Source organism: Bacteroides sp. AR20, from assembly GCF_964250605.1.
GTDB classification, from domain to species: Bacteria; Bacteroidota; Bacteroidia; order Bacteroidales; family Bacteroidaceae; genus Bacteroides; species Bacteroides uniformis.
The window spans coordinates 1-57,671 of sequence record NZ_CAXUGK010000028.1 but is presented as its reverse complement, the minus strand read 5'-3'; the positions used below and the strand labels follow the sequence as shown (position 1 = coordinate 57,671).

Annotated in this window: 38 protein-coding genes and 1 tRNA gene (1 of these 39 running past the window's edge); 16 read left to right on the top strand and 23 right to left on the bottom strand. The window is 46.2% G+C overall.

The annotated features are described in order from the left end of the window. The 3 genes in view from pulA to ACESTD_RS14240 are tightly spaced (at most 34 nt apart) and all read right to left on the bottom strand, a layout consistent with a single transcriptional unit that may run on beyond the window. Positions 1-1,216, bottom strand: partial view of a type I pullulanase gene (gene pulA / locus ACESTD_RS14250; RefSeq protein WP_005835788.1) — the 5' portion only. Its footprint begins 782 nt before the window's first position; only the first 1,216 of its 1,998 coding nucleotides appear in the window; it begins with the start codon at positions 1,214-1,216; its stop codon lies beyond the left edge, outside the window. 34 nt (positions 1,217-1,250) lie between these two features. Further along, a complete protein-coding gene (ruvC, locus tag ACESTD_RS14245; RefSeq protein ID WP_005826381.1) occupies positions 1,251-1,820 on the bottom strand; it encodes a crossover junction endodeoxyribonuclease RuvC in 570 nt (189 codons plus the stop codon). Further along, positions 1,817-2,122 carry a DUF4286 family protein gene (locus ACESTD_RS14240; RefSeq protein WP_022401655.1) on the bottom strand — a complete coding sequence of 102 codons (306 nt, stop codon included), beginning with the start codon at positions 2,120-2,122 and terminating at the stop codon, positions 1,817-1,819. Before ACESTD_RS14240 ends, ruvC begins: the two co-directional genes overlap by 4 nt. Before the next feature lie 103 nt (positions 2,123-2,225). Between ACESTD_RS14240 and ACESTD_RS14235 the strand changes: the two genes are divergently transcribed. Continuing rightward, a tRNA-Ala gene (locus ACESTD_RS14235) sits at positions 2,226-2,299 on the top strand. A gap of 94 nt (positions 2,300-2,393) precedes the next feature. Then, positions 2,394-3,317: an urea transporter gene (locus ACESTD_RS14230; RefSeq protein ID WP_022401656.1), complete on the top strand. Its 924-nt coding sequence runs from the start codon at positions 2,394-2,396 to the stop codon at positions 3,315-3,317. Here the strand turns inward: ACESTD_RS14230 and ACESTD_RS14225 are convergent. The 4 genes from ACESTD_RS14225 to ACESTD_RS14210 form a co-directional block, all read right to left on the bottom strand. Further along, positions 3,245-4,441, bottom strand: a complete 1,197-nt coding sequence (locus tag ACESTD_RS14225; protein ID WP_022401657.1) for an MFS transporter — start codon at positions 4,439-4,441, stop codon at positions 3,245-3,247. The two genes, ACESTD_RS14230 and ACESTD_RS14225, sit on opposite strands and share 73 nt — an antisense overlap. 117 nt (positions 4,442-4,558) lie before the next feature. Continuing rightward, complete coding sequence (locus ACESTD_RS14220) at positions 4,559-5,896, bottom strand: RagB/SusD family nutrient uptake outer membrane protein (protein WP_005826376.1); 1,338 nt, start codon at positions 5,894-5,896, stop codon at positions 4,559-4,561. Positions 5,897-5,915: 19 nt separating this feature from the next. Then, on the bottom strand, positions 5,916-9,209 hold the full coding sequence (locus ACESTD_RS14215) for a SusC/RagA family TonB-linked outer membrane protein (protein ID WP_005826375.1): 3,294 nt from the start codon (positions 9,207-9,209) through the stop codon (positions 5,916-5,918). Positions 9,210-9,252: 43 nt separating this feature from the next. Continuing rightward, a complete protein-coding gene (locus tag ACESTD_RS14210; RefSeq protein WP_195288635.1) occupies positions 9,253-11,895 on the bottom strand; it encodes a zinc-dependent metalloprotease in 2,643 nt (880 codons plus the stop codon). A gap of 356 nt (positions 11,896-12,251) precedes the next feature. Here ACESTD_RS14210 and pheS point away from each other — a divergent pair, with 356 nt between their 5' ends. The 6 genes from pheS to ACESTD_RS14180 all read left to right on the top strand — a co-directional run bounded on the left by pheS (position 12,252) and on the right by ACESTD_RS14180 (position 19,982). After that, positions 12,252-13,286 (top strand): phenylalanine--tRNA ligase subunit alpha, encoded by a 1,035-nt coding sequence (pheS, locus tag ACESTD_RS14205; protein ID WP_005826371.1) that lies wholly within the window; start codon positions 12,252-12,254, stop codon positions 13,284-13,286. Between the two features lie 106 nt (positions 13,287-13,392). Further along, positions 13,393-14,589 carry an MFS transporter gene (locus ACESTD_RS14200; protein WP_005826370.1) on the top strand — a complete coding sequence of 399 codons (1,197 nt, stop codon included), beginning with the start codon at positions 13,393-13,395 and terminating at the stop codon, positions 14,587-14,589. After that, positions 14,586-15,260: an endonuclease III gene (gene nth / locus ACESTD_RS14195; protein ID WP_005826369.1), complete on the top strand. Its 675-nt coding sequence runs from the start codon at positions 14,586-14,588 to the stop codon at positions 15,258-15,260. Before ACESTD_RS14200 ends, nth begins: the two co-directional genes overlap by 4 nt. A gap of 88 nt (positions 15,261-15,348) precedes the next feature. Next, on the top strand, positions 15,349-16,608 hold the full coding sequence (pgk, locus tag ACESTD_RS14190) for a phosphoglycerate kinase (RefSeq protein ID WP_373158955.1): 1,260 nt from the start codon (positions 15,349-15,351) through the stop codon (positions 16,606-16,608). A gap of 74 nt (positions 16,609-16,682) precedes the next feature. Beyond that, positions 16,683-17,708, top strand: coding sequence for a porin (locus tag ACESTD_RS14185; RefSeq protein ID WP_005826362.1), 1,026 nt, complete (start codon positions 16,683-16,685; stop codon positions 17,706-17,708). An 81-nt stretch (positions 17,709-17,789) separates the two neighbouring features. Continuing rightward, positions 17,790-19,982, top strand: coding sequence for a tetratricopeptide repeat protein (locus tag ACESTD_RS14180; RefSeq protein ID WP_373158954.1), 2,193 nt, complete (start codon positions 17,790-17,792; stop codon positions 19,980-19,982). Here the strand turns inward: ACESTD_RS14180 and ACESTD_RS14175 are convergent. The 5 genes from ACESTD_RS14175 to ACESTD_RS14155 all read right to left on the bottom strand — a co-directional run bounded on the left by ACESTD_RS14175 (position 19,979) and on the right by ACESTD_RS14155 (position 22,920). Then, positions 19,979-20,560: a Maf-like protein gene (locus ACESTD_RS14175; RefSeq protein ID WP_117680538.1), complete on the bottom strand. Its 582-nt coding sequence runs from the start codon at positions 20,558-20,560 to the stop codon at positions 19,979-19,981. The two genes, ACESTD_RS14180 and ACESTD_RS14175, sit on opposite strands and share 4 nt — an antisense overlap. A 73-nt stretch (positions 20,561-20,633) precedes the next feature. Further along, the gene (locus tag ACESTD_RS14170) at positions 20,634-21,164 is read right to left on the bottom strand and encodes an HAD family hydrolase (protein ID WP_005826358.1); all 531 of its coding nucleotides are present in this window, start codon (positions 21,162-21,164) and stop codon (positions 20,634-20,636) included. A gap of 79 nt (positions 21,165-21,243) precedes the next feature. Further along, entirely contained in the window at positions 21,244-22,041 is a 798-nt protein-coding gene (locus tag ACESTD_RS14165) for a Rossmann-like and DUF2520 domain-containing protein (RefSeq protein ID WP_119992976.1), read from the bottom strand. A 4-nt stretch (positions 22,042-22,045) separates the two neighbouring features. After that, positions 22,046-22,381 (bottom strand): hypothetical protein, encoded by a 336-nt coding sequence (locus tag ACESTD_RS14160; RefSeq protein ID WP_022401668.1) that lies wholly within the window; start codon positions 22,379-22,381, stop codon positions 22,046-22,048. A gap of 2 nt (positions 22,382-22,383) precedes the next feature. After that, positions 22,384-22,920 (bottom strand): nitroreductase family protein, encoded by a 537-nt coding sequence (locus ACESTD_RS14155; RefSeq protein WP_005826354.1) that lies wholly within the window; start codon positions 22,918-22,920, stop codon positions 22,384-22,386. A 93-nt stretch (positions 22,921-23,013) separates the two neighbouring features. Between ACESTD_RS14155 and ACESTD_RS14150 the strand changes: the two genes are divergently transcribed. Then, positions 23,014-23,997, top strand: a complete 984-nt coding sequence (locus tag ACESTD_RS14150; RefSeq protein ID WP_195325788.1) for a GNAT family N-acetyltransferase — start codon at positions 23,014-23,016, stop codon at positions 23,995-23,997. A 12-nt stretch (positions 23,998-24,009) separates the two neighbouring features. On the opposite strand, the gene ACESTD_RS14145 is transcribed toward ACESTD_RS14150, so the two are convergent. From ACESTD_RS14145 to ACESTD_RS14135, 3 genes are all read right to left on the bottom strand, one after another. Continuing rightward, positions 24,010-26,589 (bottom strand): alpha-amylase family glycosyl hydrolase, encoded by a 2,580-nt coding sequence (locus tag ACESTD_RS14145; protein WP_057097616.1) that lies wholly within the window; start codon positions 26,587-26,589, stop codon positions 24,010-24,012. A gap of 171 nt (positions 26,590-26,760) precedes the next feature. Continuing rightward, a complete protein-coding gene (locus ACESTD_RS14140) occupies positions 26,761-28,521 on the bottom strand; it encodes an AAA family ATPase (protein ID WP_055288572.1) in 1,761 nt (586 codons plus the stop codon). A gap of 863 nt (positions 28,522-29,384) precedes the next feature. Next, positions 29,385-30,461 (bottom strand): IS110 family transposase, encoded by a 1,077-nt coding sequence (locus tag ACESTD_RS14135; RefSeq protein WP_005835758.1) that lies wholly within the window; start codon positions 30,459-30,461, stop codon positions 29,385-29,387. Positions 30,462-30,759: 298 nt separating this feature from the next. Here ACESTD_RS14135 and ACESTD_RS14130 point away from each other — a divergent pair, with 298 nt between their 5' ends. After that, the gene (locus ACESTD_RS14130; protein WP_005835756.1) at positions 30,760-31,911 is read left to right on the top strand and encodes an ISAs1 family transposase; all 1,152 of its coding nucleotides are present in this window, start codon (positions 30,760-30,762) and stop codon (positions 31,909-31,911) included. A gap of 721 nt (positions 31,912-32,632) precedes the next feature. On the opposite strand, the gene ACESTD_RS14125 is transcribed toward ACESTD_RS14130, so the two are convergent. The 5 genes from ACESTD_RS14125 to ACESTD_RS14105 form a co-directional block, all read right to left on the bottom strand. Next, a complete protein-coding gene (locus tag ACESTD_RS14125) occupies positions 32,633-34,066 on the bottom strand; it encodes a SusF/SusE family outer membrane protein (RefSeq protein WP_005835752.1) in 1,434 nt (477 codons plus the stop codon). A gap of 26 nt (positions 34,067-34,092) precedes the next feature. Beyond that, the gene (locus ACESTD_RS14120; RefSeq protein WP_005835751.1) at positions 34,093-35,739 is read right to left on the bottom strand and encodes a RagB/SusD family nutrient uptake outer membrane protein; all 1,647 of its coding nucleotides are present in this window, start codon (positions 35,737-35,739) and stop codon (positions 34,093-34,095) included. 4 nt (positions 35,740-35,743) lie between these two features. Continuing rightward, a complete protein-coding gene (locus ACESTD_RS14115; RefSeq protein ID WP_005835749.1) occupies positions 35,744-38,710 on the bottom strand; it encodes a TonB-dependent receptor in 2,967 nt (988 codons plus the stop codon). Positions 38,711-39,441: 731 nt separating this feature from the next. Next, entirely contained in the window at positions 39,442-41,919 is a 2,478-nt protein-coding gene (locus ACESTD_RS14110; protein WP_373158953.1) for a glycoside hydrolase family 2 TIM barrel-domain containing protein, read from the bottom strand. A 28-nt stretch (positions 41,920-41,947) separates the two neighbouring features. Next, a complete protein-coding gene (locus ACESTD_RS14105) occupies positions 41,948-43,123 on the bottom strand; it encodes a glycosyl hydrolase 53 family protein (RefSeq protein WP_272195821.1) in 1,176 nt (391 codons plus the stop codon). 215 nt (positions 43,124-43,338) lie between these two features. On the opposite strand from ACESTD_RS14105, the gene ACESTD_RS14100 reads away from it, so the two are divergent. The 6 genes from ACESTD_RS14100 to ACESTD_RS14075 all read left to right on the top strand — a co-directional run bounded on the left by ACESTD_RS14100 (position 43,339) and on the right by ACESTD_RS14075 (position 53,967). Beyond that, a complete protein-coding gene (locus ACESTD_RS14100; RefSeq protein ID WP_008663890.1) occupies positions 43,339-44,343 on the top strand; it encodes a LacI family DNA-binding transcriptional regulator in 1,005 nt (334 codons plus the stop codon). A gap of 19 nt (positions 44,344-44,362) precedes the next feature. Beyond that, positions 44,363-45,736: an MFS transporter gene (locus ACESTD_RS14095; RefSeq protein ID WP_035449528.1), complete on the top strand. Its 1,374-nt coding sequence runs from the start codon at positions 44,363-44,365 to the stop codon at positions 45,734-45,736. Between the two features lie 321 nt (positions 45,737-46,057). Further along, a complete protein-coding gene (locus ACESTD_RS14090; protein ID WP_373158952.1) occupies positions 46,058-48,412 on the top strand; it encodes a family 65 glycosyl hydrolase domain-containing protein in 2,355 nt (784 codons plus the stop codon). 113 nt (positions 48,413-48,525) lie between these two features. Beyond that, positions 48,526-49,578, top strand: coding sequence for an efflux RND transporter periplasmic adaptor subunit (locus ACESTD_RS14085; protein WP_087332744.1), 1,053 nt, complete (start codon positions 48,526-48,528; stop codon positions 49,576-49,578). A 50-nt stretch (positions 49,579-49,628) separates the two neighbouring features. Continuing rightward, positions 49,629-52,658 (top strand): efflux RND transporter permease subunit, encoded by a 3,030-nt coding sequence (locus tag ACESTD_RS14080; protein ID WP_195288628.1) that lies wholly within the window; start codon positions 49,629-49,631, stop codon positions 52,656-52,658. A 34-nt stretch (positions 52,659-52,692) separates the two neighbouring features. After that, entirely contained in the window at positions 52,693-53,967 is a 1,275-nt protein-coding gene (locus ACESTD_RS14075) for a TolC family protein (protein WP_009036567.1), read from the top strand. 89 nt (positions 53,968-54,056) lie between these two features. Here the strand turns inward: ACESTD_RS14075 and ACESTD_RS14070 are convergent, their stop codons facing one another. Genes ACESTD_RS14070 through ACESTD_RS14060 form a run of 3 tightly spaced genes read right to left on the bottom strand, consistent with a single transcriptional unit; the run spans position 54,057 to position 57,427 of the window. Beyond that, positions 54,057-55,292, bottom strand: coding sequence for a sodium ion-translocating decarboxylase subunit beta (locus ACESTD_RS14070; RefSeq protein WP_005826328.1), 1,236 nt, complete (start codon positions 55,290-55,292; stop codon positions 54,057-54,059). Beyond that, positions 55,292-57,130, bottom strand: a complete 1,839-nt coding sequence (locus ACESTD_RS14065; RefSeq protein ID WP_373158951.1) for a biotin/lipoyl-containing protein — start codon at positions 57,128-57,130, stop codon at positions 55,292-55,294. Before ACESTD_RS14065 ends, ACESTD_RS14070 begins: the two co-directional genes overlap by 1 nt. A 39-nt stretch (positions 57,131-57,169) precedes the next feature. Continuing rightward, positions 57,170-57,427, bottom strand: coding sequence for an OadG family protein (locus tag ACESTD_RS14060; RefSeq protein ID WP_005826326.1), 258 nt, complete (start codon positions 57,425-57,427; stop codon positions 57,170-57,172). Between the last annotated feature and the right edge of the window lie 244 nt (positions 57,428-57,671).

Genomic DNA, 57,671 nt, shown 5'->3' with positions numbered 1-57,671 from the left:
CAGCAACACCCGGCATCTTATAAGTATTGGCTTTCATTGCCAGAGAATCTTCCGCCATCTGTGGAGCCGATGCCGCCCATCCTTCACCATATATAAATATAGTCGGATCTACAGACGTTGCCGCCTTACGGATTTCGTTCATTGTCTCGATGTCATGGATACCCATCAAGTCAAAACGGAATCCGTCAATGTGATATTCATTAATCCAATGTAATACAGACTCTATCATGTATTTACGCATCATCGGACGGTTGCTGGCAGTTTCATTGCCACAAGCCGAACCGTCTGCATACGTTCCGTCCGGTCGCTGACGGTAAAAGTATCCCGGCACTGTACGTTCAAAATTACTGTCGGATGTATTGAAAGTATGGTTATACACCACATCCAGAACAACACGGATACCTGCTTTGTGCAGAGCCTGCACCATCTGCTTGAATTCCCGGATACGAACATCCGGTTTGTAGGGGTCGGTAGAATAAGAGCCGTCAGGCACATTGTAGTTCTGCGGATCATATCCCCAATTATACTTGTTCTCGTCCAGCCTTGTCTCATCAACGGAGGCATAGTCATAAGACGGAAGAAGATGTACATGTGTCACTCCCAATTCTTTCAGATGGTCAATGCCGGTTGCCAGCTTGTCGGGACTTACCGTTCCTTGTTCTGTCAATGCCAGGAACTTTCCTTTATGCTCAATACCCGACGACGGGTCGATGGACATATCACGATGGTGCATTTCATAAAGAATCACATCGGCAGGAGAGGCCAATGCCGGACGTTTATCATCTGCCCATCCTTCGGGGTCCGTGGATTTCATGTCGATGATGGCGGCACGCTTTCCATTCACCCCTACAGCTTTGGCATTGATACCCGGAGTGTCCCCCAACCACTTATCATTGATTTTCACATTGAATGTGTAGAATTTACCTATCAAGTCCTTTTCAACTTTAGTTTTCCAAGTTCCTTCTTCAGAGGATTCCATTGAAATAGTTTCATAGGCATGCCCTCCGTCTCCTGCTTCGAACAACATCAGGCGAACTTCATCCGCCGTAGGTGCCCACAATGTGAATTGCGTGGCAGCAGGTGTATATTCCATCTCTGTCAGACTACCCGAACGGACAGGGTAAAGTTCGTACGAAGCATACTCCGTCTTCGCGGGAGTGCAGCTTACAACCGTCGTTGCAGCCACTCCAATGATAGCAAGTTCATTCAATTTCATGATATTATTTTTAGATTCTACATTTCAATTCTTATCACTTCTTCACCTTATCCGGATTTTTGGCAATAAAGTCTTTCCAGCCATGATAGCCTTTCTCCACCGTGGGACGCCCCATCTGCAGAAAGTGACAATAGGCAGCAGCAAGCCCGTCCGTTGCATCCATAAAAGTAGGCATATCCTCTTTAGGAAAATGCAGCATACGCTGCAACATGTCCGCCACCTGTTCCTTGGATGCCTGTCCGTTTCCGGTGATGGCCATCTTTATTTTTAAAGGAGCATATTCCGTAATGGGAATATCCCTGCTCAAAGCAGCTGCCATTGCTACGCCTTGCGCACGCCCCAACTTCAACATGGACTGTACATTCTTTCCGAAGAAAGGGGCCTCAATAGCGAGCTCGTCAGGCAAATAACTCTCTATGATACTCAGTACCCGTTCATGAATATGACGTAACTTCAGATAGTGGTCTCCAAATTTGCGGAGGTCGATAATTCCCATGGCTATCATTTCCGGCTTGACACCTGCCACACGCAATACTCCATACCCCATAATGGTGGTACCAGGGTCTATACCCAATATTATTTTCTCTTTGACCGGTTGTATCACACTATTACCTCCATCAATGTAGGAAAGCCAATCACTTTATCTTTAAAGATATTCAGTAATTCCTCGTTCAGTTTCACTCCTTGCTCTTGATACCAACGATGCAGTTTGGCAGAGTTTTCTACCTCAAACTGAACAGAATAGCAGATGCTTCCTTCTTCAATATGACTCAAGATACGGGCTATACGTGGAGCATACAATGTTCCGTTCTTTTCTACCTCGGGAAGATAGTGTTCCTGCATCCATATCAGGAAGTTTTTGTCTTCTCCTTCCTCTACATGATAAGTGGTATTATATATCAGCATAACTTATTTTTTCAAATTCTTTCGCAAACATAGCAATTATTTCAGAATAATGCATTATATTTGCACCATCAAAAACGAAAGCAAGCCTGCAAACGTTGGCAACGGGGCGTTAGCTCATCTGGCTAGAGCGCGACACTGGCAGTGTCGAGGTGATGAGTTCGAGTCTCATACGCTCCACGAAAATTAAAACGGTTAGATTAGTCTAATCGTTTTTTTTGTACGCATTAACGAGCTATAAATTTACATATAGTCCATTTTCATTCGACAACTCATGAAAGAAGCTTTTACACGCAAGTCATTACTTATTTTAGGACGTGGCATAGGGCAAGTCATGTTCCAAAACAATGCATTGTCCGGATTATTGATGTTGATTGGAATCTTTTTGAATTCATGGCAAATGGGCCTATTGGCTGTAAGTGGCAACATAATAAGTACGTTGACAGCCCGTATCTCAGGATATGACTGTGATGATATAAAAAATGGATTATATGGTTTTAACGGTACACTGGTAGGAATAGCCGTAGGGGTCTTTATGCTTCTGACTGTAAGTTCCTTGATGCTGATGGCTATTGCCTCGTGTGCATCTACCTACATTGCACGGTTTTTCAACATGCAACGCGTGTTGCCCGGATTCACTACCCCTTTTATCCTTTCTGTATGGATGCTGCTGGGATTGTGCAGTTGGCTGATGCCTGACATGCTACTCGTCTCTGATACAGAAACACCCGCTTCTTCCTCCATAAATTACTTACAATGTTTCAGTATGGGCATAGGCCAGGTGATGTTTCAAGGAAACATGATGACCGGACTATTTTTCCTTGCAGGCATTCTCGTGAATTCCCGGAATGCAGCAGTATATACCATATTGGGAGCACTTCTCCCCCTCCTCCTAGCCACATTATTGGGAGTGGATTCCGAAGCTTTGAATATGGGTCTGATGGGATATAATGGCGTATTGTGTGCCCTTGCTTTAGGAGGTAAAAGCTGGATGAGCTGTATATGGGCTGCATGTTCCGTTTTACTCTCTGTTGTATTGCAAATTGTGGGAATGAATTGGGGAATTATTACATTGACCGCACCTTTCGTTCTCTCCGTATGGCTGACAATGGGAATAAAAAATCTCTATCTCTTTTTCAAATTAGGCAGAAAGCAAGCCACCAACCCCAGTAAAGGCATAAAGGCACATACATTATAAACAGCCTCTATACCATACTTATCTGCCATACCTCCCAATACAGTCGAAGCGATACCGGCAATTCCAAAAGCGAAACCAAAAAACAACCCGGAAATCAAACCCAGCTTATTGGGTAGCAATTCCTGGGCGTACAGCAATATGGCAGGAAAAGCGGAAGAAAGCATCAGACCGACACAGAAGCTCAGCACTACTGTCCATGCAAGCCCTACGTGAGGCATCATCATACTAAATGGAGCCGTTCCAAGAATGGAAGCCCAGATGACATATTTACGTCCTACCCTGTCACCTACGGGACCTCCCACCAATGTTCCGATGGCAGTGGCTACCAGGAAGACAAACAAGAAAAGCTGTGAAGCCTGAACAGTAACACCAAATTTATGGATCAGATAGAATGTATAGTAACTCGTCAAACTTGCCATATAGATATATTTGGAGAAGATAAGTATCAGCAGAATACTTATGGCAAACACCGTCATCTTTGAGGAAAGAGGGCGTTCTATCTTTCCTGCCACAAGCATCGGGCGTTTCTTGATGTGGTTCAAGTAGGAACGGAACCAACGACATATAGGAATCATCACCACGATGGCAATCAAGGCAAAAACCATGAACAAGGCAATGTGATGCCTCCCGTAAGGAGCTACCAGCAAAGCCACCAGTAACGGTCCAAGCGAGCCACCCAAATTCCCGCCCACCTGAAATAGAGACTGCGCCAGTCCGCGTTTTCCGCCGGAAGCCAGAAAAGTAATACGTGACGCCTCCGGATGGAGTACAGACGAACCGATACCCACAATGAATACCGAAGCCAGCAACCAATACAGATTAGTAGCAAAAGCCAGATTCATGATACCGACCAAAGTAAAGCCCATACCTATCGGCAATGACCAGGCAATGGGGCGCTTATCAAAGAACAATCCCATTAGAGGCTGAAACACGGACGCCGACATCTGATACACCAACGTAATCAGACCAATCTGGGCAAAACTCAAGGATAAATCCTCCTTGAACAAAGGGTATACTGCCGAAATAACCGATTGCAGCATATCGTTCAAACAATGCGAAATACTCAATGCTATAAGAATAGGAAAAGCAATTCTACGGATAGGAGGTCTCTGATTCTGTATCATCTTATACTGTCTATTACAAAAAACGGTGCAAAGGTACGTAAAAAATACATATCCAATCCACATAAAGACAAAACTCCCCGATTCTCGTCAATACAGAATCGGGGAGTTTTATCTTTATCAGTTCAGCAATCCCGGATTGGCTTCTATGGCTTCTTTCGGAATGGCCAATGTATAGCGGGCATCATTCTCTTCGAGTACATAACGCGTACCATCAAGCACTTTCTCCAAACGCGGACGGGTGGAACGACGAAGGTCAAACCAGCGATGTCCTTCAAAAGCAAGTTCACGGGCACGTTCATCTAATATTTCCTGTACCAACGCTTCCTTATCCATGGCATTGACAACAACGGATTTCGCTTCGTAGGCCTCCGGTGCATAACGTTTCCGCATCAGTTCCAGCAGGCGAGTACGTGCTTGAGACAGTTCTCCAAGTCGGGCAGCAGCCTCAGCAGCCGTCAGATATATTTCACCCACACGGAAAGTACACAAGTAGTTATTGCTTCCCGCCTTCTTATTCTTCCGGAAACCTTTTTCATCCGTTTCAGCAAAATATTTGTCCAGCCGAAGGTCGTTCTCAGCATAAAGGGAGAGAAAAACCGGAGTAGCCAGAGCAGCCCCATTGATTGTACTGCTCAGGGGTGTCTCCAGTGGAGTAATATTTTCCACGGAATTATAACTGTTAGGAAGAGTTGCAGCGGCATCATTCAAATCTACCAATACAGACTTCACGGCAAGCACTGCCTCAGCAGCATCCCAAGCCGCCTGCCACTCGCCCTTATAAAGGGATACGCGTGATTGAAACGCCTCTACCGAAGCCGCATTGAAACGATATGAATATCTCTGTTCCCATTCTGCCTTCATGACCAGTTTGCGTGCCTCGTCAATATCTGCTTGGATGGAAGTATAAACTTCTTCCACCGTATTGCGTTTCAGGACTTTCTCTAAATCCGTATCCAATTTCAGCGGTACCGATTTGGTATCCAAGGCTCCCTCCTTAGTATAGGGCTGTCCATAAAGATTTACCAATAAGAAATGTACATAAGCACGGAGCATATACGCTTCTCCTACAAGCTGATTTATCTCTTCCTCAGTGCCTTCCTTAATATCACTTCTGCTCTCAATAACGTGATTGGCAATAAAAAGCACATTGTAATACTTGGCCCATTCAAACGATGAGGTATAGGCATTGGGAGCAAGGTCGTTCCAGCGCTCTATATCCATATAATAATTTTGGTCATATTCATTATCCCGAACCTGCATCTCGTCGGAACGGAAACAAGCCATTCCCCGGTCACTGAATTTACTCACGTCCTTATAAGAACGGGCAAGCAACGCTCTATACTCAGCCAAAGAATTGGGAATGACACTACCGGTAGGCTGTATATCCAGATAGTTGTCGCATGCCGCAAGCAGAAGCATGCAGGCCATTATCATCAGACTTATTGTTTTCTTCATTTTCTTTCTGCTTTTGAAGTTAGAAATTCAAGTTCAAACTGAATGTAACCGACTTGGGTACGGGAGTTGCATAAGGATTGTACATCGACTCCGGATCCATGTAGTTATTATATCCCGAACCAAACACGAAGAGATTACGTCCTTCAATAGATACCGTTGCCGAGTTCATTCCCAAACGCTTTGTCAGGAGCTCAGGGATACGGTAACCCAGACGCAGATTCTGCAAACGTACGTAGTTCAGCTTCTTCACCCAGATATCCAAATCTCTCCAGATGGTTTTAGAATCATACCAGGAGTACTCTTCCGGGTTGGAAGCACTCAGCATAAATGCCGGAAGCTCCGCATTCGGGTTTTCCGGAGTCCAGCGGTTCAGCACATCCGCATTATAGTTCTTGCCATAATCCGGATTGATGATGTCATAAGAGGGTTGCGTACGTACGTACCCGCCAAACGTCAAAGAGAAATTGACATTCAGCTCCCAGTTTTTATAGCTGAAGGTATTAATCAAACCTCCCGTATAAGGAGCATCGCTACTCCCGATATACGAATAAAAGGTTCTCTCTTCGGCTGCAGTTACATCGGAAGAGGCAATACCTATCCCCCACTCGTCCTTCAGGCGGTAAAGCTCCTTCAAGGTCACTTTCTCTCCCTCCGGATTATAGAACATCATATTACCGGTTTCCTTATTCACTCCCGCAGTCTTCAGTGCGAAAATTGCCCCTACAGGATAGCCTTCACGTCCCGGAGTGGTCTGCTGCTCCGGTATGTTTTCCTGCAATACCTTATTACCGTTATAGGCAAAATTGAAATTTGTGTACCAGGAGAAGTTTTTTGTCGTTATGTTACGGGTAGACAAGCTGATTTCCACACCTTTGTTCTCCATACTTGCCCAGTTGACGTTCATTGAAGTAAAGCCCGTCTCCAGAGGAAGCATGCGCAAAGCTATCAAATCGGTACCCTTACGGTAATAATAGTCCACGCTCAGATTGATAGCCTGGTTCAATACAGAAAAATCAAAGCCGGCATTGACAGACTGCGTCTTTTCCCAACGCAACTTCTTGTTGGGAGCGGAATTAATGATAATTACATCTTCCGATACTCCGGGCAAAATACTCTCCGACCGATATGTACCCAACAAGAACGGAGAAGTATTCTTGTCAATATTTCCCTGCAGACCGTAAGATGCACGGAACACCAGGTTATCTACCCACTTGGCCTGCTGCATAAACGGTTCTTGTGACAGACGCCACAAGGCACTGACAGAATAAAGAGGAAGATAGCGGTACTTCTTATCCACACCGAAAAGATCGGAACCGTCAAAACGGATACTTCCTCCCACCGTGTAGCGATTCAATAAAGAGTAGGAGGCCGTAGAGTAGAAAGACACATAAGCATTCTCCTTATACGTCGTCTGATGGAGCGGGAAAGACGTGGCGTAACTTTCGTTGGGGAAAATCACCGGCTTGGTGGTCAACGTCTTGCGGTCGAAGCCATACCCTGCCGAGAACAAGGTTTCGTACCAAGTCTTGCGCAGTTCGGTACCTGCCATCACTTCCAGTTCATGAATATCATTGAAGCTGTCGCGATATTCTCCCATCGCCTTCCAAGTAATCTGTGAATTGGAGTTTTCATAAGACTTCTGCATACCTCCTTCGGGCAGAAAGTGTTTGGTTTCTCCACCTTGGGAGTATTCGCTCAACTTATAGTAATAGCGCATGGCATAGCTTTCCCAGTCCGCTATTTCTTCTCTGGAAGTTTTTTCCAACTGATAGCCAAACTGGGAAGTCAGCTTCCACTTGTCATTGAACCGTAACTCCGCATCAAATATAGATGAAAAAGAATTCACCACGCTTTCATTAGACGTGTTCTGCCGTTCTTCAAAGATGTTGAATCCTAAATCCTTATCAGTGTTGTTCTGAATATCGTAGTCGTAATTATAGTTGCCATTCTTGTCATAAAGTTCAAAATACGGATTAGCCTTGCGTGAATAGAACACGGGATTCGACATACCGTATGCATCTGTCAGATAATTGGTATTTTTGCGACGGTTGGCAAACATGGAGGCACCCACTTTCAGTATACTGTTCACCTTATAGGAAGTCTTTCCTACCAAGTTGAAACGGTCCATACCCACACCGTCCACATTTCCATCCTCTTTATAATAGCCGAAAGAGGTATAATACGTAACCCTTTCCGTACCGCCGGAAAGGCTCAAGTTATATTCCTGGCTGAAAGCATCGCGGAAAAGGATATCTCCCCAGTTTGTATTAACACTCTTCAAACGGTTGATGGCAGCTTGTGTATCACTGCTCAAGGCATCCCATCCTCCATTCTGAAAAGCAGACAACTCATTGTAATTGGAAAGAATATTATATACGCCTCCTTTATGATTGTCCGGAGAATAGTTATTACGGATCATATCCATTTCCAATCCTACTTTCTCCGCTGAGTTCAGCAAGTTCAACCGGTCAAGGCTCAATGTAGGAGTATAGGTAAACCGGGACGAGAAATTGATAACCGGTTTACCGACCTTACCCTTCTTTGTTGTAATCACAATGACGCCATTGGCTGCCCTCGCACCATAGATGGCAGTGGCTGCCGCATCCTTCAGGATGGTGATATTCTCAATATCTGCCGGATTCAGGCCTGCAATGGAAGATTGCTTCATGTTGGTGATGTCATTCAGCTCATCCGGTTCGGGAACATCCGTTCCCTCCAAAGGAATGCCGTCCAGCACCCACAAAGGGTCTTGTGTACCATTCAATGAAGCAGTACCGCGAATGCGTATCTTTGCCGGAGCACCCGGAGCACCGGAAGTCGGGCTGACAGAAAGTCCGGCAATTTGTCCGGCAAGTGCCTGGTCGATACTTTTTACTGCACCGATGGTCTCGTCCGATATATCCAGTTTGGATACCGCTGCCGTCAGCTTGCGGCGCTCCACTGTCTGGTAACCCGTCACAACAACGGCATCGAGCATTTGGGAAGATGCATGAAGTGTTATTTCATAATGTTCCTTTCCCGGAACAAGCTTCACTTCCAATACGTCATATCCCACGTAGCTACAAAAGAAACGGGTTATCCCCGCAGGTATAGCGATAGAGAACTGACCATCCACATCAGTGATGACCCCCATTGTAGTCTGAGCACTCCCCGCCTTTTTCAAGTCTTCCGCAGTCACATAAACGGAAGCACCGATAAGCGGTAGGTTATCCTCTGAAGATATTACTACGCCCTGGACTTTTTTCTCTGCAGCAAAAGCAGATGACAAAGCTCCTACAAAGCATAGCAAAACGATTAATACACGTTTTTTCATGCGTTACATATAAAATTAATTAATACTCTATTGAAAAGAAAAATCACTTTACTCCTAATGCAGTATTGATACGCAAAATCAAATCCTTATAATGATATTTAGTGGCTATATCCGATGCACCCAGACGATTTTGGAGCAATTCTTTGATGCGAAGCAACTCACCACGCTTCACGGAGATGACATCAGATACGCGGTTTATCTGCGAACCGTAGAAGTTCAGTTCGCGGTGTGCACCCATACGGTCGGCATCCAAAGTCTTACCGGCATGCTCGTCACAGCTGCAAAGGGCAGTCTGATGGTCCAGCAAGAAGTGGTTGTCCATCAGTTTTTTGTTTATTTTCACTCCTTCGCTTTCGGCAGCTGCTGTAATCAGTGCATCTACGAAGTTCTTCTGCAAGGCGCGTGTCATGACGTCCGGCAAGGCACCGCGTTCCGTAGTGGCAAAGATGTTGCGATGCAGGCCATCCATCAGCTCTACCACCGTGAAAGCCTTTTTGCCGTTCACCGATTCGTTCTCCAACATACGCATCAGGCGGTTGTTGCCCAGCAAATCCCAAAGGATATAGGATTGGGCATTCTTCAACACTTGTGTCGGTGCATTCTCCACTACGCTCAGTGGAGTGTTGCGCAGCAAGTAAGTGTACTCTCCAACTTCCGTGTCGAACAGCCATTTGGGATAGGTCAGCACTTCGTCCAGCAGAAACTTCAGGGCGGCTTGCTGCTTTTCTTTTTCTACGAAAGTATAGGTTTTCTGTCCGTCGCCCACAACGGTGTTTTCTATATAGATACCACCGATGTTTGCCAATACATGATAGAGGTAATTGTTCCATTGGTTGATAACCGCATAGTATAGGCGGGAAGCTTCTTCATAAGTCTGTCCTTTCTCGCCAGTAGTAGTCCATTGGATGATTTGAGGAACAATACGCTTCAAGTTCTCAATACCCAGCAGAGATGAGCGGACAGCATCATCGCCCAAATCTTCATTCTGCGCACGCGGGTCTACGGCATCACGTACATCCTGCGCCTCACTATATTTATATAAACGGTCTGTATGACGGCTCAGGAAGTCGGCAAGCAAGTCCTTCTCTGCCTCTGGGGTTTCTTTACCATACCAACGATAGCCGTATTCTATGGCAAACATATCATACGGACCGATATGGGGAGAAAGCGCCGTAACACCGTCACCCGGCTGTGCCACATAGTTGAAACGTGCATAGTCCATGATAGAGGAGGAAGTGGTATTCATACGATCCGTAAATGTTTTGGAACGCAGGGAATCTGTCGGAAAAGTCCAGGAAGCAATCATATTGTGGCGCAAGCCCAACGAGTGCCCCACCTCGTGGCATGCCACAAAGCGCATGGCATCGCCCATCAGCTCATCCGGCAGCCTTACTCCTCTTGCTTCGGGACGTACGACACCGGTTTGCACTGTAATCCATTCCTGGAGCATGCCCAGCACATTATGCCACCACATGATGTCCGCTTCCAATATCTCGCCCGAACGGGGGTCGAGGATAGAGGGGCCCATGGCATTGGCTTTGGTGGAGGCGGCGTAGGTCAGCACGGAGTAGTTCACGTCATCCTTATCCACATTCATGCTGTCCGTCAGTTCCTTGGCTATGATAGCATTCTTGAATCCGGCACGTTCAAAAGCAGCCTGCCAATCCTCGATTCCCTGCTTGATATATTTCCGCCAACGACGGGGAGTGGAGTTCTCGATGTAGAACACAATCGGCTTGGCCGGTTCCACCAATTCACCGCGAAGGTAACGCTCCCGGTCTTCCGGTTTCGGTTCCAGACGCCAGCGGGTGATGAAGGGTTTCTTGTCTACACGCTGCTGACCGTCACTGTAATTCAACAACGGATTGGTAAAGTAACCTACGCGCGGACTATCCAGACGTCCCATCATAGGTTTCTCCGGCAACAGCAACAGAGAGGAACTGACTTCGACCGTAACAAACACAGTCGTTGTTCCCTCGGTCACCTTAGTTGTCAACTCGGAAGTGGCTACCACATTGTTCTCAAAAGCTTTGATAGATAAAATGCGGGAGAGATTCTTGATGGCCGAAGTTCCCAGGTTGATATTCGTAAAGACATTATTGATACTCGTCTCTGTACCATCATAAATATCGTTGACCTTGACCACTATCATGGTAGAGTCATTATTGAATGCCTCAATCTTGAAACCGGCTATCAGCGGAGAAATATAATTATCCAGTACGGACTGCCGTATGGCATCCTCATCCGGCGCCAACGGAAGAGGACGGCTCTGACGTACCAACAGCTTGTTGGCAGCCTTGTCCAATTCAAAACGCACCATCTGATTTTCGTAATTCGTACCACGGTTCACACCTGCCTCATTCAGTTCGGAAGGCACACGTTGTAATTTATTTACTACCAGCATATCACGTCCCAACAGCCTTGCCGGCACTTCAAAGTAATAATCGCTCTTCTTCTGGTAAACATTGAACATTCCCTTGCGGGCAATAGCATCGGAACCAGTCAATTTTTCGTAGTCGCTCTTGGATTGAACGCTGTCCTTGGTTTCACTCTTCTTTTTCTTACGGAACCATCCCATAGCTTCGGGAGAAGCAAAATCAGATGTACCGGCATGCAACAATACGGCAGGCTCACACATGAGTACTCCCGCAACTGCCACGACTGGCAGGATTGTCTTCAATTTCATCAATTCAAACTCTAACTTTAATGCAACAATTACTCCGTTAACTCTCTCTCTTTGACGTATGTTAATAAATACCAACCGCCAGTTTGTTCTACCTCCATAGAACAGTAAACGGGGCGCAAAGATACGAAAAGTATATTTTAAAAGTCACTAAACAACGCTCATTTATGTTTTTTCCATAAACAATATGAAGACTTTTACATATATATCATTTTTTCTCCCATCCTCTATCATTTCTTCTTCACATAAAATTTTGTACCACTGATACCAAATTATCTTCCCCAAGTGGAGGCAAAACAATGATAATATTGTATCTTTGCACCGTTTTTAACTTAGAAAATAAATAAGATAACAACGATATGATAGCTAAAATCAATCAGCTTCTGCAGGAAGTAGAGGCGCTGAAAGCCGCTAACGCCGAGGAATTAGAGGCACTCCGCATCAAGTACCTCAGTAAAAAAGGAGCCATCAATGACTTGATGGCAGATTTCCGCAATGTAGCCGCCGAACAGAAAAAAGAGGTGGGTATGCGCTTGAACGAACTGAAAAACAAAGCACAAGAAAAGATTGCCGCTTTGAAAGAACAGTTCGAAAGCCAAGATACCGGCTGTGACGATATTGACTTGACCCGTTCAGCCTACCCGATAGAATTAGGAACCCGCCATCCGCTCTCCATCGTGAGAAACGAAATCATCGATATATTTGCCCGTATGGGATTCAATATCGCCGATGGACCGGAAATGGAAGACGACTGGCACGTATTCTCCTCCATGAATTTTGCCGAAGACCATCCGGCACGCGACATGCAGGATACATTCTTCATCGAAAATGATACAGAAAACGTATCGCACAGCATCATTCTTCGCACACACACATCCAGCGTGCAAAGCCGTGTTATGGAGACTACACAGCCTCCTATCCGCGTGCTTTGTCCGGGACGTGTATACCGTAATGAAGCCATCAGCTACCGTGCACACGCATTCTTCCATCAGGTAGAAGCCTTATACGTAGACCGCAATGTGTCTTTCACTGACTTGAAGCAGGCCTTATTGCTCTTTGCTCAAGAGATGTTCGGCAGTGACACCAAGATTCGTCTGCGTCCTTCCTACTTCCCCTTCACCGAGCCGAGTGCCGAAATGGACATCAGCTGTAACATCTGCGGCGGCAAGGGTTGTCCTTTCTGCAAACATACGGGTTGGGTAGAAATTCTGGGATGCGGTATGGTAGATCCGAATGTATTGGAGCTGAACGGAATAGACAGTAAAGTGTATAGCGGGTATGCCCTGGGTATGGGTATAGAACGCATCACCAACTTGAAATACCAGGTGAAAGACCTTCGTATGTTCTCTGAAAATGACACACGCTTCCTGAAAGAATTCGAGAGCGCTTACTAAATATAGTGAATAACGGCTAGTGATTAGTGATTAATAAGTTGCGCATTTTCAGCATATCATTAATCACTCATCGCTAACCACTCATCGCTAACCACTATTTTTCGCTATGGCAAAAGACAAACTTGTAACTTCCGGCTATTGCCTTATCCTGGCTGCCAATTTCCTTTTGTATTTTGCCTTTTATCTGATACTACCGGTTCTTCCATTCTACCTGACTGAGGTATTCCATACCGGAAATGCAGCAGTAGGTGTCATCTTGTCATGCTACACCATTGCCTCGCTCTGCATACGCCCGTTTTCGGGATACCTGCTCGACACGCTAGCCCGCAAGCCTCTTTATCTGGTGGCATACTTCATCTTTATCACCATTTTCGCAGGTTACATGTTAGCGGGAGTCCTATCTTTATTCATCATGTTGCGGGTTGTCCACGGCCTTGCATTTGGAATGGTGACCGTAGCGGGAAATACAATTGTGATTGACATTACCCCTTCGTCCCGTCGCGGCGAAGCCGTAGGATATTATGGACTGATGAACAATACAGCCATGAGCTTCGGCCCGATGATTGGTCTTTTCATGCATGACATATATTCCTTTGAAACGATTTTTGCCTGCTCGCTCATATCAGGAACTATCGGTTTTGTTGCCGCATGCCTCGTCAAGACCCCACCCAAACAACCAGTCAAACGAGAACCTATCTCATTGGACCGCTTTGTGCTGCTGAAAGGTATCCCGGCAGGAATCGCACTGCTATTGCTCTCCATACCATATGGCATGACAAGCACTTATGTAGCCATGTATGCCAAAGAAATAGGAATTACCTTGAATTCCGGATTGTTTTTTACTTTTATGGCCGTCGGCATGGCAGTGTCCCGTATGTTCTCCGGCAAACAAGTGGATAAAGGACGTATCACCCAAGTCATAACTTTAGGACTATATCTGGTATGTAGCTGTTTCTTCATATTGTCCGCTTGCGGACTACTGATGAAGACCGTCCCGGAACTGACAAACATATTGTTTTTTATGGTTGCCCTCCTATTGGGAGTAGGCTTCGGGACGATGTTCCCCGCCTTCAATACGCTGTTCGTAAACCTGGCCCCCAACAACCAGCGCGGAACAGCCACCTCTACCTACCTGACTTCATGGGATGTAGGCATTGGTATAGGTCTGACAGCAGGAGGTTATATCGCACAGATTACCTCATTCGATATGGCATATTTTTTCGGAGCCTGCCTCACGGTTATCTCCATCTTCTATTTCAATCTGAAAGTATCTCCTCACTATCATAAAAACAAATTAAGATGAGAAAGAAAGAGCGTTATGAAAAAATCCTTGCTTGGTTTAGGGAGAACGTTCCCGTAGCCGAAACAGAGTTGCATTATGACAATCCGTTCGAGCTGTTGATAGCAGTTATTCTCTCTGCACAATGTACGGACAAACGCGTCAATATGATTACCCCCGCCCTTTACCGGGACTTCCCTACTCCCGAAGCACTCGCCGCTACTACTCCCGACGTGGTATACGAGTATATCCGCAGCGTCTCCTATCCCAACAACAAAGCTAAACATCTTGTAGGCATGGCACAGATGTTGGTGAAAGAATTCAACAGTGAGGTACCCGATACCCTTGAAGAACTGGTAAAACTGCCCGGCGTAGGCCGCAAAACAGCCAATGTCATCCAATCCGTTGTTTTCAATAAAGCGGCTATGGCAGTAGACACACACGTGTTCCGCGTCAGCCATCGCCTGGGTCTCGTATCAGATAAATGTACAACTCCGTTCAGTGTCGAAAAAGAATTGGTAAAACATATACCGGAAACAGACATCCCCATAGCTCACCACTGGCTTATCCTGCACGGTCGCTATGTATGCCAGGCACGTACTCCACAATGTGATACCTGCGGTTTGCAATTAATGTGCAAATATTACTGCCAGAAATATAAAGTTAGCAAAGAGAGCGGCAAAGACAAAGAATAAACAACGGTTTCATAGCAAAAAAAAGAAATAAATGCTAACTTTGCGCTCACTAAAAAGAAATTAGTAACACTTTTAAATAAAATAGAGTATTATGACAATTGATCAATTTAACTTTGCCGGAAAAAAGGCATTCGTTCGTGTGGACTTCAACGTACCCTTGGACGAAAACTTCAACATTACAGATGATACCCGTATGCGTGCCGCTCTTCCTACATTGAAGAAGATTTTGGCCGATGGCGGTAGTGTAATTATCGGTTCTCACCTCGGTCGTCCGAAAGGCCCGGCTGACAAGTTCTCCTTGAAGCACATTCTGAAGCATCTCGAAGAGTTGTTGGGTGTTGAGGTGCAATTTGCTAACGACTGTATGGGCGAAGAAGCTGCCGTAAAGGCTGCTGCTCTGCAACCGGGTGAAGTGTTGTTGCTCGAGAACCTCCGTTTCTACGCTGAAGAGGAAGGCAAAGCCCGCGGTTTGGCTGAAGATGCTACAGACGAAGAAAAGAAGGCTGCCAAAGCTGCTGTTAAGGAAAGCCAGAAAGAATTCACCAAGAAATTGGCTTCTTATGCAGATTGCTATGTAAACGACGCTTTCGGTACCGCTCACCGTGCACACGCTTCTACTGCATTGATCGCTAAATATTTCGACAAGGACAACAAAATGTTCGGTTACCTGATGGAAAAAGAAGTAAAGGCTGTTGATAAAGTTTTGAACGATATCCAACGTCCGTTTACTGCCATCATGGGTGGTTCCAAAGTTTCTTCCAAGATTGAAATCATTGAAAACCTGCTGAACAAGGTAGACAACCTGATTATTGCCGGCGGTATGACTTATACTTTCACCAAAGCCATGGGCGGCAAAATCGGTATTTCTATCTGCGAAGATGACAAACTGGATTTGGCTCTTGACCTGGTGAAGAAAGCAAAAGAAAAAGGCGTAAACCTTGTTTTGGCTGTTGATGCCAAGATTGCCGATTCTTTCTCCAACGATGCCAACACCAAGTTCTGCCCGGTTGACGAAATTCCTGATGGCTGGGAAGGTCTTGATATCGGTCCTGAGACTGAAAAGATCTTTGCAGATGTCATCAAGAACTCCAAGACTATCCTTTGGAACGGTCCGACGGGTGTATTCGAATTCGAGAACTTCACTCACGGTTCACGCGCTGTAGGCGAAGCTATCGTAGAAGCTACCAAGAACGGTGCTTTCTCACTCGTAGGTGGCGGTGATTCTGTAGCTTGTGTCAACAAGTTCGGCTTGGCAAGCGGCGTGTCTTACGTATCTACCGGTGGCGGTGCATTGCTTGAAGCAATCGAAGGAAAAATCCTTCCGGGTATCGCTGCTATCAACGAATAAAAACAAGCAAAATAACACCCAAAGGCAGCTCTTTGAAAAAAGGGTTGCCTTTTTTACTACTATCCATCCCTATAATGAGACGAATTCTACTATCCTGCATCCTTTTATCAGCCACATGCATCCTGAAAGCACAAGATGCTTGTCTGAATGATGTAGTCAACACTTTAAAAGACCGCATTTCACTCTCCGGCTATGCCCAAGTGGGATATACATACGATGATGCGGGCGAAGGTACCAGCAATACTTTCGATATAAAGAGAGTTATCTTTATGGCGCGCGGTAAAATCACCGATAAATGGTCGGCTTACTTCATGTACAGCTTTGCCAATACCGGAAAAATTCTGGAAGCCTACACGGAATACCGCTTTCTCCCTCAACTCACAGCACGTATCGGACAGTTCAAAACCATGTATACCATTGAGAACCCGATGTCTCCCTGCTTTGTCGAATTAATAAACTGTTATTCTCAAGCCGTCAATTACCTGGCCGGTATCAATGGCAGTGATCCGTTGTATGGCTCTGCAAGCGGTCGTGATATGGGATTGTTAATTTATGGAGACTTGTTCGACTCTTTGATGACTTATAACCTTGCCATCATGAACGGACAAGGCATCAACCTAAAAGATAAAAACAATCAGAAAGATATTGTAGGCAGCCTTATGGTACATCCATTGAAATGGTTGTCCGTCGGCGGTTCCTTTGTTAAAGGGAAAGGATGCGCCGTAGCCGTTTCTTCCATTAATCCAGACATAGCCATAGGAGAGAATTACACCCGAAACCGCTGGTCGGCAGGTGCCACCATCAAAACAAAATCCGTAGATGTACGTACAGAATACTTGGCCGGAAAAGACGGACACGTTAAAAGTGACGGTTACTATGCAACCGTATCTGCCCATGTGCTTCCCAAATTTGACGTAATAGCCTCTTATGACTATTTCAACAAAAATAAAACTATTTCCGATAAACAGACCAATTATGTAGCAGGTGTACAGTATTGGTTCTATCCCAAATGCCGTCTGCAAGCCCAGTATACATACTGTAACCGCCATAAAGGAGAAAACTCAAACCTGCTTCAAGCACAGTTGCAAGTTCGTTTCTGAGCTGGGGAAATGGAAATTTATGAACTTTTTGGCATCCTTTTTGTAGTTTTATAAGATACATACCCAAAAAGAGACTGATTTATGAACGAACAAGCCATACAAGAACAATATCAGCATATCGTTACTCTACTCAAGCAGCAACGGCTGAAGGAAGCACAATCCCAACTGGAAGCCTTTCTTTGGAACAGCGGTGACTGGACACTCCGCAACCGCTTGGAACAAGCTCAGACATCCTATCAGTACATGCTGCAATACATGCGCCAGGGAATCGACGATCCTGAACGACAGAAACTATATCGCCAGATTCTGACCGAAACTTGGGAAGTCGCTGACCAGGCACGTCTGTCTCTCCTTGACGGAGTTTCCACGCACTATTACCATTCCCTGCGCAATAACCGGGAACGCCTCCCCAAAGAATACAATATTGCCGCACTGCAGAAGGTATTGGAATCTTTCCCTGATGACCTGGCCGTTTGTCAGCTGATGCCGGATAACCAAGGCATGGACGCCGTACTGCAACGGCACGAACAAACCGCCCAGGTTCTTTTCCTTTCCACATGGAGCAACAGCGACTGGTCTGCAGAAGACGAACAGCAAGCCAAAGGATTACTGGAATCAGAAATGCTTCCCACCAATGATTTGTGCCTGTTCACCAGTGCCGTCATGCTCAGTCTGATGGAGTGCTTTGATACCCGTAAATTCTCATGGTTGCTGGACGCCGTAACGCATGCAAATACGCAAGTAAACCAACGGGCTTTGGTAGGTATCGCTTTCGCACTTCTTTTTCATCCCACCCGTCTGTCGCTTTATCCCGAATTGACAGCCCGCCTTTCCCTGCTCAACGAAGACAGCAGTTTCGGCAAGCAACTGAACCGTATTTACATCGAGCTGCTCCGTAGCCAGGAAACGGAAAAGATAGACAAGAAGATGCGTGAAGAAATCATTCCGGAGATGATGAGGAATGTGAACATCATGCGTAACATGAAGTTCGGTTTTGAAGAGAACCCTGAGGAAAACGATCTTAATCCGGATTGGGAAAAAGCTTTTGAAAGTTCCGGACTGGGAGACAAGATACGAGAGATGAACGAATTACAGCTGGAAGGCGCTGATGTCTATATGAGTACGTTTGCACAACTCAAGACTTATCCGTTCTTTAAGGAACCGTACAACTGGTTCTATCCGTTCGACATGCATCACTCCAGCATCATCAAGGAATTCGGATTCAAGCCTACCGGAGACAATGCCATCCTCTCCCTTATCCTCCAATCCGGTTTCTTCTGCAATAGTGACAAGTATTCCCTTTGCTTTACAATGGCACATATACCACAGTCACAGCGTACGATGATGCTCAGCCAGATGACTTCTCAGGATCTGGATGCACTCATGGACGAAAGCAAATCCTCCGCTTTGCGGCAGTATGCCGAACGACCGGATGTCATCAGCAACCAGTATGTCCACGACTTATACCGTTTCTTCAAATTAAGCCAGCGCAAACACGAGTTCCGTGACATCTTCAAGGAGGAGATTGCCCTGCACCGTATCCCAGCACTCAAAGAGATTCTGTGCAAACCCGAGCTGCTGATTACCATCGCCGACTTCCACTTCCGCAAAGAACACCCGGCAGAAGCATTGGAGCTTTATAAGGAATTAATAGCCTTGAACCATGCAAATGCAGACATTTTCCAAAAGGCTGGCTATTGCCTGCAAAAGGAAAAGAGGTATAAGGAAGCGATAGACGCCTACCTGAAAGCCGATGTACTAAAGCCCGACCATGTCTGGACAATCCGCCATCTCGCTACGTGCTACCGGCAGATAAGGGACTTTGCCTCTGCACTGGAATACTATAAGAAAGTGGAGGCAATCCAGCCGGAAAGCCATAATGTCCTTTTCTACGCCGGAAGCTGCCTTGCCGAACTGGAAAGATATGAAGAGGCTCTGCAATATTTCTTCAAGCTTGATTTCATCGAAAGCAATTGTATCAAAGCATGGCGTGCTATAGGCTGGTGTTCGTTTGTCAACGGCAAGTATGAGCAAGCAATGAAGTATTACGAAAAGATACTCGCCTCCAAACCACTCGCGGCAGACTATCTCAATGCCGGACATGTTGCTTGGAGAACGGGCAAAATAGAAAAAGCTGCAGAACTTTACAGTAAAGCAGCTTTGGAATATGGCGGGCAGGAGATTTTTAGAGAAATGTTCGGTAAAGACAAAGAAACACTTGTCAGACAAGGAATCAGTGAAAAAGATATCCCTCTAATGATGGATCTGGTTTAGATCTCCAACAACTCCCTGTACAGTCTCTGTACGGGGAGCCCCATTATATTATAGTAACTCCCGGATATGTTTTCCACCCCAATGAATCCAATCCACTCTTGTACACCATAAGCTCCGGCTTTATCCATGGGTTGGTATTTGTCCACATAATAGGCAATTTCTTCTTCGTTCAGTTTGGCAAAACGCACTTCTGTTGCCGCTGCAAAACTGCGTTGCCACTCAGTAGTAGTGATGCACACACCGGTAAACACTTCATGGGTACGTCCGGACATGTCGCGCAACATCTGCATAGCTTCTTCCCTATTCTTGGGTTTTCCGAGAACTTGTCCATCCAGCCAGACAATGGTATCTGCCGTAATCATCAGATCGCCCGACTGCATCATGTTCCGATAGGCATCTGCTTTTTCCTTAGATATATAGAGGGGAATATCTGCCCCTTTCAACGTCTCCGGATAAGACTCGTCCACATCGGACAAAGTTCTTACTTCATATTCCACTCCCAAACCAGCCAGCAATTCTTTCCTTCGCGGAGAGTTAGAGGCAAGAATCACCTTATATTTCTTCAGATTATCCAACATCAGCCTACTATATTACAAAAGCGAGCCGCCTCACTTTAATTATTAATTTTTAATTATTAATTTGCCTGCCATCCTACCAACCAAAAGCTTTTTCATCTGCCATCCAAAGCCCTTGCACTTTCAATACCTGTTCCACAATGTCGCGACCACAGCCATAACCGCCTTCTGCATACGAAATATAGCGAGCCACAGCCTTTACCTCAGGCACAGCATCCTTAGGACAACACGGCAAACCACACTCACGCATCACCTCCAAGTCGGGAATATCATCACCTACATACAATATTTCCTCGTCCTTCAAGCCATGACGGTCACGGAAGTCATGGTAATCATGGATTTTAACAGAAGAACCCATATAGATATTTCCATCCTCAAAACCTAAAGAAGTAAAACGCTTGCGGACCGCTTCTGTACGTCCACCCGTAATTATACCCAGCAACACCCCTTGCTTAGCAGCTAAATGCAGGGAATAACCATCCTTTATGTTGACCGTACGCAGAGGTTCACCCTCCGAACTCATAGGGATAACATTGGCACTCAGCACACCGTCCACATCAAAAACAAGGGCTTTTATCTTTTTCAAATCATAGTTTATGGTACTCATTGCACTTTTTTCTTGTTCATTATAATATACCTATATGCAGCAAAACATTAGTTCAAAAGAGGCAAGCATCGGCATCCGGTTATCTTATTGCCAACCGATGTATATTCTCGCTAATCTCCCGATATAGTTCCAGCATTTGCGGCTCATCGGCAAGCATCCGCAGATGCTCGTCAATGACATTCTCATCATAGCGCACAGCCGGTCCTGTCTGTGCGGCAAGCGGTTCCAGCTCATGCACCTTGCGGGCCGTCTCGTCTATCAAGGGGAGCATTGCCTCGAACGGCAACCCGTACTTTTTCAGCAGTTCAGCAGCCAACACATACATGTGATTGGTAAAATTGCACGTAAACACAGCCGCCAGATGCAAACTTTTGCGCTGCTCAGAACTTGCTTCATACACTTTTTCCGATAGGGCGGAAGCAATGTCCTTCAGAAGCTGCACATCCTCTTCCGAGTTGCTTTCCACAAAACACGGTATCTGTCCAAAATCCACTTCACGCTGCTTACTGAAAGTCTGCATCGGATAAAGCACTCCATAACGCACTACATGCCCCTGCCAAATATTCATAGGAATACTGCCGGCTGTATGCACCCATAAAGCATTCTCCTTTCCAGAAACAATCTGGGGTAATAATTCTACAAAAGCCGCGTCCTTCAGCGAAACGATATAAAGCTGCGCCTCCTTCGTAACCGCCTGCAGCTCCGTGGTATATGCAGCTTCCACCGTCTGTGCCAATTCCTGCGCCGATTCTTTTGTACGGCTGTAGACCTGCACAATACGAAACCCTTTCCGATAAAGAGCCTTTGCCAGATTAGTAGCCAGATTTCCGGCACCGATAAAGGCAATGGACATATCTTCTATACTTCTTCCTGCCATACACTTATCTTGTTGCCAACCAATACAGAATAGCCCCTAATACCAGCAACGCCAACGGCAGCAGATAAGCGGACATCGTACCGAGTAAGGCAGTTATCAACCCGAAGTTCAATATCAGCCACAAACCTATCAATACCAATCCCACTGACTTGTCATGCTTGAACAGCAGAAAAATCACTGCGGTATACAATAGAAAATTATCCTTATTCATCACCCACGGCAAGCCGATTGCAGAAAAATGCACCAATTTGTCCACCAAGTAAAGAATGCCGAATACAATCAGTGTGATGGCAGTGGCCTTATATGTATCACGGTTATTGTTTGCTTTTGCTGCACTCACTGTTACTTTCCTCCGTACTTATTGATATGTATCTTTTCCCACTGCAGATTGTCTTCGTTGAAAGGCTTGCGCTCCATCCCCTTATGGCCGATAGCAATAACACTAAGCACCTGCAGCTGTAAAGGAATATCCAACACCTCGTGCACATACTCGCCGGAAGGCATACCGGAAGCCGTAAAACGTTCGCGCACCTGCACCCAGCAGCTTCCCAGCCCCATATCTTCGGCCTGAAGTTGCAGGTAGATGGAAGCAATGGAAGCATCTTCTATCCACACGTCGCTTGCCAGCGGGTCGGCAACAACCACTACTGCCAGTGCCGCATCGGCAATAAACTGCGATGCCTGCTCCTTGCAATAGGACAATTCCTTCAATTTATCCTTCTCGTCCACCACTATGAACTGCCATGCATTGCTGCGTTTCGACGTGGGTGCCATCAGGGCTGCTTTCATCAAAGTAACGACTTGTTCTTGTGTCAATTCTTCTTCTGTAAACTTCCGCATGCTGCGGCGTGCTTTTATCAATTCACTGAAACTTTCCATAATGATTTTATGTGCTAATATGCTAATGTGCACATCGACACATTAACAATAATTTTTGCAAAGATACGAGATTATTTTTTAAATTTGCAGACCATGCCTTTGAAACTCACTACATATTACCGTGGGAGCAAGGTTCCTGTTCTGCCAGGCACCAACACCTTCCATTCCACAGAGTTGTTCCGAATCTACGAGGCAACTCCGGGGTATACCCCCATACTCATTGTGGCATCCGAAGATGACAAGCCCGTTGCGAAACTGCTTGCCGCCATACGTAAAAGTGTCCGCATGTTTCCACCCGGCATCATCAAAAGATGTGAGGTGTACGGTACGGGAGAATATTTCAATAACGAGGCAGACAAAGAGACTATCTTCAGTGACATGCTACAAAGGCTTACCAATGAAGCATTGCGCGATTCTTTTCTCATCGAGTTCCGCAACCTGGAAAATGCCATGTTCGGATACAAATCTTTCCGGGACAACCAATACATCGCCATCAATTGGCTGCGGGTGCGCAACTCGCTGCACAGCGTCGAAAAGGTGGAAGAGCGTTTCAGCCCGTCACGTATCCGGCAAATAAAGAAAGGGCTCAAAAACGGCGCCCAAGTGCGGGAAGCACGTACCAAAGAGGAGATTCTCTGTTTTGCCCAGATGTTGCGCCACGTATATTCTTCCAAGATACGGCGCCACTTCCCCAGCATCAAGTTCTTTCAGCATCTCGAAAACCAGTTGACAAAAGGGCAGCAAAGCAAAATCTTCATCGTCACTTATAAGGAGAAGATTATCGGTGGCAGCGCATGCATTTATTCAGATGATAGCGCCTATCTATGGTTCTCTGGTGGCATGCGCAAGACTTATGCCCTGCAATATCCGGGGATTCTTGCCGTATGGAAAGCACTGGATGATGCCAAACAACGCGGATACCGCCACTTAGAGTTCATGGATGTGGGACTTCCCTTCCGCAGGCATGGCTACCGTGAGTTCGTTCTCCGCTTCGGGGGAAAACAAAGCAGCACCCGACGCTGGTTCCGTTTCCGTTGGAACTGGCTGAATCGGGTGCTGATAAAGATGTATGAATGATTTTTACCGAAATTAGAAATTAGTGTAGACTACATATCCATGAGCCGGTACATTGACCTGTGTATTTATTGTTTCACTCTTTCCGGTAAAATAATTGGTCCAGTTACCAGCTGTTGCCGGGAAAGCTACATCAACCGCATTATGCGTAAAGTTGCCCATAACAACCAGCTGCTTGCCCGTTACACTTTCTACCAACAATGAACGACCGTTGTCCCAATCAGAAACTCCGACCTTCCATGTCAAGATGGCACTTGAATCGAACAATTCCGGATGGGCGTTACGCAATTTCATTAAATCCGCATAAACATCGTGCAGCTCCTTGCGGTCAGTATTCTCCAGATACTCCCAATGCAACGGTTTCCTGCCCGTACGTCCATTCTCCTCAATGGAAATGTCATATCCCATCTCTCCAAATTGCCAAACCATTTTAGGACCTGGAACAGTAAGGAAGAATGTAGTGTTCAGCGCCAACTGATTCATGCGAGCATCAAGGTCGGTTTTCAGTATACCTTCACCCCATTGCGACTGTTTGTAAGCTGCGCGTTCTTCATCATGACTTTCCATAAAACCTACCCATGCAGGTGTTTTCTCATAAAGGCTGCTAAAAGAACTATTTTCAGCATATCCCATAGCCGACTGACAATAGGCATTATTCAGGTTGCGCCATAAGTGCATGCCATCTGCAGCCAGTTCATTTTCTTCCTTTGAATCACAGAAATGCTCCAGGATAACATAAGAGCCCTCTTTCACTTCCTTGATGGCAGCATTATAATCCTTTAGGATGGCAATGCGACTTGCATCGTAATTGGATGCCGTGCTTTCAGTACAAGAAGTCTGTGTGAATCCTTTCGTCAGGTCAAAGCGGAACCCATCCACCTTATATTCCTTCAACAAGAATTGCAGATTGCGCTTCACAAACTTACGCACTAACGGGCTTTCATGATTGAAGTCATGGAACACACTATAAGGATGAGGTGCTTCCACATTGAAATATGGATTATTCTTTGCAGTCTTATCACCATCCCAATAAAGTTTAGCCAGCGGATTGTTTCCTGTAGCGTGATTATAGACCACATCCAGAATAACTGCCATACCCGCCTCATGGCAAGCGTCAATAAACTGCTTATACATGGCCTTTGTGCCATAAGCCTTATCCATCGCAAAAAAGAAGCAAGGATTATACCCCCAACTGTCGTTTCCGTCAAACTCCTGCACCGGCATCAGTTCGATGGCATTGACTCCCATAGCCTTCAGATAAGAAAGCTTGCCCATTGCACCATTGATGTCGCTGGAGGCGGTAAAGTCACGTAGATGCAATTCGTATATCACCAATTGCTCAGGATTTGCTATTTTAAAGTCATTGACCTTCCAGTTATAACTGTCTTTCTGTATCTTGAAGGTCGAAACGATTCCTACTCCTCCCTCAGGATAAGCCATACTTTCGTTATAGGTAGAAGCCGGAATATATTTATCATTATCAGGATCAAGAATCTTTTCCGTATAGGCATCAGCCAGGCGAACCACTTCACCCGCCTTCGTACCTACATAATATTGGAAAGCATACTCTTTGCCAGCATCCAGCCCCGCCAACGTAATCCACCAACATCCGGAAGCATCATCACGATACATCTGCGATTTTTCGTCATTGCCCAATGTCCAGTTATTGAAGTCGCCCACTACATGGGCAAAGTCCTTATGATTCCCATTCGCATCTTTGTCATAAAGTACCAGTGTCACCGTAGAATTATCCACTACATTGATACCCTCGACCATACCGGCCGGCACTGCTGCAGTTTTAATTTCACCAGGAACAAAACCTTCATATTTTGTGTCGGTCACCTCAACAAAGGAATCCGATTCTATCCCTTTCTTGCTGCCGTCCGCACTGCGAATCACTATTCCAAGCCGGCTCACCGGTGTCTTTCCGCTTCCAAACCATTCCCGGATATTCGGACTCAACGTAATACTCCATACGTTGGCTTCGGTTAAAGTCATCTTGCATTTATCCTTGTTTTCCGTCCACTCTGCCGGAACGAACAGCCAAGTTCCTTCACTGACCACCCCGATATGCACATACACATCTCCTTTATGCCCATAAAGAGCAGACTTTGCATCCGCCTTAAAAGTAATTACAAGGGGCTGGTCGGCATCCGGTGCTGCCGGTGCAAAACTCAAACCATCCGGAACTACAATCGCATTGGCAGCCTGAGTGACAGATATTCCTTTCTTCTTCGAACCGGACACAATATTCAATCGTGCCGTCCGCGCTTTTCCTGTCTCATTCTTGCCGACGGAAACCATAATCGTGGCTTTCCCGGACGTACCTTTTGCCGGACTGATGTTGCACCAGCCGGTATCCTCGCCACTCAGCTCGGCTGTCCACTGCTGCCCGGCCTCAAAACTGACGCTCTGCGAAGAAGCAGCTTCACCAAAGCTAAAACCTTGCTCAAAGATTGATTCACTACCGGAAGCAGGAGTCAGATACTCCTGGAACTCCTCTTTGTCGTCACTGCATGCCGCGAATGCCAGCACTAAACTGAAGCATATTAAATGCCATAAAACAGAAATCTTACGTTGATTGATAATTTTCATAATATGAAGTGTTCAAAGTTATCACTTCACAAATATAGCCGGAAAAGAAAGGGCAAACCGATTAACGCAAGAGAAAAGTAACAGCAAGCTTACGGAAACGTTTGCATGGCAAGCCAATGTTCCCGTACCACCATGTTTTATGAAAGCCGAATGACAAACTTTTGTAGCCAATCAACCGATTTCCTCGCAAACCCGCATTTCCATACCTTTATACACCACCACAATCTTATGCAACCGGGTGGTGCCGATGCCACGCTTCACCGTTTCCGTCTCGGCATAGCGGTCGGCCTGGGCGATGGCTTCCCGGCGAAGTTCCTCCACACGGGTTTCGGAATCCTTATACTTGGCATATTTCAGTTCTACGATGTAGCTGTGCTTCATGTCGGAGTAGATTTCCAGCATCGGGCAGAGGAAAATATCGACATAACCTTCCTGCGTGTCCTGCTCGGAGACGGGACGGTAGAAACGGTTCTGCGCAGTCATGGCAAGGGTAAAGCCGTGGACGAAGGACTCGCCCTTCTGCTTGTCGCGCTGCGAGGCATAGCGGTGCAGGCAGTCGGCAATGTAGCCGAAGTAGGATTGCCAGTCGCCGTCGTAAGCCAGAGCCGAGGAAAGTTCGCTCTTCTCGTAAGAGCTGAAGCTCAGGTCGGCCTCGTCGTAAGTATTCAGCAGATAGGTATAGAGCTGTTCCTGCACCACCATGTTGGGGATGGTGAGCCTTGTCTTTCCTTTATACGTGCCGCTGATGGTGAGCATTCCGAAGTAGTAGAGCAGACTGACGAAGTTGTCGGGATTGGTGATGCTGACGGCAGGGAAGCTGTCTTTCAGTTCGCCCGTGATGAAGCCCTGGCTTACGAGGGTTTGGATGACGGAAGCATCATGGGCAAATTCCTTGTCCTTGCGGATGAGCATGCGCAGCTTTTCGTAGTCGATGCGGATATTGCTCTCTATCATGTTGCGTGGCGCTTTGCCATCGTCAATGTAGTTCTTGACGAAGTAAAGCACCATATTGGAATTGTACATGGTGGTTTCACCGTAACATTCCTGCGCGAAGCAGTAGTTGTCGTACCACGGTTTCATCATCTCCATCAACTCGTCCACGCTGTGGTGGAAGGGGCTGTTTGCTGAATAATAGGCCAACATTTCGCGCACCTCCTCCTCGGTGAATCCCATCATCTGGTTGAACTTCGGCGCGAGGGAATAGTTGGTGCCGATGTTGAATCCGCTGCTGAGGTCGTCCATCGTCACGGGGCTTACGCCGGTGATGAAACAACGTTTGATGCATGAATCCGTTCCTGCTTTCACCTTGTTGAAGAAAGCGCGCAGATAACCTTCGCCATGCGTCTCGTCCGTATATCGGCGCAGGCTTTCGGGACTGGAAAGGATGGTGTTGGTGAAGTGGTCGTACTCGTCGATGAAGAGATACATATCCTGTCCGGCACGTTCACAAGCCTGACAGAGGAAGTCCAGCTGCTCCACGGCTCCGTTCGCCTTGCGCAGTCCTTCCAGAGTGTCTTGCGGAAGGAGGTCGGCGTATATCTTGCAGAAGTTCTCGAAAGTAATGCCGCAATGCGCATCCAGCCCTCTGCGGTAGTCGTTCAGCTCGCCGCCGATGCCGGAGAAGTTGAGATGGAGCACCAGATAGCTGTTGCGGCTCGGCGTGGGATGCTGCCCGATGTACAGGTCACCGAAAAGGGCTTCGAACTTGTCACGGGTGCGCACGTCGTAGTATTGTCTCAGCAAGTTCAGCGTGAGGCTCTTGCCGAAGCGGCGCGGACGGATGAAGAAGAAGAAGCGGTCCGCCTCCTCTATCATGGGGATGAAGCGGGTCTTGTCCACATAATAATAATTGTCTTGGCGGATATCCGCGAAGTTCATCATGCCGTAGGGAAGTCTCTTTCTGCCGGGTACTATGTATTTCAATGGGTCCATCTGCTGTCCTCCTGTTGTTTTTTCTATTCAATCAGCCACTTTTGGCATCAACGACACAAAGATAGCAAAAGTTCTTGTAGAGAGGCGCATTGCTGCTGATTTTTCAAGTTTTCCTCCACGGCTCTTTCATTTAGAGGAGTTGTCGGGAGCTAGAAGGAGTTATCGGGAGTTAAAGGCCGATACTCTTGTTGATATATAACGATACTACCGGCTTCCAACTCCCTTTAACTCCCGATAACTCCTTCTGACTCCCTTAAATGAAAGAGCCGTGGTTTTCCTCGGTTTAGCTTGACCGATTGTAGAATAAACGATAAGGATTACGAATCAAGAAACACGGATATGACAACAGAACCAAATCAACTTGCGGAACTTCAATATGGTTGCGAGGTTGCTCTCCCTTGGCGTTCATCATCGTCAAGGCAAGCATCCTTATGCTTCAGCACCGTTTTCCTTTGATAAAAACGCCTACAGGGCTGACGCATTATAGTTTTTACCATAAATATTTTCTATGTTGTATTCCTAATAATTGAATACCTTTTTATTTGTTATTAACTTTATAAATCAATCACTTACGTTTTTTGAGTTCACAAAAAGAAACAATATTCATCCCGATTGCGACTAAAGCCACAACCTATGAACTAACCCAAAGCCGTAAGCCTTGTGTCGTTTAAAATTAAATAAAAGCCCTATTAGACAAACTTCTATAAGTTGTACCACAATGTATGCAGCCAACAATTTACTTCTTCAGAATAATAGGTAGGACGCAACAATCTATTTAGAGATGCAACCTTGAAGGTTCATCATAATTTATGCAGGAGTCGTCCCGGTTGAAATTTGCCTGAAGGGCTCTTTTATATTTTCTGTCAGTAACATCTGTCATGCTCATACTTTTTTCCACTTTTGAGTATAATCAGTATTCTGTTTGACAATTTACGGGTTATGCGGATTATCGCCTCTTGCGGCAACATACGCTTGCAATACTCTCCGTAGGCAGCGGCCAATGCCCTGTCTTGCCGTATGGCTACCAAGGCGCTCTCCACCAGTAAAGGGCCAAGCCGCTTATTTCCTCTGAACGTCATCTCGCCGTGACTTGTCTTTTCACCGCTGCTATGGCTTGTAGGTACCAGTCCCAGATAGGAGGCGAATTGTCTTTCATTACGGAAGCGGTGAATGTCACCTATCTCTGTCAAAAGGCACATGCCTGTAATCATACCAATACCGGGAATGGAGACGATGTTCTCGTATGCTTCCCCATAACGCCCGTTACGGGATAACGTACGTACCAGACGGGTAATCTCAAGGAGACTCTTACGAAACAACTCCACTTGTCTCAACAACAGATCCAGTGAATTTCGACTTTCTGATAACAGTTGTACATCTTCATGTACCCATTTAAGATAGCGTTTCGACCAATGAGACTTTGAGTTTTGAAAACATTCAGGATAAATAACTCCGTTATTATAAAGCAGGTGCTTCACTCGTGACTTGTAACCGGAAAGTTGCCGTTTCAAAGTTATACGCAAACGCATGACGTTACGGTCATCAAGAACCTCTTTCTTAGGGATGTAAATACCCCGAAGCAGACCGGACTTCAAAGCCCTCGCTATTTTGGTGGAGTCAATGGCATCTGTTTTCATCACGGATTCGTATTGTCCCGTCGGAATATCGGCAGCATGAACCGGAAGACATTCTATACCAAAATCCAACAATGAATAATAAGTGGAGAAGCCACTGAAACCGGCCTCATAAGCGGACAGATAATTACCGTTGGGATAATGTTTCTTCAAATGTTCAAAGAGCGCTTGGGCGGAAGACTGCTGGCTGTGCTTTTTCAAGCAACCGGATTCGGTGAGGATTGACACATGCCAAGTCTTCAAATGAACGTCAATACCTATATAGATATTTTGACCTTCAAAATTTAATTCTTTTCTTTGCACCATAGGTGTAATAGTTTTAATTACTGAATATTGAATCTTGTCAATTACAAATTTAGTAATTCAATTATTGCGCCTATTTTACTTTATCTAAAATTCATTGGTCGGGGAGCGCCCAGCGGCAAGGGGCGGGACCACCCGTCCCGACAAGCGAATATTTTCAGCATTTACAAACATAGTAACTATTATAATTCTATTAAAAGCATACTTTATATGCTTGATAACTAATAGACAAAACGCTTTCATACATCATCTAAAATCCTTATCTTTATAAGCAATTAAGAAACATAAGTTGACAAGAACAATGGCAATATTTAGTATCTGTAAACAAATCAATGACCCTCGTATTGACAGAAAACGTGTACATTCTGCCGATGCCATCGTTTATATCGCCATGGCTGCTGTCATATGTGGCGCGGAGTCCTGGTATGAGATAGAGGATTTCGGCAATGCCAAGATTGACTTTTTCCGCGAGCGTCTTCCCGGATTGGAATCCATCCCCAGCCATGATACCTTCAACCGCTTTTTCAGCGCTCTGAACCCTGAGTATTTCGAACGTATTTTCCGGCACTGGATGTTTGAGATTTGTGAGAAATATGAGGGTGTCGTGGCCATTGACGGCAAGACCATCCGTGGTGCCAGCAAGTGTACCTCTTCCCACCCCGCCGGGAATCCCGGATTTAAGCTCCATATGGTCAGTGCCTGGGCTACAGCTAATGGAATCAGCCTTGGACAACTGAAAGTCAATGAGAAACATAACGAGATTGTGGCTATCCCCTTGTTGCTGGAAGCATTGGACTTAACCGGATGCCTTGTAACCATTGATGCAATGGGCTGTCAAACGGATATTGCCAAAAAGATAATAGAGTGTGGGGCGGATTATGTCCTGGCTCTTAAAGAAAACCATCGGAATCTTTATAATACAGTCAAAGGATGGTTCGATGATTTGGACAAGAAGAATATAGATGTCAACAAGGCTTATTATGCCACCAGATACGGCAAATACATAACGGAGGAAGAGGCTCATGGCAGACACGAACGCCGTGAGTGTCTTGTGTACAGTTGCCAGGCGTTAACCGGGATGTTAAAGGATTGGAAGGGATTGAAGGCAGTTGTGAGAATCTCCTCGCAAAGAACCATCAGGACGACAGGCGAGACGACTGTAAACCATAGGTTCTATATCACTTCATTGGGACTTGAGCCTCAAAGAATAGCAGAAGCCATACGGGCACATTGGGCTATTGAGAACAATCTACATTGGCAATTGGATGTCTCCTTTAATGAAGACGCAGGCAGAAAAACGGGCAATGCGGCACAGAATGTTTCACTTATGAATAAAATAGCACTGATGGTCATTAAGAAAAATGAAAGAAAGGGAAGCGTGAAAGGAAAAAGAAAGGCTGCTGGATGGGATGATGAACTTCTTTGTGAACTTTTATCAATGAAATATTTTTAATGCGTCAGCCCTGCCCATATGAACAAGAAAGCCCACCATAGTGAGCCGTTGACAGACAAGGTGCTTCAACACGACAAACCTCTGTGATTCAGCATAGAAAGCAAAGGGGTATACATCTTTCTTGCCATTGTTTTTCCCGGATGCCACGAAGCGAGCGGACGATACGCTATGAGAGTAACGCCTTACCCTCATGCTGCCCTCATGGTTACCCTCATAGCTGTATGCCCGATGGACAAAGGGATGCAGCACATTATGAGGGCATGAGGGTAAAAGTGCGCTCAACTTTTTGTCGGGGCTGAGCTGAATCTTGAGCAAATACTGCATCACAAACAATGCAATTATCTCTCAAGTTTTCTTATAAGTACTGATTATAAACCAAGTATGTCGCCATAATTAGCTTATACTATCCGTATTCAGCGTAGCGAAGAATCTCTTCTCTGCGTATTCATAAAGAAAGTAGATTCTTCGCTACGCTCTGACTATACCTTGATGAAATAATCAGAAGAGGTTTTGAGCGAAGCTAATGACAGATACCGATAATATAAAAGAAATAAAAGAACATACTTATAAAAGAATAAAGTCCCGGTTAAATGGAAAGAGTCCGGTACAATACCGAACTCTTTCTATAACCGGTTAATGTTTAACCTGTCCAACTTTTGGGGCGCACTTCACCTGCAGCCCTTTTCATTATAATACTTTATATTCTTTCAGCACATTGTTCTTACTGAATACTCCCGGTATTGTCCTTGAAGTTTAACTTCACTGTTTGTCCGGCAGCTACCTTAACGGCATCCTGATCATTGCCTTTACCGCGGAATAGAATCTTGCCATCAAAAACATTAAATTCAGTTTGCCACCAATCGCAGTTCTCCAATTTTACACACATACGCAAATTCCCTTCTTTGCATACCGGAGACACATACTCACCTTCTGCATTCAATTTGAATTTATCAACATCTGCCAACTGAGCATCCCATCCACCAGCTGCTGCATCACCAATCAAGTAAGGCTCCGGTTCAGAAAGAACAATCTTTCTGTTTATGCTCTTCTTATCCGCAGAAAGTGTACATATCACTACTATCTGATAATAACCTGATGTACTGATTACCAAATTAGCTCCACCTGCCGGATATTCGCCATACCCTTTGGGTTCTTCGTTTTCAGCTCCAAAGTTGTCACCAGTATCCCAGCTCATTTCATTATTGAACTTAACGCCTTGACCTGCTTCAATATAATAGATTCCCCAGAACATACCATCGTGACTATGTACCGGTATCATTTCCGGTGCATTTTCCCACTTCCAATCCCATGGTGCACCAACAACAAACATCTTTTCGGGTAACGTAGCACTTGAAGTGTCTTCTGCCGTACAAATAGCCTGAGCAGAAAAAACACCGGTGCGTAAATCCAGTTTCAATGTAACATCATAAATGCCAGCTTTACCTACAGTAAAGTTATCCCCTCCACCTTTACATTCACTGAATGCCTCGGAAATAGCACCTTTTGCGACGGCTCCCATATTTGAGTGCATCTTCACTGTTGCCCCTTGATAAGGAATATCCACGCCCCAATTATGCAAGTAACGGAACTTCATTTCTTTCTTATCCAGTGTTACATCTTTTATAGTATACTCCACAGTAGCCTGAGCTTCATTCAAAGCACCCGCCATAGCAGTTTCATCATTCCACTGCTGAGGAGTTGCATCACCAATAATACCAAAATCAGTAGGGATAACCGTAAGCTGATTATCAGCCTTATTAAAAGCTACATAATATAATCCGTCTTTCGCAACCGTGAACGGGCTACCACCTACGGTCAATCTATAAGTCGGAGCCGGAGTCGTAGCAACAGATTCTCCACTGCCATAATTGATTTCATTGCCTTCAGAATCCACCTCCAACATAGTGAAACTCCCTGATGATTTGAGCCATGTATAGATTCCTACAATATTAGTTCCTTCCGGAGCATTGTCAAACGCTGGAGTTGTCAATTGAGAGGAAGTGGCAGCCGCACTATAAATTGTAGCATCACCCGTAATATACAATCCTGTCGGAACAGCCGTAATCACCTTCCAGTTATCATTTCCTTCTTCACAACTTGTCCCTACTGCCAGTAGCAATAAGAGTGTTGCTATATATTCAAATACTTTTTTCATTTTATCAAGTATTAAATCATTAAACATTAGTAACCGTAATTCTGAGTCAACTTAGTATTCAGACTTAAAACATCTTCATGGATAGGAAACACGGTAGTATATCCGTTAGCTTCACCCTGTAGTTGAGGTCTGTCAGTGTAGGCACGTGTAAACTTACCAAAGCGTACCAAATCTTGGCGGCGCAAACCTTCCCAAGCAAATTCCCTCAGACGCTCTGCCAACAATGTTTCAAGGTTAGCTACTACATCTGTACTTGCTCCAGCGCGAGCACGAACTTCATTCAGTTCAACATTTCCACTTTCGCCATTTCTTACCTTTGCCTCACTTATCATCAATAATACATCAGCATAACGGAACAAAACGATGTCATTCGTTTGCAATTTACCATCATTGGTTGCAGCTGCATCCAGTTCGTATTTTTTCATGCGTGCACCGGCAGTTTTTTCAGAAGCCTTACCAGACATATCCAATGAAATTTCAGCAGGAAGATACTCCAAATCTGTTCCATCATCCAATTTAATAATACCTTTCGGTCCTTCTACTTTACCGGCATAATAGGTAACATCAAAACGTGGGTCTACTGCATTTGTTCCATATCCAAAAGCATCGAGAGCTTCTTTGGTAGCCGAAGAGCCATTCCATCCCCCCTGTCCATAAGCATTACCATGATTATAATGACGGGAACGGATCAAGTTATAGAACTCATTTTTATACAAATTAGGATCCATGGGAATAGTAAGAATGTTCTCTACTGAAGTTTCATTTTTCGTAGAGAAGTTGGAAGCAAAGTTATCGGCCAACTGATAGCCCAACTCTTTAATCTTAGTACCATAAGCAATTGTAGCTTCCCAAGCATTTTTTTCTGCTCCATCCACAGTAAACTTGATAGTTTTCCCATCGGGCTTTGAACCGTCAGTCCAATTATCGTCTGTATAAATTTCGGCATTCAAAGCCAATTTTGCCAATAGAAAGTAAGCAACCGGTTTCGTTATTCTACCGTAATACTCACCCGGCAAGTTGCTATGAGCATCACTCAAATCAGCTACAGATTCCTCAAGTTCTGTTTTCACAAATGTGAATACAACGGAACGTTCAGACTGTTCGACATCAGCCATTGCCGTAGTAGAAGAGGTAACCAACGGCACACGAGCAAACATATCCAACAGATAATAGTAATACAAAGCACGGAATGCGCGAACCTCGGATATATACTTGGGCACAGATGTATTTTCGGGGTCTTTCGCCAAAATTTCATTCAACTTATCCAATGATTTATTGGCTTGAGCAATTACCCTATAAAGATAATCCCATGAACCTTTTACCAAGTCGTTCTTCGTTCCCCATTTATGAAGGAATACATCCTGCCACAACCCTCCATCATACCAGTCACCACCACGTGTAGGGAGAACAGCCTCATCGGTAGTAAAAGTATTCAAGTCATAAAGACCACGGTCAGTACCTTGTAAACCCGATCCACCACCATTAGCACCTACTTGGGTATAGAGCGAAGCTACTGTATTTAAATAGAGTAGCGTAGAATTTTGATATGCCTGTTCCTCCGTAATCTGATCTTTCGGATTCTCTTCCAAAAAAGCATCGCAAGAAGACAAACCGACAGTTGCCACTGTTGAAATCAACAAGCTATATAATATATTTTTTTTCATAATATACATCTAATTAAAAGTTAACACTAAGTCCTAAAGAGTAAGTACGAGACAACGGATAGAAACGTTTGTCATCAACACCCAAATCACCACCTACGGTAGTACTGTTAATCAAAGGAGAAAGCCCTGAGTAGCCGGTAATTGTAGCCAAATTATTTACAGAGAACGTGACACGCAAGGACTTGATAGCTTTCATGTTCTTTGTATTAAGATTCCAGCCCAATGTCACATAATCAAAATGCAAATAGTCACCTTTCTCCAACCAATAGTCTGTCACTGTCTGGTCTTTAATATTCTTCTCTGGAGCTCCTTGCATTACGTTGTATGTGGGGAACTGATTCATATTCATGTAGGATAAAGAGGTACCGTTATATATTTTGTGCCCGAACGCACCATTCATTTGCACCTGAATATCAAATTGTTTATAACGGAAGCTAACATTAGCACCCAATAAAGCTTTAGGCATAGCCTGACCTGCTATATAGCGATCTTTTCCATCTGCAAGGTCAACCCCTTCAACACCATCAATGTCTTGGATGTGGTAAGTATAGTCACCAAATCCATTATCGACCAAACCGTCGCATTTAGGTAAATAGAATACACCCACCGGCTGCCCCACCATCTGATAGATAATCTGATTGTAGCCACCAATGAAGCCAGCACCATTCATGCCACCCAAATTCATATATTCTTTGGCGGTCATAGCTTCACCCATATATGTGCCATTCAACGAGAGCAACTTATTCTGTTGGAAAGCTATGTTAGCGTTGATATTCAACTCCATATCTTTGGTTTTCAGAGGAGTTCCACCCAATGATATTTCAATACCCGTGTTACGCATAGCTCCCATATTGGCAAGCAAAGTAGGATAGGTAAAAGGAGGAACCTTCACATCATAATTGTAAAGCAGGTCGGTTGTCTTTGAATTATAATAATCAAAACCCAAAGTCAAACGTTCGTCAAACATTCCCAAGTCAAAACCAACATCAAAAGTTTTCTTAACTTCCCATTTCAAATCCGGATTATAATTGCGGGTCACCCCCATAGTTACTACAGGAAGGCCATTTACTGTAGTTGTACCATTCGGACTCATCAAAGGCAAAGACATATAGGAACTGATAGCATCCTGATTACCAGCAAGACCATAACCAGCTCTAATCTTCAAATTGCTGATAATATCAATATCTTTCATAAATTCTTCTTCAGAAAGCACCCAAGCCAAAGATGCTGACGGGAAGAAAGCCCATTTGTTGTTTGCTCCAACTTTAGAAGAACCATCTGTACGGGCGTTCACAGTTACAATGTATTTATCGGCATATGAATAATTAACACGTCCCATGAAAGATGCCAAACTCGGATTATTATAATAAGAAGTGTTATTACCCCATTTTAACACTGCACCTGCTTGCAAATTGTTATATAAAAAATCATCAGAACTAAATCCATTCACTGTAGCTCCAAAACCTGTGTTAGTTACCCTTTGAACTTCAGCCAAAGCTAAAGCATTGATGTAATGCTTGCCAAAAGCCTTCTTATAGGTCAACATCATATTCGCCAACATAGATTGCGACTTATTGTCACCACGATAAGCTTCACCACGATTACTCAACCCTGCTTTAATAGAAGTAGGGATGTACTTCTTGTTCTCCTTTACATTGTATGTATAAGAACCAAATGCACTCAATTTCAAATCATCTGTAATGCTATAAGTAATGCGTGCATTCGCATTAATAAATGCATTCGTTTCGCGGTCATCAATATCCAAACGACCTAGCGGATTATGCACCTCATTAGCATTGGCATTTTCATCCCACATTCCCGTCTCAGGATTCTTCACATTCGGGAAAGTGGGGTTATAAGAAGCAGCAGAATAAAATGTTTTTTGATAGTCATTCACATATCTGTTTTCTTTCAATGAACCAAACATGCCGAATTCTAATTTCAATTTATTATTGAACATATTTTGCATTGCATCAATCTTTGCTGTATAATTGCGCATCGTATTGTTCTTTATAATACCTTTCTGGTCAATAACGCCAATAGAAGCGCGATAATTGGAATCCTCATTTCCATTTGAGAAAGACAAACGATGATTCTGAGTATAACCGGACTGTTGCATTTCTTCTATAAAATTCGTATCATACCCTTTATCCAGGATACTGATACCCAAATTTTGAGCAGCAGCTCTATATTGACTCGCACTCAACATATCCAGATTCTTATAAACAGTTTCAATACCGAAACTTCCATCGTAACTCAAACTCTTCACACCATTTTTGCCCTTGATAGTAGTAACTACAATTACTCCTGATGCACCACGTGAACCATACTGAGCTGTTTCAGAAGCATCTTTCAATACTGTAAAATTCTCAATATCGGCAGGAGAAATGGCATTCAACATGTTCAAATCGCCAAACACACCGTCAATAATAACCAAAGGGTCATTGCCTCCGGTCAGAGAAGTAGTACCACGAACACGAATAGCGGGGGCAGCTGTAGGGTCACCACCTGTTTTTTGAATATTTACACCAGCTATTTTGCCCTTGATAGCAGCCAATGGATTAACCACTACACCTGCATTCATTTCTTCACGGCCTACTTTTTGAACGGCACCCGAGATAGTTCGCTGACTACCTGTAGCATAACCAATTACCACAACATCACTAAGTAACTGGGAGTCTTCTTGCAAAATAACATTCACATTAGGAGCTGCTTTTACTTCAGCTGTTAAGAAACCGACAAAAGAGACCTGAAGTATTGCACCACGAGAGGTTTGCAACTGAAAATTACCATCAATGTCGGTGATAACGCCATTAGTTGTACCCTTTTCCAAGACATTTGCACCGATTACCGGTTCGCCTGTCGCATCAGTAACAGTACCTTTCACGGTGATGTTCTGTGCATAAGCGCCAACTGACAAGAACAGCCCTAAAACTAGGGTAAGAATCGTTCGATAGATTCTAGGATTTACTTGCTTCATGCATTTAATAAATTAAAGTTAACAATATTAATTACCTATATATATTATTCGTAAAAATAATTTCGTACTTTTGCTTTCTAATGTCTTTCAAGTACCTAAAGCATGACGCCACAAAAATATGCTTTATTAATTTAGTAAAGTATAAAGAATGTGTAAAATGTGGGGAGCAAACAATGCAAACGATTGCATGCAGTTGCACAATACGAAAAAGTCATTTGATTTTGGCTACTTTGCACCATCATACAATGCATCTGTACACTCCACATACGGCATTCCTGCATGCTATGCATATGTTTATTCAACTGAACCACAGAACTTTTCACCGTCTAACGGCCGTAAAGCAATCTGCCAACGGCCGTCAACAAATCGCCTAACGGCCGTCAACAGATCGGATGATGGCCGTTAAGCACTACACAACATCAAGACAAAACAAAAGAAACACAAAGCTTTTACTGAAGAAATGCCATGCATGTATGAACCAAGCAACATACTTTCAGGATATGAATAACGTGTCTGCACAATATTAATATGCCATTAACACGATATTAACAAAATGGCCGACATGATGTTAACTTATTATATTACAACAAGTTAACATCATGTCAACCCTAAAAACAGAGGTGGAAGCAAAATTTGCTTCCACCTTTTTCTGTTGCTTCCACCGCACCTCAAACACCGATGAACAAAGGGTTACAGAGCAGGTGTGGTAGAGTGGAAGCAAATAGTGCTATTTATTTCTCTGAAGTATAAAGTACCAGCTTTCCGGACTTCAATCCTTTAGCCCTTGCCTCAAACACAATCTCACCGGCTTGCTCGCCACTCTGCACAATAGCCGTCAGCTGACCGCTGAAAGCCGGCATCTTGGGCAAATGGAACAAATCGAGGCTGGTAGCATCTCCATTGGCAGCAGCGCGATATTTTCCGGCACCCTTCACCGAGAAGTTTACCATGCGGCTGTCTGCCGGACAAAGGTTACCGTCCTTATCCACGACACGGACTGTGATATATGCCAGGTCCTTACCATCGGCAGACAAGCGGGTGCGGTCGGCAACCAGCTCCAGATGATGGGGCTTGCCAGCGGTACGAATCACCTTTTCTTCTGCAGGCTTGCCGGAAGCATCATAAGCCACCACTTTCACTTCGCCCGGTTCATAAGGAACATCCATCCACATCAAGCGATAGCGACGCTGCAAAGCAAGGGAGTCCTGACCTTCCAAAGCACGGCTTTCATCAGCAGTAAGTTTCCGTTGTTTGCCATAACTCTTTCCGTTGACGAACAGTTCGGCACTGGGATAGCTGGTGTAAACAAAAACCGGAGTATTCTCCCCTTCCCTGCCCGGCCACGTCCAGTGCGGAAGGACATGCAAGGTATTTGCCTGCTTGTTCCATAGGCTGCGGTACAGATAGAAACGGTCTTTGGGGAGGCTTGCCAAGTCTATGATACCGAAAACGGAGCTGTGGCTGGGCCAGGAATCCGTACTATAAGGAGAAGGCTCACCCAAATAATCAAAGCCCGTCCAGACGAACTGTCCGATTGTCCAGTCATAATCATCAGCCAAAGCAAAATCCTCATCGGGAAGATTCGACCAGAAACAACACTCCACATCATAACCGGAACACTGATGGTCATCATACATCACACTAGCTCCCTTCTGTACGGGAAATTTATAGACACCACGAGAACTTACAGTGGAAGCCGTCTCCGAACCAAGCACAATATTCTGTGGAAGAGTCTCATAAGACTCCACATAACGGTGAGCCCGATAATTAAGACCGGGTACATCAATCATTGCCGCAAACCCGTTGGCAAGCACGCAAGTTACCTGGTCCATACCGCAAGTAACGGGGCGTGTAGGGTCTTCGCGATGGCAAATATCCTGCAGGAAAGAAGCCACTTTGTAGCCCTCGGGACTACATTGGGTAGGAACCTCATTTCCTATACTCCACATTACCACACAAGGATTGTTCCGATACTGATGCAGCATATTTACCATATCCTTTTCTGCCCATTCGTTGAAATAGCGGTGATAACCATTCTCACATTTGGCAATATCCCATTCATCGAAAGGTTCCAACATCATCATAAAGCCCATCTCGTCACAGAGTTCCACCAATTCGGGTGCAGGCATATTGTGGGAGGTACGGACTGCATCACATCCCATATCCTTCAATAATGTCAACTGACGGCGAAGAGCAGCCACATTGACAGCCGCACCCAACGGGCCCAAATCGTGGTGATTGCATACCCCCTGGAATTTACGGTGCTTACCATTCAGGAAGAATCCCTTATCAGCTATAATCTCAATGCTGCGGATACCAAAACGCGTGGTATATTCGTCAGTCTGTTTGCCATCTACATAAATCTTAGATACTGCCTTATATAAATAAGGTGTCTCAGGAGACCACAGAGACGGAGCATTTATCAGAAAATTCTGCTCAAATGGCTGTCCGTGATTAATTTTCCGGCTATTATCCTTACGGGCTACTATCTTACCGTCCGGCGCAATAATATCAGTAGAAATACGAACATCCGCATCACCGGCATTCCGTATTGTAGTACGCAGACGCACGGAAGCGTATTCAGCAGAAACATGCGGTGTGGTGAGCTGTGTACCCCAAACCGGAACATGGACACGTTCCGTAGTAACCAGGCGGACATTGCGATACAATCCCGCCCCCGGATACCAACGGGAGGACTGGGGTCTGTTTTCCAGACGGACAGCCAGCACATTGTTTTTACCGTCGGCATTCAGCAAACCGGTAACATCGCAATGAAAAGAGTTATATCCGAAAGGCCAGAAACAAGCTTCTTTCCCATTGACATAGACCCGAGCCTCACTCATAGCACCATCGAAAACCAGAGTGACCTGTTTGTCTGCAGAAGCATCAAAAGCCGTACGATACCAACCGACACCCACATAAGGCAACCCTCCGGTACGCCCGGTCTTTACGGAAGCTTGTTTTTCAAGGTCTTGCGTAACCGCTACCTCCTGCAAATCGTTGTTGCGGTCGAACGGACCAAAGATGGCCCAATCATGAGGAATGGTCACTGTTTCCCACTTACTGTCGTCGAAATTTGTTTGTGTTGCTTCGGGAACATCTCCCTTGGTGAACTTCCAGTTCTTTTCCAACAATGCTTCTGTACGCTGCGCCATTGCCGCCAAGGCAAAAAAGGCGCAGCAGGAAAAGATAAGTATTGTCTTTCTCATTCTTCTTTAAAAGATTTTGTTAATATAATTATTTAAAAGCATCCATTATCACAGTGGGGCGGCCGTCTTCAGTGAATGCCCCCAGCCGATATTGGTTCGGCCTGCATTCCGGTTCCCAGTAGAACACGCCCTTGCAGCGTCCACCGGTATTCTCCTTGCACTCTTTCAGGATACGTGCCAGTTGGCGTTTCCCTTCTGCCAGCACGGAAGCACTTGCCAGATTCCCTTTGTCGTCAGCACACTCCATGCCGGTTTCCACCACCATCACGTCACAGTTGTATTTCCGGGCTACACTATTAATATTGGCAATACACTCGGTGATAGTTCTATCAGCTGTATATTCCTTGTGCTCGAGCATCGTCCAGTAAGGATAGAGCGACATGCCTATCATATCCCACTTACCGCCATTGGCTTTCAGTTCATTAAAGAACCAGGTATACAATTCGTTGTCATATCCATTGTCCAGATGGACGATGACAATGGCATCGTCGAAGACGGACTTTACCGCATCGTATCCTACATTGATAAAAGCAGCCAGGTTGGCAAAGTTCTCACGGTATTTCACTTTCTCGGAAGTGCTGTTGGAACCCTTTACATCACATTCCCTCACATCATAGGACGCACCACTCAATGCAGCATCTTCATCCCAAAGCATCCCCGGACGGATTTCATTACCTACCTGAACCCACTTGGGAGTAACTCCTGCCGCTTTCAGCGCATTAAGTACATCGGCAGTATGGTCGGCGATGGCTTTCTTCAAGTCGACCAAGTTCAGTCCTTTCCATGCAGCAGGCTTATGCTGCTGTCCAGGGTCGGCCCACCAGTCACTGTAATGGAAGTCTACCATTACATCCATACCCAGCTCTGCGGCACGCTTGGCTTTCGTCACCAAATCGGCCGTATCGCACCAGTTATCGTGTTCTTTGGGGTCGACCCATACTCTGAGTCGAACCGCATTCAAGCCCAAATCCTTCATCAGCTGGAAACAATCGGTCTCCACACCGGAAGCATTGTAGAATTTCATACCCTTATGTTCCATCTCCGTTACCCAACTGATGTCGGCACCTTTAGCAAAGTCCGTAGCCAGAGGTTCCTCCTTATCGGGAATTCCACCGGCGTTGGGGTCTGTCTCATTATTGCTGCTACATGCAAATACGGCAAAGGCAATACAAAAAAAGAAAGTCAAAAACTTCATGTGTTTCATGGCGTTATCATCATTAATTGCGTACTGCAAATATAAGCATTTAGGAAATATAGAACTACATATCACCTTAATTTGTCAAAATACGGGTGTCCGCAATCGTTTGCACAAACTTACAACCCGATAAACCTCAACGAATAAGCACAATTTACCATATTACGTTATTTTTGCAATCGGATTAGGGAAGTTTACCTTATCTTTGTCCTCAAAACTATACCATGAATAAACCGCAGATTACCATCAAGGATATTGCCCGGGCGCTGAATGTCTCCCCTTCCACCGTGTCAAGAGCGCTGAAAGACAATCCGGACATCAGCAAGGAAACTCGTGACCTTGTACATGCCTATGCGCGCGAACATAACTACAAGCCCAATGTACTGGCTGTAAACCTCCGCGCAAGCCGCAGCAATACCATCGGCGTCATTGTTCCCCAACTGGTACACCACTTCTTTTCCTGCGTATTGAGCGGAATTGAGAAAGCGGCGGCAGATGCCGGTTATAACATCATAGTGGCGCAGAGCAGCGAATCGTACGAGCAGGAAGTGAAAATTGTACATTCGTTCCTTGCCGCCCGTGTCTGCGGAGTTATCGCTTCACTTGCCAAAGATACTTCCCAATACGACCATTACCAGGAGCTGCTGAACAACGATATTCCCATCGTCTTTTACGACCGTATATGTACGGGGCTGAAAACCGAGCGAGTGGTGGTGGACGACTATGCCGGCTCCTTTGCAGCCGTGGAATACATGATACAGACCGGATGCAAGCGTATCCTTTTCTATGGTGCGGCTCCCCACCTGGAGATTACCAAGAATCGCCGGAACGGCTACCTGGATGCCATGAAGAAGTACAAAATTCCGGTGGACGACAGCATGATTCTGTTGTGCGACACCCGTGAACGCGCCATCTCCATCACTCCCGACCTGCTGGAAAGCGAAAACCGCCCTGACGGTTTCTTTGCCATCAACGACGAGACAGCTTCGGGCATACTGTATGCCTGCAAACTGGTCGGCGTAAAAGTTCCCGATGAAGTATCCATCTGCGGATTCACCGACGGAGCCATTGCCCAAAGCACCGACCCAAAGCTGACTACCGTGGAGCAGCATGGCGAGGAAGTAGGTAAAAGCGCTTTCAGCATTCTGACCGGAAAGCTGGAGAGAGAAGAGAAAAGCAACAACAAGATAGTACGTACCAATCTGGTGATAAGAGGAACTACGAAATAATAAAACATATTAAACCATCATGAAAGTAAAACCCGATTTAAGTTTCTGGAAGCTGTGGAACATCAGCTTTGGTTTTTTCGGCGTACAGATTGCATATGCTTTGCAGAGTGCAAACATCAGCCGTATCTTTTCCACTTTGGGTGCAGACCCGCATAATTTGAGTTATTTCTGGATATTACCTCCGTTGGCAGGTATCATTGTACAACCCATCGTGGGGGCCGCCAGTGACAAGACCTGGACACGCTTCGGACGGCGCATCCCTTATCTGTTTATAGGTTCGTTGGTGGCCGTACTCGTCATGTGCCTGCTACCCAATGCCGGAAGCTTCGGCATGGCAGTAAGTACAGCCATGATTTTCGGACTGGTATCGCTGATGTTCCTCGACACCTCCATCAATATGGCCATGCAACCCTTCAAAATGATGGTGGGCGACATGGTGAATGAGAAACAAAAAGGACTCGCCTACTCCATCCAGAGTTTTCTCTGCAATGCAGGCAGCCTGGTGGGATATCTCTTCCCGTTCATCTTTGCATGGATTGGCATCAGCAATACAGCTCCCCAAGGAGTAATCCCCGACTCGGTGATTTACTCATTCTACATCGGAGCGGCCATCCTTATCTTCTGCGTCATCTACACTTCGGTCAAAGTAAAAGAGATGCCGCCTGCCGAATATGCAGAGTATCACGGCATCACCGAAGAAGAGGAACATGAAAAGACCAACATGCTGAAGCTGCTCATCAAGGCTCCGAAAGCATTCTGGACTATCGGACTGGTACAGTTCTTCTGCTGGTTTGCTTTTATGTTCATGTGGACCTATACCAACGGCAGCATCGCTGCCAATGCTTTTGACGCTCCTACAGTAGAGCACCTGGTAGATGGTGTCACCAAAGTGGTACTCGACACCAAGAGCCTGCAATATCAGAATGCCGCCGACTGGGTAGGCGTACTGTTTGCCGTACAAGCCATCGGCTCTGTGCTTTGGGCCATCTGCATACCGATGTTCAAGGACCGTCGCCGGGTCTACTCACTCAGCCTTGTTCTGGGAGGTATAGGTTTCATTTCCACCTACTTCATACACGACCCTTATATGCTCTTCATTTCCTTCTTGCTGATAGGTTGTGCATGGGCTGCCATGCTGGCACTGCCGTTCACCATCCTGACCAACGCACTGAGCGGAGGACACATGGGTACTTATCTGGGACTTTTCAACGGTACTATCTGTATCCCGCAGATTATAGCAGCTGCTTTGGGCGGCACCATCCTTGCCTTGTTTACTCCCCAAGGAGGACTGCCTCCTGAAATCAATATGCTTGTGCTGGCAGGAATCATGCTGATAATCGGCGCCGCCTGCGTATACCTCATCAAAGAGAACCAAGGAGAAAAAAGCAAGTAAGCACACGCCTCCGAAACATAACACACAAAGAACCGAGACCGGCACACCGTACAAAGGACAGCCGTTATCTTTGTAATAAAGACATGAATCATACCGTATGATTACCATAATCATATCGTATGATTCATGCTTTCATACCGTATGATTGTTACCTCTTCTTCTGACCGTACATAGCATCTGTTATTGACGAGCCTACCAGCCCTCCGGCAAGAAAGCAGGTAAAAAAAAGCCTACCGCACGTTTGTTTTTTTCCTTTCCATTTCTTCTTTATTTCCGCATATTGCTTAACTTTACGGCGATAACTACAGAAAACACGTCGCCATGAAGAAATACCTCAAGACCGATGAATGGAACATCATCGAAGACCAATTCCACCCCGACCGTCAACGGATGTCGGAAAGTATATTCAGTCTCGGAAACGGACGTTTCGGGCAACGGGGGTATTTTGAGGAGCCTTACAGCAGTGACAGTTACCGTGGTTCATTTGTGGCCGGCATCACTTTCCTGGACAAAACCCGCGTAGGATGGTGGAAGAACGGATTTCCCCCATATTACACCCGTATACCCAAGGCTGCTGACTGGAGCCGCATCAACCTGCGCCTCATCGATGAGGAACTCGATTTGGCAGGCTGGGATGTCGACAGCTTCAACCGCCGCCTGGATATGAAGGAAGGTATCTTCTACCGGGACATGGAGGTGACGTCTCCTCGCGGAAACCAGCTCCGCATCCATGTAGAGCATATCACAAATATGGCAAGACCCAACCTCTGTCTCATCAAGTACAGCGTGTCTTCCATCAACTATACCGGCAGAATCTCACTCGTGCCCATCCTTGACGGGAATATAGTAGACGATGCCGATCTGCCAAACCTGAAAATATGGAACATACTGCGTTCCGGTTCTACCAGCAACTGTGCCTATCTCTGGACACAGACCCGCCGGGAAGATGCACAAGTGTGCTACGCCATGACTTACCAATTCTTCAAAAACAACAAGGAAACCACTGCCAACCTCATACGGATAGAAAAGGAAAAGCAGACCGGTTTCAGCGTAGGTGCCGACGTGAAACCCGGAGACAACGTGACACTCATCAAATACACCGCCATTGCTTCTTCTCTCTACCACGAACGGAGTGAATTGGTGGAACACTCCGTGGCCGAGGCACGCGAAGCCAAGAGCATAGGCTGGAATACGCTGGTAGAAGAGCATCGAAGGGCCTGGCAGGAAATCTGGGACGAAACGGATGTCGTCATCGAAGGGGATCCGGAAGCGCAACAAGGTATCCGGTACAACATATTCCAGCTGTATCAGACTTACCGGGGAGATGATCCGCGCCTAAACATCGGCCCCAAAGGATTCACCGGAGAAAAATATGGCGGAAATACTTATTGGAACACGGAACTGTGTTGTGTACCGTTTTTTCTGCTCTCCACTCCCAAAGAAATTGCAAAGAACTTGCTGGCATATCGGTACAACCAGCTTCCCAAAGCCATCGAAAACGCCCGTAAACTGGGTTTCAAGGACGGTGCAGCGTTGTTTCCGCAGGTAACCAACAATGGAGAGGAATGCCACAGTGAATGGGAAATAACCTTCGAGGAAATCCACCGTAACAATATCATTGTCTATGCCATCGTTCAGCATGCAGCGCTGACGGGCAATATGGACTATATCGCTAAATATGGCCTGGAAGTAATGATTGCCGTCAGCCGTTTCTGGAGCCAACGGGTATCCTTCTCCCAACCCAAACAGAAATATGTCATACTGGGGGTTACCGGCCCGGATGAATACGAAAACAATGTGGACAACAACTGGTACACTAACTATTCCTGTATACAGTGCCTCAAGATGACCCTCCGTTTTCTGGAAATGGTGGCACAGCAATATCCGGATGAATATGCCCACATACGCCGCATCACCAATCTCGACCAAGTGAAGGAAAGTGCCCGGTGGAGAGACATCATCGAACACATGTATCTGCCGGAAGACAAGGAACGGGGTATTTTTATCCAAAATGACGGCTATATGGATAAAGTACTGGAAAGTACAGATAACATTCCTGCCGAAGAACGCCCCATCAACCAACATTGGTCATGGGACCGCATTCTGCGCTCTTGCTACATCAAGCAGAGCGACGTGTTGCTCGGACTTTACCTCTATTATTTCTATTTTGACACGGAAACCGTCCGCCGCAATTTCGAGTTCTATGAGCCGATGACCGTACACGAATCCTCCCTTTCTCCCCACATCCATTCCATCCTGGCTGCACGCATCGGCAAAGTGGAAAAAGCTTACCAGCTTTTCCTGCATGCCACGCGGCTTGACCTGGACGACTACAACAACGAAGCGGACCAAGGTCTGCACATAACCAGTATGCCCGGCAGCTGGCTGGCCATTGTACGCGGATTTGCAGGTATGCAGGTGCTGAAGGAGACGTTGTGTTTCTCCCCTGTCATACCGCAAAAATGGGACAGCTATTCATTCAAGGTGAATTATCTGAAAAACACACTTCACATACGGGTAGGAAAAGAAATCGAAATCTCGCTTACAGCAGGCAGCAAAGTGGACATACAAGTCTACGGACACCCATATACGCTGGAACGGGGGACGGAATTGAAAATTAATATGCCAATGACCTGCGGCGTGATAGCGCAGCATAAACATTGCGCAGCCAATTAGCACATTGGCACATTAAATCATCATTTATCCTATAACCGGGAGAACATTTGGTTGTTTTCCCGGTTTTATGTTTTTATATATACCTGAACGAATAACTATATACTTGTTTACCAATGAAAAAAATGTTTCTTTTCGCCCTGGTCATGGCGTTGCTCATCACGTCGTGCGGGCAAAAACAAAAGGGTAGCAATACCCTTATCCGACCGGTGAAGACTGCGCAAGTCAGTTCACAGTCGGTTATCCGCAAAGACTTCTCCGGAATAGTGGAAGCCGTGGAATATGTGAGACTTGCCTTCCGCGTCAGCGGACAAATCATCAACCTCCCGGTTGTAGAGGGACAGCGGGTAAAAAAGGGGCAACTGATTGCCGCCATCGACCCACGCGACATCTCCCTGCAATATGCAGCCGACAAGGCTGCCTACGAAACAGCTGCCGCACAAGTGGAACGTAACAAACGGCTGCTTGGCCGCCAGGCTATCTCCGTGCAGGAATACGAAATCAGCGTAGCCAACTATCAGAAAGCAAAATCCACTTACGAGTTGTCCGGCAACAATATGCGGGATACGCGGCTGACAGCCCCTTTCGAGGGTTCCATCGAAAAACGGCTGGTAGAGAACTATCAGCGTGTCAATGCAGGAGAAGGGGTTGTACAGCTGGTAAATACACAGAAGCTACGAATCAAGTTCACCGTACCGGATGATTATCTCTATCTGCTCCGTGCCAAGGACGTAAAGTTCAAGGTGGTGTTCGACAGTTACCCTGCAGAGGCTTTCGATGCCAGACTGGAAGAGTATCTTGACATCTCCACAGCAGGGACGGGTATTCCGGTGACAATAACAATTGACGACCCGCACTTTGACCGTACACGTTATGACGTAAAACCGGGATTCACATGCAAAATAAAGCTGGCATCGGATGTCGCTCCCTTTCTGGAAGAAAAGCTGATGAATGTACCGTTAAGCGCCGTATTTGGCGACAGTGAAAACCGGAAAACGTATGTATGGGTGGTGGAAGGTAATAAAGTCAGTCGCCGCGAAGTGACCGTTTATTCTCCAACGGGAGAGGCAAACCTGCTTATTTCTAAAGGGTTGGAACCGGGAGAAACCGTTGTGACGGCCGGAGTATACCAGCTGACAGAAGGAGAAGCAATAAAGGTACTAATGTGATTAATCACATTGGCACATTACATTCCCCATTTATCTAAAAAATATTCATTATGAATCTAGCCCAATATTCATTAGACAACACGAAGATAGTCTACTTCTTTCTGGCTGTGCTGCTTATCGGCGGTATACTGTCATTCGGCAGGTTGGGAAAGAAGGAAGACGCACCTTTCGTCATCAAGTCGGCAGTCATCATGACACGCTACCCGGGAGCGGAGCCGGCAGAAGTGGAACGGCTCGTCACCGAACCCATCTCCCGAGAAATACAGTCGATGAGCGGCGTCTACAAGATAAAGTCAGAGTCTATGTACGGACTCTCCAAGATAACCTTCGAACTGCAACCGTCACTTTCTGCCGCATCCATTCCGCAGAAGTGGGACGAACTGCGGCGCAAAGTGCTCAACATACAGCCCCAACTGCCCGCAGGCTCTTCTGTGCCGACCGTCTCGGATGATTTTGGAGACGTTTTCGGTATCTATTACGGCCTGGTGGGTGATGACGGTTTCTCTTATGAAGAAATGAGAAACTGGGCGGAACGAATCAAGACACAAGTCATCACGGCAGACGGTGTGATGAAGGTAGCCCTTTTCGGTACACAGACAGAGGTCATCCATATATTCATCTCCGTAAACAAGCTGGCAGGAATGGGTATCGACCCCAAGCAGCTGGCCGACCTGCTGCAATCGCAGAACCAGATTATCAATACGGGTGAAATCAGCGCCGGAGAACAACAGTTACGCATCGTGGCCAACGGTACCTACACGACTGTCGATGATATCCGCAACCAGATTATCACTACCTCCGGCGGACAAGTCAAGCTGGGCGACATCGCCATCATTGAAAAGGGATACATGGAACCTCCCGGCAATATCATGCACGTCAACGGAAAGCGCGCCATCGGTATCGGCATCTCCACCGACCCGACAAAGGATGTGGTAAAAACCGGTGAACTGGTAGACCGGAGGCTTGCCGAACTCATGCCCCTCATCCCCGTGGGACTGGAACTGGAAAGTCTGTATCCCGAAAACGTGATTGCCCAAGAAGCCAACAACGGGTTCATCATCAATCTGATAGAATCCATCCTGATTGTGATTGTAATCATCATGCTGGTGATGGGCATGCGTGCAGGAGTACTGATTGGCTCTTCCCTTATATTCTCTATCGGAGGCACACTGCTCATTATGTCGTTTCTTGGCGTAGGTCTGAACCGGACCTCCCTCGCCGGATTCATCATAGCCATGGGAATGCTGGTGGACAATGCCATCGTGGTGACAGATAATGCCCAAATTGCCATTGCCCGCGGCATCGACCGCCGAAAAGCGCTGATAGACGGTGCCACCGGTCCCCAATGGGGATTGCTGGGAGCAACGTTCATTGCCATCTGTTCGTTTCTGCCACTGTATCTGGCTCCCTCTTCCGTAGCCGAAATCGTGAAACCGCTATTCGTAGTGTTGGCCATTTCCCTGGGATTAAGTTGGGTGCTGGCGTTGACACAAACCACTACATTCGGCAACTTCATACTGAAAGCAAAGGCTAAAGATGGTGATAAAGACCCATACGACAAGCCTTTCTACCATAAATTCGCCTCCATCCTCGGCACACTGATACGCAAGAAGGCGTTGACCCTTGGAAGCATTACAGCACTGTTCATCCTCTCCCTCATCGTCATGGGACTGATGCCCCAGAACTTCTTCCCTTCTCTGGACAAGCCCTACTTTCGGGCAGATGTATTCTATCCGGACGGGTACAGCATCCGCGAAGTAGAAACCGAAATGAAAAAGGTGGAAGCGCATCTGATGCAGCAGCCGGAAGTGAAACGGGTATCCGTCACATTCGGCAGCACACCGTTGCGTTACTATCTGGCCTCCACTTCCGTCGGCCCCAAACCTAACTTCGCCAATATCCTGGTGGAAGTAACGGACAGCAAATATACCAAGAAGCAGGAAGAGAATCTTGATGCCTACATGAAGGCCAACTATCCCAATGCCATCACCCGTACCATGTTGTTCAAGCTCTCTCCTGCTGTAGATGCCGCCATTGAAATCGGGTTCATCGGCAATAACACGGATACGCTGGTCATGTTGACCAACAAGGCTCTGGACATCATGCACCGTGACGGCGAACTTATCAACGTGCGCAACTCCTGGGGCAATAAGATACCGGTATGGCATCCCGTTTACAGTCAGGAGCGTGCACAACCGTTGGGTATCTCCCGTCAAAGCATGGCACAGAGTATCCAGATCGGTACGAACGGCATGACACTTGGGGAATATAGGGAAGGAGACCAGGTACTTCCCGTTCTGTTGAAGGATAAAACTATCGACTCTTTCCGCATCAACGACTTGCGTACACTCCCCGTATTCGGCACTGCACGCGAAACAACCACTCTGGAACAAGTCGTCAGCCGGTTCGACTTCCAGTACAAGTTCTCCAATGTGAAAGACTACAACCGGCAGATGGTGATGATGGCGCAGGCCGACCCACGCCGCGGTGTGAATGCCATTGCCGCCTTCAACCGTATATGGAAGCAAGTGCAAGAAGAGATTGATGTGCCCGAAGGTTACACCATGAAATACTTCGGAGAGCAGGAAAGCCAGGCAGAAAGCAATGCCGCACTGGCAGCTAACCTGCCGCTGACATTCTTCCTTATGTTCGTCACCTTGCTGTTTCTGTTCCGCAGCTACCGGAAGCCGATTGTTATCCTGCTGATGCTGCCGCTTATCTTTATAGGTATTGTACTGGGACTGGTGGTATTGGGGAAATCATTCGACTTCTTCTCCATCCTCGGCTTGCTGGGGCTGATTGGAATGAATATCAAGAATGCCATCGTGCTGGTGGACCAGATTGATACGGAAACCGCTGCCGGAAAAGCACCGCGTGAAGCCGTTATCAGTGCAACGACCACCCGTATTGTCCCGGTGGCTATGGCATCGGGTACCACTATCCTGGGAATGTTGCCGTTATTGTTCGACGCCATGTTCGGCGGCATGGCGGCAACCATCATGGGTGGTTTGCTGGTAGCCTCGGCATTGACACTATTCGTGCTGCCGGTGGCTTATTGCGCCATTCATAAAATCAAGTGAGAGAACATTCAACAATTTACAGTTTACCAATTGAATGATGAAAACAAATATACTTATTCTATCATTACTGTGCTCAGGACTGAATGCCGGGGCACAACAAGCATATCTGAGCCGCGAAGAATACCGCGACAAGGTAGAAGCATACAGCCAGATTCTGAAACAACAGCATCTGAAAACATTCGCCAGTACCGAGGCACGCAAGATTGCCTCCACCGGTTTCCTGCCCCAGATTGACATCACCGCCGAGGGTACCGCCAATCTCAATCATCTGGACCAATGGAACAGTCCGAAAGGAGACTACCACCCTTATACCTATCAGGCACTTGCCACCTTGACGCAGCCGCTTTATACCGGAGGTTCCCTAATAGCCCAAAAGAAAGTGGCGCAAGCCGAAGAGGCACTGGACCAACTTACCACAGAGCTGACCCTCGACCAGATACACTATCAAAGTGACGCCGTCTATTGGAATGCCTCTGCCGCCCGTGCCGGTCTGAAAGCCGCGGCTACCTTTCAGGATATTGTACAACAGCAGTACGACATCATCCAAGACCGCTTTGATGACGGTGCCATCAGCCGCACAGACTTGCTGATGATTTCCACCCGACGTAAGGAAGCCGAATTGCAGTACATCAAGGCACGCCAAAACCATACCCTTGCCCTGCAAAAACTGAATATCCTTATGGGCTCGGAACCGGACGCTCCCATAGACAGCATAGCCGAAATAGATATACCGACTGCCTCCATCATACCTCTGGGCCTGGATGATGTGCTGCTTCGCCGGGCAGAATATGCCAGTACCTCCGTGAACATCGCCCGCAGTGAAGCGCAACGGCATGCCGCCCTCAGCCGCTACAACCCACAAGTCAACATGTTCCTCGCTACCGGTTGGGATACGGGAATCACCTATATGGGGCAGGATGTACCTCATACTCCCGTCGTAGGAGTCAATGTCAGCATCCCCATCTTCCGTTGGGGAGCCCGCTTCAAGACAAACCGCCAACAGAAAGCCTATATCGGCATACAGAAGCTGCAACAAAGCTATGTAACGGACAATATTCTGGAGGAACTCTCCGCAGCCACCACAAAACTGACGGAAACTGAACAGCAAGTCAAGACGGCCCGGGAGAATATGATACTCGCCGAAGAGAATCTGGGCCTTGTCACCTTCTCTTATAATGAAGGAAAAGCCAGCATGGCAGATGTGTTGTCCGCACAACTCTCGTGGACGCAGGCACACACCAACCTAATTGATGCGTATCTGGCAGAGAAGATGGCGGTGGCTGAATATTGGAAGGTGGTTAGTGAATGAAATGCCCCTCAAAGAAAAACATACAAAAAACTCCGGCATAGCTTTACAAAGCCATACCGGAGTTTCTTTATATTTTTCCTACTGACCGTTTATCCCAGGAATGAAATCAGCACACCCGCCGCAACAGCCGAACCGATTACACCGGAGATATTACTGGACATACAGTAATTCAGCACATGGTTTTTCGGGTCATACTTCGTTGCTATTTCATTGCAGACACGGCTTGCCATGGGTACGGCACTCAGGCCGGTAGCACCAATCAGCGGATTGATCTTCTTCTTGCTGAATAGGTTGAACAGCTTCACAAAGAAAATACCTCCCGTAATGGACAATGCAAATGCCAGGAAACCACCAATCACAATACCGATAGTCGTCCAATTCAGGAATGCCTCACTGGTCATCGTGGCGCCAACGCTCAATCCTAAGAAGATGGTAGCTGCATTCATGATACTATTAGCAGCAGCATCAAACAAGCGGCTTGTATCCGAACCGATTTCCTTAATCAAGTTACCGAACATCAACATACCAATCAAAGGTACTGCTGTGGGCACAAATAAAGCAACAATCGTAGTCACTGCAATCGGGAAGATAATCTTCAATACACGCAGATTCTTAATCTCGGTTTTCGAAGGATACAGCTTCTCCTGCTCCTTCATGTTAATCATCAATTCCTTCTTGGTACAGAACAGCTTCACCACCATCGGAATGATGACCGGTACCAGCGCCATATAAGAATAAGCAGCAATGGCAATCGGTCCCAACAGATGGGGAGCCAGCTTGATGGTAGTAAAGATAGCCGTAGGACCATCGGCACCACCGATAATGCCCAACGCACCTGCTTCCTGCGGAGTGAACCCTATCATCACAGCACAAAGCAGTACGGTGAAAATACCTAACTGCGCAGCCGCACCGAATATGGAGAGACGCAAGTTACGGAGCATCGGACCGAAGTCTGTCAGCGCACCCACACCCATAAAGATAACAGGCGGCAGAAAGCCGGTCTTAATCAGCATATAATAAATGAAGTTCATCAGTCCGAGGTCGTGCGCAATCTCGTGCAACGGCATCTCCCAAATATTCTTCATCACCCCGCCTACCATGACCATTCCGTTTTCATCTGCCTGAATCACCCCCATCTCGCCGCCGGGAAAGTTGGCAATGAGCACACCGAAAGCGATGGGTACCAACAACAATGGTTCATAGTGTTTCTTGATACCTAAATAAAGCAGGATGAAAGCGATGGCATACATCACGAGGAACGACGGATCAGCAATGATGTTGCTGAAGGCCGTCATATCATAGAGTTTTGCAAATATATCTTCCATTATCCTATCTTCATTAATACATCATCTTCAGAAACAGAGTCACCCGGATTGACACAGATGGCAACAACCGTTCCATCAAAGTCTGCGCGGATGGCATTGTATGTCTTCATAGCTTCGATATAGCAGAGGAGGTCACCACTCTTCACCTTGTCACCCACTTTCAACGGGGTTTCCTGCGCATTCTTTGTCAGGAAGAACTTGCCTTCGAGCGGAGCCGGAACGTCCTGACCTTCGCCTACGGGGGGAGCTGTCACCTTTTCGGTGGCCGAAGCGGGCAGGTCGATGTCACCGTATGCCACCGTCACGCGGTAAGCCTGACCGTCCACCTGCACAGTGAGCGTCTTGGGTTTGGCATCGTCCAGCGGAGACTTGTCACGTTCGGCACGGCGTTTCTCCACATCCTCCAGGAAGTCCTGCTTGGCCTTGCCACTCTTGTAAGCCTCGTATTGAGCCGGGTGCATGGCGTATTCGAAGAGCTCTTCGTCGTCCTCGCCCAGTTCCCACTTGTTCTCCTTCATCAGCTTGCGGTACTTGTCCAGAGCATCGTGATAGTTGTCCTGCGGATTGCCGGTGAAGAACTTGCGTCCTTCGCGTTCGGCCTTCTCTATGATTTCGGGAGCCAGCTGACCCGGCAGCTTACCTGCCTTGCCCAACAGCATATCCCAAATGTCATCGGCAATCATACCCCAGCGTTCCTTGCCTTTCTCCATAGCAATGACGTTCATCATGGAAAGGTTCTTGACGTACTGGCTGAACGGAGTCACCAACGGGGGATAACCCACGCGCGGCCAAACATATGCCACTTCGTTGAACAACTTGATGAGCAGTTCATCCTGCTTCATGAAGGGCAGGTTGCGTTTTGCCTTGTATTTGTTGATGGACTCCAGATTGGATTCCAAGTCTGCCATCAGACTGCCCATCATGCCACCCGGCAGTCCGGGACCAATCAGCAGGGAGTTCATCAGGCGGTTGCGCGGGCTGATGTACAAGCCAAGGAAGTCGTCCATAAACTCCTGGATGAGTGCGCGTACCTTCATATATGCCTCCATATTGACTTCGGGCACCTGGAAGCCTGCATCCTTCAGCATGGCCTGCACACTGAGCAAGTCGGCATGTCCCGTACCCCAGGAAAGCGGCTCCATGCCTACGTCGATATAGTCGCAACCCGCTTCGCACACTTCAAGAATACTTGCCATATTGAAACCGGGACCCGCATGACTATGATACTGGATAGGAATATCGGGATGCGCCGCCTTGATATTGGCCACAATCTTGCCCAAAGAAACCGGACGTCCGATACCTGCCATATCCTTGATGCAGATTTCGTCGGCACCTGCCTTGATAAGCTTCAGTGCCATCTCCGTGTAGTATTCTACGGTATGGATGGGTGAATGGGTGATGCAGAGCGAACATTGGGAAATCATTCCGGCATCGTGTGCATAACCAATGGAAGGAATGATATTGCGGGTATCGTTCAGACCGCAGAAAGTACGCGTGATGTCCGTACCTTGCGCTTTCTTCACCTTATAGAACAGCTTGCGCACATCGGCGGGCACGGGACTCATGCGGAGGCCATTCAGGGCACGGTCCAACATGTGGGTCTGGATACCGGCTTCATGGAACGGCTTCGTCCACTCGCGCACGGCTTTATTCGGATTCTCCCCAAACAGCAGATTTACTTGTTCAAAACCTCCGCCATTGGTTTCCACGCGCGCAAAACAACCCATCTCAATGATGGCGGGAGCAACTTTCACCAGTTGGTCAACACGGGGTACATATTTTCCGGCACTCTGCCACATGTCCCTGAATACCAAACTGAACTTAATTTCCTTTTTCATACTAAATTATTCGGTGTGTTTTTATATAAGATTATTATTTCAGATTTTTTCTACCTTAGCAACTTTACCCTTACCTTGTGTCACTACTGTTACGGCTGCACTGATAGCTGCCAGAATATTACCGGGGACAGGTGCGGGACCATTTGCCGCAGCTTTAGCCGGTGTCACCTCTTCGGGCGCATATTTATTCACCAATGCAATAAGAGCTTTTCCTAAGTTAATAACAATCAGCAGGATAGCGAAGACTGTTGCCATACCTACCACCATCAGCAAAAGTGCTGTATTCAAGTTTTCCATATTATAAATTATTAGTTATTCAGCCGAATTTACGAAAAATCGCTCGAAATTAGCGATAATCCATTAAAGAAAGGCAGAGAAGAATGATAAAAGATGCTAAAAAGTAAAGCTTCCCGCACAACCAATGAGGCGGTACGGGAAACTTTTAGCATAAAACGGTGTCAGTCTGTAGCTAACACTTGAAAAGGGACCCGGAACAACATTTAAAAAGTGCCCCACCCATGGGTATGTTTAACCGAACAAA

Excerpts from the sequence above, each read along its gene's own strand:
- ACESTD_RS14240 (WP_022401655.1), bottom strand. The coding sequence starts at position 2,122 with ATGCTGATATATAATACCACTTATCATGTAGAGGAAGGAGAAGACAAA.
- ACESTD_RS14230 (WP_022401656.1), top strand. The coding sequence starts at position 2,394 with ATGAAAGAAGCTTTTACACGCAAGTCATTACTTATTTTAGGACGTGGC.
- ACESTD_RS14225 (WP_022401657.1), bottom strand. The coding sequence starts at position 4,441 with ATGATACAGAATCAGAGACCTCCTATCCGTAGAATTGCTTTTCCTATT.
- ACESTD_RS14220 (WP_005826376.1), bottom strand. The coding sequence starts at position 5,896 with ATGAAGAAAACAATAAGTCTGATGATAATGGCCTGCATGCTTCTGCTT.
- ACESTD_RS14215 (WP_005826375.1), bottom strand. The coding sequence starts at position 9,209 with ATGAAAAAACGTGTATTAATCGTTTTGCTATGCTTTGTAGGAGCTTTG.
- ACESTD_RS14210 (WP_195288635.1), bottom strand. The coding sequence starts at position 11,895 with ATGAAATTGAAGACAATCCTGCCAGTCGTGGCAGTTGCGGGAGTACTC.
- pheS (WP_005826371.1), top strand. The coding sequence starts at position 12,252 with ATGATAGCTAAAATCAATCAGCTTCTGCAGGAAGTAGAGGCGCTGAAA.
- ACESTD_RS14200 (WP_005826370.1), top strand. The coding sequence starts at position 13,393 with ATGGCAAAAGACAAACTTGTAACTTCCGGCTATTGCCTTATCCTGGCT.
- nth (WP_005826369.1), top strand. The coding sequence starts at position 14,586 with ATGAGAAAGAAAGAGCGTTATGAAAAAATCCTTGCTTGGTTTAGGGAG.
- ACESTD_RS14185 (WP_005826362.1), top strand. The coding sequence starts at position 16,683 with ATGAGACGAATTCTACTATCCTGCATCCTTTTATCAGCCACATGCATC.
- ACESTD_RS14180 (WP_373158954.1), top strand. The coding sequence starts at position 17,790 with ATGAACGAACAAGCCATACAAGAACAATATCAGCATATCGTTACTCTA.
- ACESTD_RS14175 (WP_117680538.1), bottom strand. The coding sequence starts at position 20,560 with ATGTTGGATAATCTGAAGAAATATAAGGTGATTCTTGCCTCTAACTCT.
- ACESTD_RS14170 (WP_005826358.1), bottom strand. The coding sequence starts at position 21,164 with ATGAGTACCATAAACTATGATTTGAAAAAGATAAAAGCCCTTGTTTTT.
- ACESTD_RS14165 (WP_119992976.1), bottom strand. The coding sequence starts at position 22,041 with ATGGCAGGAAGAAGTATAGAAGATATGTCCATTGCCTTTATCGGTGCC.
- ACESTD_RS14155 (WP_005826354.1), bottom strand. The coding sequence starts at position 22,920 with ATGGAAAGTTTCAGTGAATTGATAAAAGCACGCCGCAGCATGCGGAAG.
- ACESTD_RS14150 (WP_195325788.1), top strand. The coding sequence starts at position 23,014 with ATGCCTTTGAAACTCACTACATATTACCGTGGGAGCAAGGTTCCTGTT.
- ACESTD_RS14145 (WP_057097616.1), bottom strand. The coding sequence starts at position 26,589 with ATGAAAATTATCAATCAACGTAAGATTTCTGTTTTATGGCATTTAATA.
- ACESTD_RS14140 (WP_055288572.1), bottom strand. The coding sequence starts at position 28,521 with ATGGACCCATTGAAATACATAGTACCCGGCAGAAAGAGACTTCCCTAC.
- ACESTD_RS14135 (WP_005835758.1), bottom strand. The coding sequence starts at position 30,461 with ATGGTGCAAAGAAAAGAATTAAATTTTGAAGGTCAAAATATCTATATA.
- ACESTD_RS14130 (WP_005835756.1), top strand. The coding sequence starts at position 30,760 with ATGGCAATATTTAGTATCTGTAAACAAATCAATGACCCTCGTATTGAC.
- ACESTD_RS14125 (WP_005835752.1), bottom strand. The coding sequence starts at position 34,066 with ATGAAAAAAGTATTTGAATATATAGCAACACTCTTATTGCTACTGGCA.
- ACESTD_RS14120 (WP_005835751.1), bottom strand. The coding sequence starts at position 35,739 with ATGTATATTATGAAAAAAAATATATTATATAGCTTGTTGATTTCAACA.
- ACESTD_RS14115 (WP_005835749.1), bottom strand. The coding sequence starts at position 38,710 with ATGAAGCAAGTAAATCCTAGAATCTATCGAACGATTCTTACCCTAGTT.
- ACESTD_RS14110 (WP_373158953.1), bottom strand. The coding sequence starts at position 41,919 with ATGAGAAAGACAATACTTATCTTTTCCTGCTGCGCCTTTTTTGCCTTG.
- ACESTD_RS14105 (WP_272195821.1), bottom strand. The coding sequence starts at position 43,123 with ATGAAACACATGAAGTTTTTGACTTTCTTTTTTTGTATTGCCTTTGCC.
- ACESTD_RS14100 (WP_008663890.1), top strand. The coding sequence starts at position 43,339 with ATGAATAAACCGCAGATTACCATCAAGGATATTGCCCGGGCGCTGAAT.
- ACESTD_RS14095 (WP_035449528.1), top strand. The coding sequence starts at position 44,363 with ATGAAAGTAAAACCCGATTTAAGTTTCTGGAAGCTGTGGAACATCAGC.
- ACESTD_RS14090 (WP_373158952.1), top strand. The coding sequence starts at position 46,058 with ATGAAGAAATACCTCAAGACCGATGAATGGAACATCATCGAAGACCAA.
- ACESTD_RS14085 (WP_087332744.1), top strand. The coding sequence starts at position 48,526 with ATGAAAAAAATGTTTCTTTTCGCCCTGGTCATGGCGTTGCTCATCACG.
- ACESTD_RS14080 (WP_195288628.1), top strand. The coding sequence starts at position 49,629 with ATGAATCTAGCCCAATATTCATTAGACAACACGAAGATAGTCTACTTC.
- ACESTD_RS14075 (WP_009036567.1), top strand. The coding sequence starts at position 52,693 with ATGATGAAAACAAATATACTTATTCTATCATTACTGTGCTCAGGACTG.
- ACESTD_RS14070 (WP_005826328.1), bottom strand. The coding sequence starts at position 55,292 with ATGGAAGATATATTTGCAAAACTCTATGATATGACGGCCTTCAGCAAC.
- ACESTD_RS14065 (WP_373158951.1), bottom strand. The coding sequence starts at position 57,130 with ATGAAAAAGGAAATTAAGTTCAGTTTGGTATTCAGGGACATGTGGCAG.
- ACESTD_RS14060 (WP_005826326.1), bottom strand. The coding sequence starts at position 57,427 with ATGGAAAACTTGAATACAGCACTTTTGCTGATGGTGGTAGGTATGGCA.